We start from the raw sequence: 55,631 nt of genomic DNA, 5'->3' as shown, positions 1-55,631 counted from the left end.
TACTGCCCATGTCATACCGTCACATTCCATCTGGCAGTCATCCAAGGTCATAAGGACGGCTTCCAGTTCCCGGTGCCACTCCGTCATTTGCTTGGCCGCAGGTTTTACCACCAGCTCGTTTTTGTTTTCTGCCAAGATGATGTCTTCCTCGTCAATATTGCATTCGTCTATCGCTTCCGAACGGATGGATACCGCTTCATCCCAGTCATCGCTCGATCCGAAAATGCTCCAACCCTCAAGACCGTAATTCACCCATACGATGAACCGCTTTATCGTTTTCATGTGCGGCCCCCTTTAACCGTGCAACGTTCCCACATACTCACCCCTTCAAACCGTAACCCCACCAAAAAGCCACTTCTTGATGATTTCCAATCAGCAGCGGCAGGTTGCCCCTGAACTAACCTCACCGAAAAACCACCTTTAGATTGCTTTCTGGTGCTTATCAAGTTCTCCTGAGTGATTAGTCGTTCTGAAAACTTTACTTTTCACAGTATCATTTTATAATACTGTAAATCATAAAAACAACCCAGTAAAGAAAAAAGAGCGACTTATGTTGAGACGAGAAAACCAAGGAGATTTGTTCGATGACCAGGTGGTGTTGCCATCACTGGAGTCGGTTCTTACCGGCATATCTTCCAGTCAGCGTTGTGACGATAGAACAACGTACTTCTCCGCTCCGGATGTGGACCTGAGTTTGTACGATCACATCATTGTTTGCCTGTCTGGAGGCAAAGACTCGATTGCTGCGTACTTGCGGCTGGTGGACATGGGTGTTGATAAGTCAAAGGTGGAGTTCTGGCACCATGATGTTGATGGTCAGGAAGGCAGTTCGTTGATGGATTGGGCCTTCATGCGTGATTACTGTCGTCAGCTCGGGGAAGAACTGGGTATCCCAATGTACTTCTCGTGGCTTGAGGGCGGCTTTGAGGGCGAAATGCTCAAAGACAATGCCTATAGCCACCCCCATCGTGTAGAGACGCCTGAGGGGCTTCTGGTGCTGCCTAGAGACCATAAGCGCTCTAAGCCTGGTACGCGCCTTCGTTTCCCTCAGCAATCGCCATCACTCCAAACAAGGTGGTGCTCATCAGCCTTGAAGATCGATGTTGGCCGCAGAGCTCTTAATAACCAGGAGCGCTTCAAGGGGAAGAAGATCCTTTTCATCACTGGTGAGCGCCGGGAGGAAAGTGCAAACAGATCCAAGTACAACCAGCTTGAGGCTCATGCCTGTGACAGAAGATATGGGAAGACTGCACGGTTAGTTGATGCCTGGAGGCCCGTTCTTCATTGGACTGAGGAGGAGGTATGGGAAGTAATCGAGCGTCACCGCATCCTGGCCCCAGTCCCTTATCGCCTTGGCTGGAGCCGGTCGTCGTGTATGACCTGCATCTACAACTCACAGCGTATCTGGTCCACGATCCGTCACTACTGGCCTGAACGAGCTGGGAAAATTGCTCAGTATGAACAAACCTTTGGTGTGACGGTATCAAGAAAAAAAATCGACGTAATAGATTTAGGTTCTGCTGTTGCGCCGATACAGATTAGTGATGTTGAGGCATTGGAGCAGGTATCCAGAGAAGATTACACGCTCCCGATTTTTGTGCCGGAGGGGCAGAAGTGGGTTCTCCCTGGTGGCGCATTTGGCCGAGAGGCCTGTGGTTCTGATTGATTTGTGCAGAGGTGGCAATGTTGGATTTTGTTTTTTTGGTGTTTTTGGTGTTTTTGGGGTTGGGCATATCTACGGTGCTGGTGCGTCGGTCTTCCCGTAAGGGGATGGATCTTGAGCTGACATGGCTCCAGTCGTTGAAGGTCGTGCTGGTTCGTGGAGCTGTTGCATTGGGCCTGGGTTTTGGCATTGGCAGGCTTGTATTGATGGGGATGCAGTATGGTTTCCTGAGTGAGTCTGTCCTGAGGGAACATGCACTTGTCTCCGTAGCGGTGGTTCTGATCTGTGGGCTTGGTTCGTTCGTTGCGTTTCAGTGGATCATCGGGAGGATCTCTGGAAGATCGATCAGCGTCGTTTCTGTGATCAAAGCTGTGATGTACGAGTCTGGTTACTTTGTGCTGTCGATGCTTATCTTGTTGGTGATACTCGTCCTGTTCGGCCTTGCATACGAGACTTTTTTCTAAAAAAACAGTGTTGATTATTTTTTGTTCAGTGATCAAAAGGATAAATATAAAGATCTTTAGATCTTTGTATAAAGGATTAAAAACGGTTAAAGACAGGTTAGGCGTTCTAAATCACCACTCAACACATTGATATTACTGGTGTTTTCATATTTATTCCGTGCAACAAACCCATAGGTTGCCGTGCAGCGTTCCCATAGGTTGCCGTGCAACGTCCCCACATACCCTTGGATCTTATCCACTGTTATCCACACGGAACCCCTCTTTTTTCCACAAAATCCTTACAAAACAGAGCTTTCGTGCAGCGTTCCCACATATCAGATCTGGTGTTCGTGCAGTATTCCCACATGTCTAAGGTCATACGTGCAGTCGCCCCATATACAATTTTCTGAACGTGCAACGTACCCACATGTCAATTTTGGTCGTTTTTTGCACCGTGCAGCGTACCCACATATGATCGTGCAGCGTTCCCATATACCAAAACCCCGTTTATGCACAGGAAATGTGGATAACTTTTGGCCTCTTTTTGTGTGCGCGTGATCACTTTATGGACTATTAGAGTCATTTTGACTGCTTTTTTAGGTTTGTCCTGATCTGTCAATCTTTGTTCTGCTTCGTCAATCGTGCAGAGTTCCCATATATCGAGAGGTTCAGGACCTGCTTTCGTGCAACGTACCCACATATCAAATCTCATAACGTGCAGGTCCCCCACATCCTCACCCTTTAACTATCAATACCTTACGGGAACCACTCTACGGGAACCACTGGAGCAGCATGGCACTTATCCTTCGTCGTGGCTTACGCTTGCACGATACTGAGACTCAGCTTGCGACTACCGTGCAGCGATCCCATATATAGAGCCCCAGCCCACGCTGCATCTGGGGTCACGTTCGCTCTATCCGTGCAGCTCCCCCATATGCGGAGGCATTCCGTTTCCGGTCCTGCCTGGTGGGCGTACCTTGTGCGCTTTCTTCTGGCATAAAAAAAGGCGCTGACGCGCCTATCTTTCTTTTCCCTGGGGGGTGGGAGATTCTGGTGGCTATCTCCCCTTACGTTGGGGTTCATCAATGATGTCGTGGTCGATCATGCCGTGCTTGATGGCCCGTAGCTCTGTCTGCTGCTTACGCTTGTTGGACGCCATCACCTGCTTCACGAAGTTCTCATGAGGCCTTATGACGTACCGCACGTCGATGACTCTGCGGCCATCCTTGATCTGGTTCGCGTCGTAGTCGCTTATGACCTCTTGTTTGATGAGGGCCTCCAGAGCGAGCTTCATGGCTCTGACGTTCTCCGGCATCCGTGGGCTCAATTCACGAGGGCTCTGGGTCAGGAAGCTGATAAGCGATGGCGTGTACGGCGAATCTGGTGATGCTTGAGTCCAGTAGTGGCTCATTCGCTTGTAGATGTACCGTGCAAGAGGGGAGCGGATTTGCATTCCGATTTTGTAGTTGTACTGACGAAACGACAGATTCATGATCGATTCGTTTACCAGCGGGTTGAACTGCACATAGCACCTGGCGTTCCCGCCTTTCTTGCGAAACTCACCTCTGGTGGTCAGTCCCACCATCGGGAAGAAGCTGGAGCTGATGAAGGCTTCACCGTCATCACTGATACATTCGAGTGTTGCGCCACGACAAACCTGGATTGCTTCCTTGATTTCGTTCAGGTTGTACCCGTGACCCATCTTCGAGAGCTCTTTCTGGAGTTCGTACAGAGTGAACATGACTCCAGCCTTGCCCTCGATGATATGGCCTTTCCCGTTCACTGCGAGCTTGCGTAGAGCATCCTCAAGGATTTCCTCTCGCTGTCCCGCGTAGATCAGCACGGTTCTTCCGTCATCCTTCTCGATGATGGCTGGCTTCACCTTCACCGTGAAATGCTGGCCTCTGATGGTGCATTGTCGTGTCACTACAGCGTTGGATAAATCTTCATGCTCACGCTTTTGGTCCCAAATGTACTTCGGCAGCGCATCGTAGATCTCGATGGTGTTGGAGTAGTCGTCTTTCTTGGCCGGAGATTCAATGATCTCAAACAGGCTCATTTGCGGTGAGTCTTTGATTACGTCGAGTTTCTCCAGGTCTTTGTCTTTGGTTCTCTTGCTCATGATTGTTCCGTCGATACTTTCTAGCTGGTGGTCCATGCCGCCAGCATTGTCAATGCTCCCGCTGCTACCGTCGCTGAAAACACTAGCTGGTAGATGCGACGCTTAGCCCCCGCAGTGCCGCTCATAAAACGCAGGGCTGCCGCTTCATATCGGAAATGAGCGAACTCACCCCGAAGGGTGCTATCTGTCCCCTGTGGCGATTGTGGGCGCTTTGACAGGGCAGGGCGAGGATGGCTGGCGACTTTCTTGATCATCGCTTCACATTTCCCCAGTTTCGCCAATTCAGTGGCCGCTACAGATGCTGTCATGTTGTCACACCTCGTCGCTATGTGTCTTGTTTAGCTGGCGCTCGTACTCGTTTAGCGCCCGGCGAATTTTTGCTAAGGCAGTGGCGCGTTGTCTTAACACGGCATACCTGGTTTCAACTTGCTGGATCAACTCTTGTGCCCAGACAGGCTCTTTCTTGAAGTGCGACATGCTGTAGGCATGACCGCGACCCTTCTTGATATGTGTCGATAGAACCCTTTTCTTTTGTCCGGGAACTTGTTCGACAAATCTGTTGCGATACCACTCTGCAACGAGTGATACGCCTAGAATGCGAACCCGTGTACCGACACGCCCTTGTTCGTCCTCTGACGCTTCTTCACGCGCTGATTTGTGCGCGTTCCAGTACATGTCCGCTTCCTGCTGCGCCTCGACAGCAAGAACCGCTAAGGCGTGATCCAGTTTGCTCCGTACCTCTGCAACAAACTCTCGTCCCTCTGCCTCTAGCAGATCCTCTGTTATCTCGGATCGTTCTTCTTCGAGCTTCGGATCTAGCAGATCTAGCCATCGCTCTGTTGGTAGACTCACCTCAATACCCTCCCAATTCCTATCCAATTCCTATCCACATAACTATCTATCTGGAATTTAAAGCTGATTATTCCAATACTGGAATCTAGTTCTGTCACTAGGCTAACCCATCTTTGGAATTTGTCAAATTTCCCTCTATCTATCTGGAATCTTGATGCTCTTATTCTTTCACAGCCTCTTTACATATGAATCTATATTTAAAGATTCCAGATATATTGGATATGGCATCAAAGATTCCAAATGCCTCTTTACCACCGTCTCTCGATGCTGGAGGGCAAGCGGTTCTCGATGCGAGGGTAAGGTCTGTTTATCTGAGCCTATCCGTGCAGCGTTCCCATAGGTTCCCTTACTCAACGATCAAAAAGCCACCGAAAAGCAACCTATATGCCCCTTTTGGGCAATTACACAGGCCATCTGTCCCCGCTTTTAGCCTTATTCTCTATCCAACACGCGGCAAGCAATCGAAAAGCAATCTAAAAGCAATCTTTGGAGGATTTCATGAGTCAATTTGTTCTGGGTTTGGATATTGGTTACTCCAACCTGAAAATGGCAATGGGGTATAAAGGTGAGGAAGCTCGCACAGTCGTCATGCCGGTGGGGGCAGGTCCATTGGAACTGATGCCACAACAGTTAACTGGCGGTGCAGGGACCTGCATTCAGGTTGTGATTGATGGAGAGAAATGGGTTGCAGGCGTCGAGCCTGACCGATTGCAAGGATGGGAGCGTGAGCTTCACGGCGACTATCCTTCGACCAATCCATACAAGGCTCTTTTCTACGCTGCACTCCTGATGTCCGAGCAGAAGGAGATCGATGTGCTGGTGACTGGCCTGCCTGTTAGTCAGTACATGGACGTAGAGCGCAGAGAGGCGTTGAAATCTCGGCTTGAGGGTGAACACCAGATCACGCCAAAACGATCGGTAGCGGTTAAGTCTGTCGTGGTTGTACCTCAACCTGCCGGTGCTTACATGGATGTTGTAAGTTCAACCAAAGATGAAGACCTCCTGGAGATTATCCAGGGAGGAAAAACCGTTGTAATTGACCCTGGGTTCTTTTCTGTAGACTGGGTAGCTCTTGAAGAGGGAGAGGTCCGCTATCACTCATCTGGCACCAGCCTCAAGGCGATGTCGGTGTTGCTACAGGAAACGGACCGGCTAATTCAGGAAGACCACGGCGGTGCCCCTGGCATCGAAAAGATCGAGAAAGCTATTCGTGCCGGTAAGGCCGAAATCTTCCTCTACGGTGAAAAGGTATCGATCAAAGACTACTTCAAGAAAGCCTCAACCAAAGTCGCTCAAAACGCCTTGATCCCTATGCGGAAGTCAATGCGTGAGGACGGGATGGATGCTGACGTAGTTCTGCTGGCTGGCGGCGGTGCCGAGGCTTACCAAGATGCGGCCAAGGAGCTTTTCCCTAAGAGCAGGATCGTACTGCCCAACGAATCCGTGGCATCCAATGCCAGGGGCTTCTGGTTCTGCGGCTGATAGATAGGAGGTCGTTGTGGCTGGTAGCAAATGGGATGGAAAAATATCTAATCTGAACATATCGGAGCAAGCCTTTCCGGAGCTCTATCGTGAACTGTCCCAGATGCAGCATAAGGCGCGTAGTGATCGGCTCCGCGCCCTTGCTCTATTGGGTCTTTATTCTCTTCGATTTTCTGGCAACATTGGGTCTTTTGAGCAACAGAGTTCAGAGAGTCAACCTGCACAGCATCAAAATTCGCCAGTGCAGACTGACGCAAAACTGAACTCTCAACGTGATTCACTTAAAGGAAAACTGATGGGCTCCGTATGACATGAAAGACCACGAGGAGTTCTCTACGCTATCAGCGGCTGAACGTAGAGAGTTAATAATCGCAGAGTTAAAGCGTAAAAGCCGCATTCGCACCCTGTTGCGAGGACTCCCGTTAGATGAAGTTCGGGAGATCATTGACAGAATGAAGGGCGTTCTCAATGAACTGGAGGAAGAGTACAAAAAGCGAGAAGAAGAAGAAAAAGAAAAGCGAGCTCAGGCTGAGCGAATAATGAGCGACATGGAATCCTGCGGTGTGGACATCGGCTTGCTCAACGAAATGTTCACGAGCAGATCAGAACCTGATAATGCTAAATATTCAAAAGACGGAGTTTCGTGGAGTGGGCAAGGACGTCGCCCGGATGCTTTCAAGGGGTTGGGAGCTGTCGAGCTGGAGCGCTACCGTATCCCACAGAAGAAGTAAAAAAATGAGCGCCGCAAAGTTTGGGCGCTCATCTTCTGGTCCGAAATGTCATAGTCTACTCAAGCACACTCTTTCTCCCCACCACCATGCCTTCCTTGTTCTTTGCAGAACGGACATTCAACGCAGGTTCTTTGATTAACAGAGGTGAAGTACGTACACTTGCAGTTGTCGCACACCTCCAGCATTGCGTCCCCACTTCTCAGCTCCGAAGCAAGACACCAGGCATCAGTAATATCAAACGGAGCCCACCGAGCACCTTTCATTCCGGGCACTTCTTTGCGGATTGCGTGATACATTCTAAATGCCTTGTTCAAGGCTTTGATGTTCACAGACCGCAACACGGCTTCTCCACCAATGTTGAAGTAGAGCTGCATTAGAAGAGAGGCCTGTATCTTGGATGTGTGACTATGAATCAGTGTCGCACCACCCCGGAAAGTTCTGGATTTTCGTTCCAGAGTATATCCGTCCCTCTCCAGATCCTGGTAAAGCCGTCTGACCTGTTTGTAGGTCAGACCAGTCTCGATCATGATGATTTTTGTGATGTACCCAGCAAGGGCCATGTGTCGAGCTGTAACCCAGCGACCCAATGTACCAGAGTTGCCAATGTTCATCTCCACCTCCCACGTCCCTGTAGAGACTGTTGCAGTTTTTTCAATACCGGGTGTGTTAACTCTTCCCGGCTGTCATCGAGAATTTCTTCAATGATGCTCGGAGCAAAACGAAGCGTAAAATGCGTAACCGTTGTTCCAGACATGTGGCGCAACTGGCTGTCTGTTGCCTTAGCCACCAGCTCCGCAAGCTCTCTCGAAACCCCGAAAACTTCCTTTGCCATCTCCGGGTCTCTCGATGCGACGCGGTTAAATAGCAACCAGTAGGCAGCATCAAATTCATCAACACTATGGTTGATAAAAACTACAGGGTCGTAGTCGCCAGAGAGTCGCGTGATGATGTTCTGCTCTGCTGTTTCGAGTTTGAAAGAGATCAACACGCCAGAGGCCAGAGCTTCCAATTGGGAAGGTGTTGCCAGTGACAGCTTTTGAACGGTGTCCATGCCCAAAGAAAATTGTGAGGCCGCATCATCTGGACGTTCTTTTGCCAGAGTGGATAGCAGGTTCCACAATGTCAGATCGAACTCGTAGACGTTTCTATCAGCTTCTTCTTGATCGAGGTTGACGGCTCTTGCATCCCACGCACCAATAATATCCAGTTCCAACATTCCGCCCCCCTCACAAATCACGAAGGTTGCGATAGATAGCCAAGACTCGGCTACCATAGTTTCTGGCTCGGATTTCGTCTTCCCAGGCGTGATAGCGGCCAACGCCAAGCTCCAAGTCATTTGGAGATGACTGAATGGCTTCTGATAGCACCTCTGCCCCAACCATGACGTTGGTCTCTGGGTCGAGAAGATCTGCTGGAGAAGAAACTCTATGACCATTCCACCGGATGCTCACTTGCATAAACCCGACATCAATGGCACGACCGTACTGCTGCTGAAACTCAGCGAGCTTAGCCTTTGCCTGATCTTCCGACTTAGCATAGAAAGGAAGCCCAGGAACGCGAAGCGTCCAAGGCCAAGGACTTATAGAGCCATTACCTCTCCCTGATGCAGATTCGGCCAATGCGACCGAATACACTAGAAGAGGGTCGAGGTTATATGCTTTCGCTGCTTTGTCGAAGATGGTTCCGCTCAGGTCAATAGCATTCGCTGTTGATGAAAGGAGAGCCGCAGACAGAACTAGCGCCTTGGCTTTGTTCTTCATCAGCTTGCCTCCTTATGTCTGAGGGGTATTTCGTGTTCTTCGTCGTACCGCTCCGGCCAAATCTCAGACGGCTTCACACCCAAAGCTGTAGCTATCTCATGTTCCCAGCGTGGACTGGGCTTATAGAGTGCCGTAGACACCACCTGCCGAGATGTTTTGTGTTTTCTGCCCAATGCGGCCAGAGAAAGCCCCTGGATCTTGAGTTTGTACTTGATCCACTCACGTTTCTTCTCTGGGTCGCTTGGGATGTCTATCAATTGGCATTTATCCATTGTTTGCCACCCTTTAAACTGCGTTGTTAGCCATACAAAAAGTGCGTTATTCGATGAACGCTTTTAGAGTTCTTCTATTGTCACAAACTGACACATTTTGCGCCTTTACAAGCCCAAATAATGATGCTGTCAACAATAAAAAACCTTTAAAAACATACACTTAACTTTGTACCGACGGAACAAAGTTACAATACTTTTAGTAATCAATGGGATACGGATATTTTTGCGATAGTAATGGAAAGTGCGCCAAAAGAATGGCGGAAATAGCGCACGGGGAGTGCGGTATTTTGTGATATTAAATAGCGTTTAGGTATAAGTGATTTTAGGGATACAGCGAGGGCTGAAATTGCGAATACAGCAGGAGCTGAGGAGGGCAGGGAAGGCAAAGGCGCATCCCGACCACACAAGGATGATGGTGTTTACAGAAAGAGATATTTGAGAAAGAGAACTCTGCGGTGTTGCAGATGGGGACCAAAGCGTTAGCAATGGCCTATTCCATAGTGTATGCGATTTGTTTGACATGTTCAACTATGTAATGCTTTGTCAATAAACGCCTTGTTCCGTAAGGGCAAACTTTCACATGTGAAAGTTTGAGGGCAAATTCTAATCGAAGAAGTTGCCAATGGAATGGTTGTTTAGCAAAAAATAGTCAAACTTTCACAGTTGCATTTTTTGATGCCGTGGTAAACTGGAGGTAAAGAGTAAGGGGGTTGATATGAAACATGTGGTCAATATTCTTCTGCTGGGAATGGTGCTTCTGGGAATAGCCATGATGGCTGACACACCTTGGGGACTTGGTGTGGCGCTGGCTCCCTTCGGCGTTTGGGGTGCTCGTTTCCTATTTCTGGTTCACAAAAGCCTTTGGGCTGCTGTTATCTTTTGGGGAGGGATCGCTTACTTCCAGTGGCAAGTTGCTTTGGTTGTCGGGGCTCTGTTTGGACTAACGTGCTTTATCCGCGTTGCGCGGTCAGCATATAAAGAGGCACCACCTACCCGGCGCAGAAAAAAACAAACTGGTGGGTTTCAAGATTCCTATGATTTTGACCAGCGCTTCCATATTGGAGCTGGAGACGAATAAGGGGGCCTGCTGGCCCCCTTATTATTTGGTTGGTCTTTTAGAACCTTTGATTTGCTATGTTGTACCCCCTGACGGCAGTCAAATAGCTACCTGAACGGTCTCCAGCTTCCGTCGAGTTCTGCAATACGTTTACCAGCTTGTCCGTAAACTCTTCGTTTTGCTGAGAAAGAACAGGCTGACCTCCTTGCATCATCGGTGAGCCATCCGGGTTACGTTCTGCATACTCCATTTTCAGATTCTGAACAGCCTGGTTCATGCGACCTTCGTTTGTGTCAAACGATTCGGCATAAACAGCGGCTTGGGATTCAGTCAGCCCATAACGGCTTTGAGCGATAGACTGCATCGTTTCTTTGAACTCATCACCGTACTGGTTCATAAACTGCTGCGCGGCTCCACCACCAGCTTCTGCGGCAGAGGATAGCGCTGCTGCATAGAACGCGCCGCGTTCCTCAATGCTCATCCCTTTAGCGGCTTCCGATAGATCAGATTTACCAGTTAACCACTCCTTCGCTGCATCATAGCCGCTTGCAGCAGCTCCCATGACGTTGCGGCCAAGTTTAGCCATACCGACCATCGCATCACCGGCCCAGCCAAACTCCTCTTGCACGGCCTGGTCGCCGCGTTGAGTGGCCGCGATGAATTGGTCGCGTTGTTCAGGTGTCATCGTTCTCATTTGATCCATCGCTCTTGAGAACGCATCAGCGCCAGCTTGACCACCAGCAATGAGAGCTCCACCTGCTTGTTCAGCTCTGCGGCCCATCCAATCACTGGAGTTGTCCCACGCTCCCCACGCCGAAGCGCTCCAAGACATTTCCGGAAGCGAGTTCATAAGGTTATCTTGGGCTTTTTTCAGTTCAGGAGCAGATACATTTCGCTCTGTTTGCTGTGCTTGGTTATGAAGAGCTGACGTACCGGCTGCATGTTCATTTTGAACAAGGGGGCTATTCGTTGGTAACTGCCCAGCTTCTGATGCCGGATTAGTTCCAGCCATCCCAGCCACATTCTCCCGGAATCCGGTTGGGATGTTAGGTCCACTGCCTACAGCCCCTTGAACCTGACCTGGTAGGCCTTGAACATTCGGGCCTTCAATGCCGTTATTTCCGTAAGCATCACCACTAAATGCTCCGTTGCGACCGGACGCGGTATTGATCGCCTGTAGTGCGGCTTGATACCCGCCAAGCTCCTTACCCTGTTCGTAATTTTTGGAGTTGGTCATTGCTGTCATTCGCGCTGCTGCCTGGGCCACTTGAGGAGACATTCCGTAGGCTTGGTATCTTTGCTGTAGTGAAGCCGCCTCGTCTTTAACCGATTGCGGCGCGGCATTTCGGAAATAGTCATTCAGTTGGTTCATGGCCGCAGGGGTTTGTGCTACTGCACCACCGAGAGTTTTAAAGTCGGTATTAGTCATGGAGCCCATTTGGTTTTGGAGCTGACTCATTGTTGTGAAGGTGTCCGATGCAGACACCAGTTCAGAAGCGGACTTGGATAGGTTCTGGGATAAGCTATCGCCCCAGGTTTGCTTGAATGACTCGCTTCCAGAACGGCTGAAACCCTGCGCTAATTGATTTGTCAACGCCTGGCTATCGGTTTGCGAATAGCTCACACCCTTCATGAACTGGGACACATCACTCGCTGACCAGCTTGAAGAGTCTTGAGTTGATGACTCTGTTGCTCCCTTCGCTTGCGCTTTGATGTCCAGGACATCACTGCCGCCGCCTGATTCGCCATTACCACCAGCAGGAACTAGGGCTGTACTGTTTGATTTCACACCAGCAGCGGCCTTCATTGCTGCCCTGGCCTTGCCAACCATAGGCATAAGCATGGACGCAGCTTCGTCAACATCGAGTGTGCCCATAGCCTGCATGGCAAAAGCACCTTTGACAGCATCAGAGTGGCTATCATCCACCTGGAACTTATCCATGAAGTTCTTGGCTTGCTGGTTGATCAATTGGCTTTGAGCTGTGTTTTGCGACGAAACGTTGCGCCCGACATTGGAGAGTCTTGAATAGGCTTGATCCTGACTTACTCCATCAGAAAAACCTCGACCAAGAGTGCTTTGGAAAGCCTCCGATTTCTGACTTTGTAATGCCTGTGCGGAGCTCACGCCTGATGCCAAGGTGGAGCCAAGCGAGAAGGTACTGATCATGCTTTCTGCGCCGTTTGCAATCGCACCACTGAACTGGTTGTGATTGTACGCTGGCTGACTTTGCATAACCGGACCTTGCTTGAGTAGATCTGGCGTTTGCATCTTTTCGTCAACGTGGTCAGAACCACTTATTCTCGATGCCAAGCTGGTGAAGGCGTAGGTGCTACCTGTGACGATAAACAGGGAAATCACCGGAGTGGCCGCAGCCAACATGCCGCCGGTTGCAATCCAGTGTTGCAGAACATCTCCAGTTGAGGAAAGAGCGTACATGGAGTTGAGACCACCAGCACTGAGGCTAGACATCTCATTTGACGCGGCGGTATGAACAAACAGGTTTATAATTGAGAGGACTGGCATCCATAGCTGAATCCAGAGGATGGTTTGTACATATTTCCCGGCTAACTGGAGGCCGAAGCTGCCCATCACGATAATAAAAGCAATGATCGGGGTTATAGCATAAATAAAGCCTTCAAAGAACGTCAGCATTGGTCGGACGACGGTCATGAACATCGACTGCTCTGCGGCCCACTGTGTGTTCCGTTGCTGAATAGCCTGGTTGACCATCAATGCAGAGCCATAATCCTGGAGGTCCTGATAACGTCCTGCTGCGGCTTCATAATAGAGGGGCTCCAGAACGGCGGCTTTCAGATAGTCGATTGATGACGTAGTTGTGGCACCCATCGCTTGAAGCGAATCGGTCAGCTTCGTTAGAGCGTTGTCTCCAGTTGACGTGTCAATACCCAGTAGGCTGTTAAGAGCATCAACAACAACCGGGCTGCTTAGGTTGGCGGTTGCAGTGCTAATAGCCACCCATCCGTCAGTACATGTGTAGTCAGCGCCGTCAGGGTTTGCTGTAGACAAATACAACCTAGTTCCGTAGAGCTGTGAGTTGAATCGCAAAGCTGAGTCAGTTGAACGGTTCATCAACTCATCAAGGGACATTAGGTTGAGATCGACTTTGGTTAACGTGCATTCCCGAATGTAATTGTTCCAGGAACGCCTCACGTCAACATAGCCGCCTCCATTTGCTGAGTTAAGCGCAGTAAAAACTCCTGTGTCATAGGCTCGCCGTCTGACGTCATTCAACAGTTTCAGTGTTTCGGAAAAGTGGCTTTCCGTGACATTGGGTACGATTACCCCATATCCAGTTTCAAACAAATTGGTGATGGTGTATCCCACGTTGGATATGACACCTCCAGCAAAGCCTACCCCAATAGGGACATTGGCGACGACTCGAACCTGCCCTGTATAAGCGTCCTCGATAGTCACAGTTGTGGTTGGGCCGAAGAAACAGGCATATAGAATCCAACCTACCAGCACTTGCTGGAGGTTGATTTGCTTTGCGCCCTGAAAGACGGACTGAATACAGATCATCAAGACCCCAAGAAGCAGGCCAATACTGACCATCTTCTCGAAATCCCCGGTGCCGGTGATCATTGATACTGCAATCAGGATTTGCTCCAGAAAAGCAGAGTCACCGATAGAGTGGATTGAAAAAGATCCCATTCCAATAGCTCCTTAGTTCGTGCTAGGAGGATTGGACAAAGTTGCCAGCATGTATTTTTGCTTGCGGATGTTGTCCAGTAGGTTGTTGTATTTCTCAATTTGGCTTGCCAGATCGCCGTATTGAGAGGACAGGATTGTGTATTCAGCACGGATTTGCTGTTGCGATTGCGCGAGAAGCTCTAGTGCCTCTTTCTTGTAGGGTGATTTGCTGTTAGCCATCGCAATGCGAGCTGCGCGGAAGAACTCTTCCGAGAAGCTATACATCATGGTCAGGGCTATCGCTCCTGATGACTCTGTTGCGAACAGGTTAGCGCCGTCCTGTGAAAGGACAGACAAGTTACGAACAATGGTGCCAATCCCTCCGGGGAGGTTAGAAACAAAGGCCTTTTCTGGGTCGGTTAAGGTTCCAGAGTTCGTTGCGTATTTGTAGATCACACCAGGTGTAGAGCTTGTTCCTAACAGCATATCGGTGATCTGGTTCTTGATACCTTTGAGCACGACAGTTTTATTGCTGGAGCCAGCACTCAGGCAGTTGGTCGTATCAGAATCACAGGAATAGATCTCAACAGAACCGCCTGAAATCAGGTCTGACAAGGTGATCTTGTTACCTGGTAGGGTCGTCAGAGGGGTTGTTTTCGCACCAGTGCCGGTTGAGTTCGGGTCGTTTACCAGATCACCAATGATGACTGTGCCGGTTAAAGACATGATCGCTTCAAGAAGGGTGTTATCCCCGTACTGGAACCAGGTGTTGGCGTTGTTGCTCTTGAGTTGCTTCCAGACGATGTTGCCAATCATCTTGTTGTATTCGTCAGGTTTGTTGGCTTTCAGTTCTTCCAGAGGACTCTTGCCGCTGGTTTCCTGCTTGGACCCGAAGAAGTCTTCATACAGGCCGGAAGTTGTCGCGGTTATAGAAGCATCAGTTTTGTGTTTAAGGTCCATGCCGCTGGTTAGGTCGTTCACGAAACCTTGAGCGAGCTGGCAGGAGTTGCCCAGATGTTGGTTGAGCGCTTGCACTTTCTTCTGGAAGTTCTCTATCCACTTCGCTCCGTCCGGGAAAACGTTATCGAGCGCAAGCTGGAAGGCATAGCCCTTGGCGTTGGCTGCTACAGCCCGAAGGAGTTGGACAATTTGATCCGCGTTAATGAAGGAAAGCGAACCGCCGAACAGATCTACACCACCGCAACCAGCTTTCCATGATGGAGGGGCAAAGCTCACCAGGTTCTCGTCGAAGATTCGTGTCTTTGCAGTGAACCGGCCACCAGCTAAAACGCCACGTCGTTGGCTTTCATAAACCCCAGGTGGTGTTGTGTTGCTCATTTCATTGAAGAGTTTGTCCATCTGTGATTGGAGGCCGTTAGCGGCTATCGCCCCTGTCGGTGCCATGACGAGACTGGCCGCCACACTCAGGGCAAGCAGGCTCCTTTTTAATGTCTTGTGCGTGACCATCTTAGTTCTCCTGTAATTTGTCCCGGATGTACTTCATGAGTTGTTCCGGTGGCACAAAGTTGTCTTTATCACCGCTCGCTTGAGATAGCTGTTTGAGGTCAGAGCCCAGCTCTGGTGAGGCCAAGCGTTCGGCTATGTTGTTTTCCAGGTTGAGTACCGGACGTGTACGGTTAAACTCTTCGTCTGTGACCCAACCATTGCGTTTTGCTGCGACCAAAATCCTGTGATTCAGCTCAGGAAGAGACATTGGCCCTTGTCCTATAGGAGCGAACTGACCGTCTGGAGATGCGAGGTAAACAGCAGGGAAAGTTACGATACCAAGTTGTTTGGCATGGCCTTCATCGGTTTTGTAATGGGGGAAAAGCCCACTGGGGAGTGGTTTGCCGTCCATAGATACAGGAATGATCGAGAATCCTTCTCCTTGTTCCAACATCTTGATGAGCGGTGCTTGCAAGTCACTGTAGTCATCGTCGGACTTGTAGAAGAAGAATATCCCTACGCGTTCGGCTACGCTTTTGAGTAGCATGTTTTTGGCGTTACCAGCGTCACGATCAACTTGTTGTGAGGCAAACGTGGCAGCAGGACGTCGAGTAATTTCATCCAAGAAAGGATCACCTACGACCGCCAGCTCTGTAGCATCGGAAAATTGTTCAGAGCGATCTATCGCAAATCGTTGCAAGTAGAGAAACGTCCTGACGTTTTCAACGGTAGGATTGTTCCAAGCAAGGTCTTTGTACTTGGGTAAGTTTTCCCGGAACCATTCCGCTGAGAACATTTCTGGGCCGCTCGGAAGCGGAGCAGCAGGCTTAGGCTGTGTAGGCTTCGCTTCTGCCACAGGCTTTGGTTTGGGCTTTTCGGGTTTTTTCTCTGGTTCTTTGGGCTCTTCCTTGTACCAGAACCAACCCTCTTCCTTTCGCTCATAAAAACCAGGTCTTGTGCCATCTTGAGCCCAAGCCTGGTGTGATGCCCCCAGCGTGAGCGCTGCAAGGAGCAGTAAATTCAAAGGTGATTTTTTCATAGTCTCACGCACGTATTTTCCCATGCTCGATATGGTAGAGGTGGGAGGCGTGAAATTAGGCAGGTGTAAGCGCCCATTTAGGGCGCTTAGAGCGTTTTATTTGTCAACTTTCACATGTGAAAGAATTGACCAAACTATTTGGTCGTGTCCTCTTCAACTTCTGTCGCTTCTGCGGCCATCTTCATCTGCTTCTCGACCATGCGTTTTTGGGTGATGTAGCGGATAACCATCTCGACAGCGCTGTTCAACGCAAGGATTCGCATCGCTCTGGTGGATGCAACGTAGAGCAGGTTTATTTCATCGTCACGGGCCATTGGGTCGAGCTCTGGGTCCAGGACATCCGGAAAGTCGTCATAGAGCTGAACAAAGTCCCACTCCAACCCTTTGCACCGATGAGCTGTTGAGACCGTAATGTCAGCCCCAAACTCTTCTTTGACTGTATTGCGTCGTAGAGTGGTGAGTCGTTCAGGGATTTCATCGTAGCTGTTGATGATCTTGACAGCCCTCATCATCTCAGGGTCTTTGGTCGCCTTCGCTACTTCTTGATACTCGAAGTAGTCTTCATACTCATCAAGCAGTTTCTTATTCTTTACCCGGTCTGGCTCTGCCATCGAAAACCAGTACAAATCCTGGAGCTCATTGATCTGGTAAGCGTCGATTCCACCGACCCAGAATACCTGCGCTCCGGATTCGGTCGCAGAGAGCGCCGTCTCTATAACCCCCATGACGGTTCGGTGAAGTATTGCGCGGTGGCCCACGTCACCTGGTAAAAACATGAGTACCTGATCTGCTGGTCCCCGGCCAACAACAGGTCGTGTTTCACCTTTGAGTTCAAGAAGGGCGTTTGCCACCAGCGAAACGTTGGGGCCAAAGCGGAAGCTATGAGTGAGATAGAGTTGGTCGGCGTTCATGAGCTCTTTGCTATCAAGGGCGTTGTTTGCGCCTCTGAACCTATAGATCTGCTGGTGGCGATCTCCAACCAGGATTACCTTGCAGTTCTGCTGTAGGACGATGCTACTTGTTACGGGGTTAGCGTCTTGTGCTTCATCAAAAAGAATGGTGGTGTACCGGCGAGACAGATTCGGCATCCCGAGCTGATACTGTTTGAGGTAGCAATCGTGTACGGTCGGGAACGGATCTTGAACGTTTGTCATCCGTTTCCATATGAGCTCAGCACCTTCGACCACCTGGATTTGGTATCTCTCCTGTTTGGACGTAAGCACTTTACCCGTATCGGCGCGAGCAAAATGCGTATAAAGAATCCGCATGTCTGCACTACACATAAAGGCGTTGAGCGTATCGAGAATATCTTTGGCAAACGTCCAGTTCTTGGTATTCACCGCTTGGGCAATATCGGTGAGCCTTAGGTTGCCGGAGAGTTTGTGCTGGTAGCCCCTTCCTATAGTGGCGTAGGCAAGCTGGTGGGACGTTTTGCAGTCTACGTTTGCAGGAAACTTTTCTCTTGCCTCGTCGCGGATAGCCCTGTTGTATGCCAAGTAGAGGATACGTGAATCGAGGTTGTTGTGGGCGTACTTCACCAGTGTCGTGGTTTTACCCGTTCCAGCGTAGGCCTTAACGACAAGGCGAGGCCCTTTGTACTGAGTGATCAGTGATTGTTCTGGTGTGTCAGGAGGAAGTTGTTTCATGAGGCCCCCTACGACAAACACATCTGGAGAGTGATGCGCTTCTTTTGTGTCGAGAGGAACGTACTGATCCGCTTTTCTTCTCGGGGGAGGGATACTTCACAATCCAGATCTGTCCACCAGTCTGGGGCTTTACCTTGAGCCACCTCCGTAACCCAACTATGGAGACGGTGTAACCAGCGATAGTCGCCAATAGATGAGGTGGCTAGTGTCATAGCCTCCTCAATCTTGGTTTGAAGAGCCGCAGCTCTGTGTCGCCACTCTTCTGAATATTTAGCCTTTCGCGCCATCAGTTTTCCTCTTTCTTTTTCCCTCCCTTACCAGCTTTAGCGAGCTCTTGCTCCAACCCAGAAATTTTGGTCAGTGCATCATTGAGTCTTTGTTCGAGGCTCTTGGCCTGCTGGTCTTTTTCCTGCAACTGACCAGCCATCATGCCTTTGTCTTGAACAAGAGCGCGAGCTTCTGCTTCGGCGCTGGATAATTTGGCGTCCAGCTTTTCTACCTCTCCAGATAGGCGCTGGCACTCTCGTTCAGCGGATTCGCCATGAGCTTTGGCTGTGGCAAGGGAGTCCTGTGATTGGGCCAGTTTGGCCTGTACATTTTCGAGCTGCTCTTTCAACGATGTTTTTTGTTCCTGAGCGGCCCGGAGCTTTTCTGTCTGCTCTATACTCTTGCCTTTTTGCTCCTCCAACTCACCCTCTGTAGTTGCCAATTTTTGGCTCAAAGAGCGATTTTCGCTTTTAGCTTGCTCCAGGTGATCCTGTGCTCGGGTCAGATCTGCGGCTTTCGCCTCCAGCTTGCCCTCCAACTCAACGATCCGCTTTTCCAGCTTATCAATGTCAGCCAGTGAGCGTTCTAGCTCCGCAGACTTGAGGGATAGCGAGTTTTCTGCCTTACCAAGGGCCGCATCGAGCTCTGATTTTTTGTTGGTGAGAGCTTCAAGTTGTTCCTCCAGTAGCTCAGCCCGTTCGGTGGCATCATTTGCCATGTCCACGGCTTGCTGCATATCTTCCTGGTACTCAATTTCTTTCTGTCGTAGCAGTTCACGCTCGCGCTCAAGCTGTTCATCGGCGCTTGCTTTGGCTACCGTATAGATCTTCTGTAGGAAGAGCTCAGCATCGCTCATAACCGATTCTGGAAGGACTACCTCTACCAGCTCTTCATCGAGGGAGTGTTCCTCTGACCACTGTTTGAGATACGTTGAAATGGTGGTAAAGCTCCCCTTGCCAATGATGTCTCTGATAGCGATGACCGTTGGGCGTTTACCGGCGTCCTTGAGCTTTTGGGCCGCAGCCGCTACATCGTCAAACTCAACCAATTTTCTTGCCATGAGAACGTTCCTTTTAATTTGTAATGTTTACGATAATTACGATAATTACGATAATACGGTAATTATCATAATTATATATCATGCTGCTGTCGATTGGAATTGTTTGTGTGGGACAAAGCCCTTCCGGCTGCGGAAAAGCCTTGTTACGCGGTCACGCTGATTCATCCAGGGAAGGATTCGATAGTGACTCCACCGAAGGTGCCAAGGATTTCCGATGCCGCTTTATCAGATCGAGTTTTGCGTTGTTCTGAGGCGTCAAAGTTACGAAGCAATTTGAGCTGAACATCCTTATCCTGGAGCACGATCAGGGGCATTGGCGCGGTAACGGTTTTGAGTACCCCTGCGGCCATGACGTTTGCCACCGGTTGAACCTTTACTTCCCTTCGCTCCCGGAGATAAGGCTCCGGGGTGCTGGCGATCTTCTGGATAAGCTGCTCCAGGGGAAGTTGATAGTCTGGCCCAGATCGCTCCAGCTCCTCTCTGATGCGTTGCAAAAGCTCCTCTTTTACGGGCTTCTTCAAGGAGTCCTTCCGTTGCCAGGTGAAGCGGATAGAGTCGATGTCGCCATTGGTATAGCACCGAATTTGTCTGTAAAGGTGGAGAGTCATGACACCAGGGCAGTCCGCTCGAAGTGCTTCAAACCTCTCTTGCCTGGTGGGGTACGTCGAGATAATGAACTCCTCGATACCAGCTTTGGCCGCGTTGATGCGTTCAACCGTCGCCGCAATTTCGTCAGCTACACCAATCCTGGAAGGGGAGAACCAGAGTACCCCCACGGTGCGCCTGGCAGACTTCTGCGAATAGTCTGGGTTGATGTGAAGATCTCTGTAGCTGTGCGCTGCCAGCTCAAGAGCTTCGCGCCCAGTTTGTTCAGTTACGACAATCTTGTTGACGGGCTCGTTCTCCATTCCTTTTCCGGTAGGAGGGATGGCCGCAACTTTTGCGTACCGTGGCGGTAGTCGTTTGATAAGAGAGGACAGGTTCGTTAAGTCGCGGCACATGGCCGAGAATTGTTCTGATATGAAGTTTTTAGCCATGCTGCCGCCTATGTGTGGGTTTGTTCTAACAGTTCATTGGTTACATAGTAGACAGATTTAGACCATCATGCAACGAGGGGGAGGGGCAAGAATACGCCTCCGCTTCGCGTCGGCGGGTGCCCTGTTTGACCTTCGTGTGTGAGATTAGATTGAGAAAGAGAGAGAAAAAGAGAGAAAAAGAGAGAAAGAAGAAAAGCGCGGGGCAAGCCAGAAATGTGGCTGAGGGGGACTGCTGGGGTGGGGCTGGCACCCTCTATACCCCACTTTGCATGATGGTCTAACTTTGTGGTTATAGGACGACTTTTAGAGTGCCTAGATTTGCTCGATTAGGACAAATTTCGGTCCATCCACGCTGATTGGCGTAGCAGCGCGATGGCATCAGAAGGGGTAACTTTCCATGCGTTGGAAAGCTGGCGAACTGCGAAGACTGCGAGCTCCATTCGGTCGTCATCATTGATGAAATTCTGGAGCTGGTTTCCTCGCTCACTAAGGATGATCGCAACACCGGCCTTGCCGTTGTTGTAAACCGCAAAGCTCTTATTCTTCGCGTCGCCGTGATAGGAACCCTCAGCCTTGCTACGCAAACCAAAGAGAACGCTGCAAAACGCCGTCAGTTCGCCGCGAGTGAGCTGCACCGTGATCTTGCTTTTCCAGTCTGGGCTGGACCCCGATGCCCTGATCGGCGCAATCTCGATGCTGACCGTAGGATATTCACCTCTGGTTAGCGTGTGTTGCACATTCAGGCCGGTGCGTTTCGCGGGGTCCTTCTGCCAGTCTGAGAAAAATTTGAGACTTTCGCCGTAGGATTGTTCTGTCATTCCAAATTACCTTTGCTTTGAAGCTCCTGGAGCTGGACCACGAGGTCACGTTGGACTTTGGCTATCTCTGTCACCAAGTCGGCGGTGGCAATAGCGTCGGTCGCTGCTGAATGGGCTCGACCTTTCCAGCTCACACCTGCCTCGCAGGTGGCATCCGCAAGTGAGATTGTGCCGTGCCGGTTGGTTGAGCCAAAGGCATCAGCCGCCAGCTTCATCGCGCACAGACAGTTCTGCTCTTGCCACCAAGAGAGTTGGTCTCCAAATGCACTGGCTGTTTGCCTCAACATCCTACTGTCGAAACTGGAGTTAAATATCACCAGATGACGGCCCGACAAAAGCCGGGCGAGAGCTGGCGCAACTTGAGTCCACGTAGGCTCATTCGACAGCTCAGTCTCGGTGATGCCATGAACACCCATTGCCTGAGGGTCTATTTCCACGGTTGGCCGTAATCTGGTGCAGAGGAGAACCGCGCCTCTGATGTCAGTAACAGCCAGCTCGATCACCTGGTCTCTTTCACCAAGTCCGGTCGTCTCGGTATCGAGAACCAGAGGTTCCAGAGCGACCCACCTTTGTGCCATGACAGAGGCCTTTGCCAGGTTGCTACGCATTCTTGCCTTGACCGAAAGGATGGATTGCGCCCTTATTTGCTTTTGTGATGCCGGTGAACAACCCCTTCTCCGCATTGGTTGGCAATCTGCTATCCGGTACACTCCAAATTGGCCACCATACCCGTTTTTGTAGAACGAAACTGGCTCTACTCCTGGCTTAGGCTTCATCCGAAATTCGTCCCTGAGCCGTCCTTTTGAAAAGCACCTATCGGCTTTCATGGCTTCGGCTCTGGCAAGTTCGAGTTCTTCATCATTCATGCTGTTAATCCGCTATATCGAGGCGTTGGCTCGCTCTCTTCAAACGCTCATCGCCGCGTCTGTCATATTTCTGGGTAGTTGCAATGCTTGAGTGGCCCATTGCGTCCTTCACGGTCACAATATCCTCACCGTTATCCAGCATCGAGGAGGCAAAGGTGCGTCGCAGGTCATGGGGCGCAAACATCTCCAGACCGGCTTCAACTCTTCTGGTCTCCAAGATGTGGTAGATGGCCTGATCCGACATCCGCTCTCCAGTCACATCATCAAACCGCCTGATCCTCGGGAATAAAGGCCCTTCATGCGTTCCTCGAACCTCTTCAACCCACTTATCCAGTCTTTTCCATGCGCCACCAGGCACATACGCCATTCTCTCTTTGTTGCCCTTGCCAAGAACCTTGAGAGCGCGGTCCTTGTAGATCATGCTTCCCATGTCCAGCGCAACGATTTCCGAGCGGCGCAAGCCACACCCGAGGAGCACCCCGAGAATGGCCGCATCCCGAAGCCCTTTGGCGCTTGAATCACTTTCACATGTGAAAAAGAGGCTGCGAATCTCATGGCGTTCAAGTGCCCGCCCTTTAGGAAGTCGAGATCCACGTACTGAACGGACTTGCTTAATGTGCTGGAAGCTATCCGTATCAATTTGCTTCATCGTCCAGGCTTCAAGAGCCACCCCTTTGAGCGCTGACAGGTAGGTGTTGATCGTTGCCGGAGCCTTCCCTGCATCCCCCAGCATTTCCAGCACCGCCAATATGTGGTGCCGCCTCATTGAGCTCCATGCACAGTCACGAAGGTTCTGAAACCCGATCATCTTGGCGACAATGTTGAGGAATGAGCTCATGGTCTGCCTGCTTCGCTTTGACCCGAGGCTCACCAGATAGGCGACGGCGGGGTTGTCCTGGATGTTCCGGAGCGAGCTCGATGACGGCAACAGTTCACCGCGAATGCTTTGTTCTGCCGGAACATTTACTTTCGCATGTGAAACTAGCTCTTCCTTGTCATTGTTTGTGTCGTGCAAAGTTACCTCCTAAGCCCGACCGCAACGAGAAGAAAATCCCATATTTTGAGGTGAAGAGGTAGTTCCTCCTCCATATGTTGCGTTTCGTAGCTTTGCATCAGTGGTTCAAACTTGGTTGGATTGCACAGCAATTCGTAAACTGTTCGGTTGGGCTTGGTGATCGGCTTATTCGGAGTGAATCCATGTTTGTTCTGGAGGTACAGCGCTACCGCGCCACTTCTGGATTCTCCGTAATAGCAATGAACGAAGATCTGATCGATACCGCTACCAACCAATCCATCCAGGAAGGTGGACAGCTTTTCAGCCTGGGATGAGTCAATGTAAGAGGCGTAATTCATCCGGAACGCTGCCTTCATCGTGTGGATGGTGTTCTCAGAATAGCCGCCGTCATAGAAGCTATCGCGGTACAACTGCCCCCACTGTCCGAGAGCGGCAGGGGACTTGTCTGGGTCAGTTATGGAGATCATGGCCGCACCGGGAACCGGCTCCAGTCTTTCGGCCTCCGCTTGACTAATGAAAAAGACTTTTTTGCTAAGCATGTCCCATCATCCCCTTACAAGGATGTGTTGCGAGTAGCTCACGCGCCTGACTTTGCCCCTCTTGAGTATCTACAGGAGCGGTCGTATACACACCTCCATGCCGCAAGTCCACAATACTGGTCCGACAGCAAGAACCTACGTTCTGAACTTTATTGTCCGAATCCAAACCAGCAAAAGTATGGCACGGTCCAGGGAATGGTTTCCTGCAAATAGAGCAGCGCTCAAAGTTCTTATCGAGGATTCTCTTTAAAACTTTCTCAAATTTGTTTTTGTTTAACATCGAGTTCTCCACACAAAGTTACTGGCCGAGCATCCCAGCCAAGGTGGTCTGCTGGCCTTCGCTACAAGGTGCAAATCCGGCAAAAGCACCGGCATTAACCTTGAGCTCATCAAAGCGTCCATCGGTGTCCCGGTAGTACACCTTACGTTTTCCAATTCCACCTTCGAGGTTTGCGGCCAACCAGGCGATCACTGCATCAGCATCGTTCGTAACTGATGCTCCCTGATCCAGATCGATAAGTACCAGGTGGGTGTCCGTCTGGAGTGCCACTTCAAAGGTCGCTCTTACATCAAAAATCACTGGTCGCGCTCCTTGTAAAAAGTGGGCATTCAGCACCACCTATCCTATTCCAAAAACTCTACTTTTTCAAAGATACATTTTAATAAGTAGAACAACAGCAAGAGGAACTCAAATTTATTTACCGTAATTATCATAATTACGGTAATACGGTAATTTTACAGATTTGGATGGAATGGTATAAGATGTCTCGCTGGAACATACTTGCTGAAAAAACGCTTAACAACGATAGTGAAAACATCATGTACAGGTGCGAGAGATAATATGTATAAGAGCCTTGAAGATCTGATGGCGGGTATTTACGAGATGGCAGCGCCAGATGGCATCATCTGTAACGAGGTTTCCAAATTCCTTGCGGCCAACCAGGTCAAGCCGGAAGACATAAGCTCTGGGATCTGGTTTTTCCTGTGGCTGAAATCAGCTCCCAAGGATGCGAAGCCAATCCAAAAAGAAATCCCCGGATTTGGAGTTGTTCTCAACATGCCGACTTATGGCGGAACGCTCAACGAAGCAATCACAGGGTTGATCGAGAACGAGTGCCGTCAAATAGAGCTCGCTGAGGGACATCCGAGCCTTGAGGCTTGGGTTGAATCAGTATTAGCCGGTCGAGATGACGGAGAGGAAAATGAAGCTGCGGCCAATATCGTGGATCTGCTTAATGGGTGTCACGACCTACTGGATACAGCAATAATCAATTACCTTTTTAAGGTGGGAAAAATCAACGAGCAAGAGATTTTGTCGCTCATCTATTATGGAGAGCTATGTGACCACTCTCTTGTCGGTACGCCTTTTTCAACGTTACATATCCCGAGTGAAAATAACGTCCACGAACGTAACATCATCCCCATTAAAAAAGGAGCCAGTTAGGCTCCTTTTTGTTACTCAGGGTTTGCTTTGAGAAACAACTTCATTCCAAGTATGCAGCACCTTCGATAGGTGCTGATGCTTTCTGGTGAAGTCCTTATCATCCAAGAGTGCTTTAAATGGCGCGTTCAGGTCACTGCATGTGACGTTCTTGCCGATCACAGACAGGGTATCCTGGAGTGATCCACCAGCAGCATCAAGCCCCATTCTATCGACGGTCTCACTACTCACCATTGCCTGGACAACATTGGTGAATGCCTTTGAGTTGAGCTGCTCAACGCTCAGGGCTGTATTGCATTTCTGCTCAACCGCTTGCTTGTACTGGATGGTGTACTTTGCAGTGATAGGTGACATGGTGTTCATCGCAAGTATGTATGCGTCTACCTCACTGGTCGGTAATGTCGCGGCATAGACTGACGAGCATGATGCGGCTGCGGCCATTATCAAAGTTATTACCTTCTTATTCTTCATTTCTCTGAAATCCCCCTTTAAAATATGGAGCTACAACTCATTTGTACCAATCATAATACTATTGATTTCCAAAAGTATCTCTCTCTACTGACTCTATGATGGCTCGCCTTCCAAACACTTGGCCGCTGGCGGCGGCTGGGCCAACGCCAGAGCCTGATCCACACTATCATCCGCCTGAAAAAAATCTCATTACCTCTGACGGATAAAGAAACAGATTTCCCCCTTTGGCAAAAAACAGATACCAAACAGAAAAAGCCACAGAAAAAACACCTGCAACACACACTTCAAATCTATTTCTTGCAGAGAAATACTTGTAGTGCTTTTTTTCGTATCTCGGGGCTCTCATTTTGACTAGATTTTTCAATGTCAACCAAAGAAAGATAACCCCAGTAGGAAGGATAACTATCACAACCCCAAAGAAATAAATTGTGTATATAATAAAATCAAACCAGTTATTGATTTCCATAAGCCGTCCCCAATGCTGCGCCAATAGCAGAACCATGTGAGCCGTATTTAATCCCTGGATTCCTCATTAGCTCTCTTTAACTTTAATATTTTCCTTAGATTTAAGTATCCATAGATTCCTGAGAACACTCCATACCCCCCCCAAACACCAACGGACAGATATAAGGCGAATTTGCTTAGAGGCCCATTCACATAATTTAATAAAGCGAACACTGCAATTCCTATAAAGGCTCCAGCTAACGGAAATCCAAGCAGATATACTGCTCTATATTTTAAACCGGTTTTTTTCATCTTATTATTTATCTATATGTTTTGAAATCTTATCTACAATGGATGTAGTATCCATATTCATTATCCTCCCTGCTTTTTCAATCAGAAACTCAGCTTCATTTGTTATGTTCTTTGACTCTTCATTAATAATGTCAATGATAGTTTCTAGTGCGATTCCATACTCACCCACATCAATAAATTCTTGCACTTCTATACTTTCAGATTCAGAAAACGAATCAGACAGCACCATAAGCAAAAGATCTAGCGTGGATTCAATTTCTCTATATTCATTTTTCATTTTGGATTCCTTGGTACGTTTGTTGGAAAACCTGAAACAATATCACCATTAGATTCTTGTATTACACGAACATTAATACCTTCTTTAACTGCCTCTGCAATAGTCCTACCACCGCGCCCAGCCTTTCGAGAAACATTTGGATCGGTAGCTATATCGGAAATGACGTGCATAATTTTTTCATCAGACCAACTTTGAGGAAACTCACTTTTTCCAGGCTTGCCTGTTCCTGCTCGATGCCCTCCACCAGTGGCGTCACCATCAAGAATATGCTTACGTCTCTGGGAACTGGCTAGGTCTACAAAATCATCAGCCGTATTTTTAAAAGCGCGTTCCGCAACATTCCCTAGCGCCTTATAGTTGCCAGGCAGGATAATCCCAGCAGCAAAAAGCCCCCCGGAAATCCACTTTTCTCTTGAGGTCGCACAATCACTGGTGATGGTCTTGAAGGTGTCATAGGCGTCCCAAGCGCTCAAGGCAAAGTCTATGGCAACATAAGCCCCCAGAAGAAGCGGCACAAACTCCCCTGTTGGATCTGCATTGCCTATCGGGTTGCTCAGCGCATAGGCATAGGTGTTAATCCCACCAGCCAGCCCAATCGGGTCACTGGTGATGTAACGCCCGGTATTCGGGTCGTAGTAACGCCGCCAGTTGTAGTGGAGCCCGGTCTCCGCGTCGTAATACTGTCCTGGGAACCGCAAATTGAAGGTCGGCCCCTGAGTGGTGATGCTGGCCTTACCGAACGGGCTGTAGCTCGCCTTCCAAACCACTTGGCCGCTGGCGTCGGTTAGCGCCTTCGGGGTGCCCAGATGATCGACGTGGACTTGATAGGTCTGTCCTGACTGAGCAAAGCTCAAGGGGGTGCCATCGAGCCAGATATACTCCGCCAGCACGTCTCCAGTGGCTGCGTCCAGCTCCTCGATGAGGTTTCCTGCCAAGCCGTAAATCAGTAGGCGGGTCTGGCCGTTTAGGGTCTTAGTTACACGCTGATCCAGATGGTTGTAGGTGTAAGCTGCTGTCACTCCAGCGACCGTTGCGGCCACCAGCCGGTTCTGGCTGTCATAGGTGAAGGTATCCGCCCCCTGCTTCGTCAGGTTGCCATTGGCGTCATAGCTTCTGGAGGTTTGCCCAGTCTTCACCAGCCAGTTGTTCATGTAGTTGATGGTGTAGCTTTGGCTCAGGCCATCGGTCGTGATCGAGGTCCTGTTGCCGGTGGCGTCATAGCCATAGCCCAAAACGCCATAGAGCCCCTCAGCAGAGGTGATGCGGCCAACCGCGTCATAACCGAGTGACTGATTGACTGATGAGCTGAGATTGTCGTCTATGGCTGAAATCAACGAGTCTGGCGTGTACCGATAGACCAGCGAATGCACTCTAGTAGCGTCGATGCCGGTGACTCGGTAATTGAGATCCAAAGAGCGACTTTCTGAAATGCCGTTCCATCTGACCATACTGGTGACGGGGCCAAAGGGCGCTCGCTCGATCTGGCTTGCCAGGCTTGTTGTGGTGCCTGCTTGTGTCGTTGCCACCTCGATGACGTCACCGGCTAAATCACGGGTGTAGGAAACCTCACGACCACTGGGATACGTGATCTTCGTGATGAGGCCTGCACCATCGTATTGGTACTGGGTAGTAAGGCTCTGCCCGTGGGTTTCCCAGGTCTCGTAAGCCAACCATCCTTCGGGTGTATAGCCATATCTCCGGACACCGTTGCCATCATCGACTGAGGTCAAGCGGCCCATGCCGTATGGTGAGGTTGCTTCGTCGTACCCGTACAGAATTGGCGATTCGCCAGCGACACCGCTGGATGCCTCGATGATCCGGTTCAGCGCGTCGTAGCTGTAGCTTGTGGTTTGTCCCTTGGCCGTCTTGCGCGTTGCCACGTTACCGGCTTCGTCATAGGTAATGTCGGTGGTGCCGGTGTCCGGGCTCCGGACCTGAGTCACTTCGCCAAAGCCGTTGTAGCTGTAGTAGGTCAGGCGCGAACGAGGGTCGGAGACACGGTAAACATCGCCGGTATCCTTGTAGAGCACCTGCGTGACCTTCCCGAGTGGATCGGTCGTTTGTGTCCGGTGATGGAAGCCGTCGTACTTGTAGGAGTGTGTGTTACCAGAGGGACTGGTCTCCTGTATCAGGTTTGCCACCACATCGTAGGAAAACGATGACTGATTGCTATAGGCGTCGGAGACACTGGAGAGCCAGCCGATTTCGTTGAAGATCCGGCGCTCTATCCAACGGGTCTGGCCCAGCGCATCGAGCAGTCGCTCTTCTACTGGGTTCCCGAGGTCATTGAGCTCAAGCTCGCGCCGGTTGCCCTGTGCATCTGTTTCCGCCACCAGCCGATGTGCAGCGTCGTACTCATAGCTGACGGTTGCACCATTTGGCTTAGTCAGCGAGCTCAGGAGGCCCACAGCATCATAGTTGTAGGCCGTGGTTCCTTCTGGTCCAGTGGAGCTGACAAGTCTTCCTCTGGCGTCATAGGTGAGGGTTTGGGTTACACCGTTGACGCCCTGAATGGTCCCGGCGCGACCGTTCGCGTCGTAGTCACCAAACTGCATCACCTGCCCCAGCGCGTTTGTTGTCCGGATCAGGTTGCCCTGGTCATCGTAGTCAAATGTCGTAACATCGCTGACGTCGGTGCGCGGACCATCAACCGAGGCCAACAGGCTCGGCTTTCCTGTACCAACAGGGGCATAGGTGTAGGTCCATGTCCGGGAAGCGCCCGAGCTGCGATCTGTGACCTTGCGGCTTATCACCCGGAGATGAGTGTCGTAGGTAAGCTCAGTGATCCTGGTTGGTTCCGTGATTTTTGCAGGGAGCGACTTGGAAGGAAGCCAGTCGGTCGTAACCTTGCCCCCATCCTGGTCTATCTGGGTGGTTTCCAATCCCCGGTCGTTATGGGTGAACGTGCGCTTCTGTCCAGCACGATCTGTAATGCTGGAGACGAGGCCTTTGCTGTCGTAGACGTAGGTTTCCTTGCCTCCCACAAAGCCGGTACACGGCGCACCCTCAACAACATCAGGCTTGAGCATCCCGTTGTGACGGCTGTAGGTATATCGCTGAACGTGGCCGAGGGCGTTGGTGACAGAGACGCTTCCGTCAGCGTTGTAGCTTACCTGAGTCTTCTCTGCGCCCCCGGCGTGTTCACTTAGAACTGCCATCCCCTGAGCATCATATCCCCATGTGGCGAAACGGTTGCCGTTCTCGTCCACCAGCCCAGAGAGCAAACCCGGTGCATTCGGGTCATCGTAGAGATAGCTGCGGCTCGTATTGTCCTGGTAGATCACTTCCGCCAGCTTGCCAGCGCTGTTGTACTGGTACTGAATACTGCCACCAGCAGGATCGGTGACACTGACCATGCGGCCATCTTGATGCTGGAACTGGATGTTGCGGCCAAAGCCGTCAGTGATCGAGGATAGCTCTCCGTTCAGATAGCTCAGGGTGATGTGATTGCCGTTGGGCTTCTCGATGCCGGTCAGTCGTCCGGTTTCATCATAGGCCTCGACTACCCCGTCAGATTGAGTGTAACGCCAGCCGGTAGCATCCTTCGTCAAGGTATCATCGGTTTTCCATGTTGGCACCCAGACAGAGGACGAGTTGTAGAACGCGAGTTGTTGCCCTTCTGGCCGGTGCAGGACAACCATGTTCTCACCGTACTTCGAGGCGTTGACCTCGACGCTCCGCGAGTAGGTATGCCGCCAGCCGCCGAGCTCTTCATCAGGAAGGTGGCTATTGTAGTATCTGGTGAATGTGAAAGGGTCGGAGCCTCCGCTTTGATAATCCAGTTCAGCCTGGAACTTGTTGCCGGTGCCAAGATGGATAGGGTTCCCTACACACATGGTCGTTGTTGGTAAGCCGAGATCCCTGTCCAGGAACGGTGTTTTATCCATCTCACCCGGCAGAACATAGGTTGAGCGCCAGTAGACCGTAGCTGGGTCGCCAGTGCAGGTAGTGGGGTCATAATCGCCAGTAGCACCTAGATACTTAAAACAGATCCTGGAGACATAACGGCCATCACCATAACTGGCAACCGGATAAAGCGCATCCCCAACTGGCGTTCCCTTCCCTTGCTCCTCACCAGAGCGATAATTCTTCATGAAGGAATGCGCGTCTATGATGGTGTTGAAGCGCATTTTGTCTACTTCGGTGCTCACGGCTACAACCCGCCATTGTGCAAAAGCAACGCATGGCAAAGTTGCGAGCACCACAACGGCCAATGACCGCAGGTTTCGCATCAGTAAAAGGGAAGGTCTCGATCTCATTTACAGCTCCAGTTTTTATGCTGGAGCTATTTTCAGGTGGGAGAGTCGTTATCAACGACTGCGTTTTTGCCCTTTTAGGGTATGAATACGTGATTTGGAGAGGTTGTGTATTCAGAACAAATGAGAAGCAGGTTACTCATTTCGCTCAAACACTGTGACAAGAACACGTTTTTGGTTGTCGTCGTTGATCACCATCAGGTACTTGAACTTGGAATCTCTATGGCCCCAGACTTCCACGTTATCTACGCGGCCATACTTTCTGGCTTTATGGCGAGCCACTTTCTCGTCAAAGGGTTGAACCTGTAACTCTGGATGCTGGAGGCGACCAACGAGTGAGGCCCACGGTTTTTTAGGGTCTCCAGAGGTTATCCGGGCCTGATACTGATCGATGGCATGTTGAGTAACAAGGACGGGACCAATGGCCGGTGTAGAGATTTCGTCATGGGTTTGAGTATAGGCTTGCTTGTCCACATCGAGGAGCTCAACGTTGCCCTCACCCGGCTCATCCATAAACTCCATGCTCTGCGAAACTTCAATAGTAGCGCCCTTTAAACGTCCAGTGAGGCAAGCCGCAAACTTGAATGCAAACTCCTTGGTGGATTTGCCCAGCGCCAGCTTTTTAATCGCACCTTTGGATACCACCAGCTTGTAACCAGCACCAGCACCTGGCTCTCTGCAAAAAACCTGTTTGTCCAGCGCCAGATAGCGAATGGCTACGAGCTCAGCCAAAAGATCTGCCTCCTCGTTGTCAAAATCAATACGAACATCAAGGATGCCTTTCCGTTTTGTACCAACGCGCCAGAATACAAGGGCTGAATTATTAGAAGTTTTCTTCGAGACAGTAGTCAGTGTCATCATGGTCTATTTCTCCATTATCGGGATAATGGTCGGCATCGCCGCCAGCACCCCTATTCGTTAGGGTTCATTTAGATGCTACCACGGGTTTTAAAAATGCAACCCCTAGTGCCACTCTATTTGTGGTCCCAAGTATTTTTATAAGCTCGGGCTAGGCGTTTCTCTATCACTTCTGACAAATTGCAACCATCGACTTCTGCCAACCGCTTCAAAATCCTGTGGGCTTTATCGCTTATAGTTATGCTTTTACCAACACCATATCCCCTTCTGCGACGTTGCCTAATTGATGTCCCGAGTTTATTGATTTGCTCTGCTGTCAGATATTTATTAATCCATTCAGTGAGTTCTGATGGTGATCGCCCCATGCTGTTCAGGCTGTCCACGGCTTCAAGTTTCTTATCGAATGGGACGTCACGCCAGAAAGCTGGGCGCGAAGCAGCTCTGAGGAGATAGATCGCCGTAGCCTGAGCATCTTCATTGGATACTTTCAAAAAAACACCTTTACCGTTACATGTCACACCAACTTCATCGTGACATGTAACACTTCAAACTGCAAGTATAAAAAAAGGCCAGCTATTGCTGGCCTTTACGTTCATTATCGCAGTTACTCTTTAGGCGTTGTGATGCTTTTTTTCCTTCTGTTTCTCATGGTAGAGATACAGACTGCCGCCAGTGACGACAGTGAAAAAAATGAGCAACCCCAACATGCCTAATGTGAAAGCGTCCATTTGACCCCCTTAGGAATTGCTGACCTTGGTTAAGATTATACCATAGATCCACAGGATAACCCCAATGACCAACACCAAACCGGCTTCTTTGACGGTTATAGTGTCCCCAGATACAGCCAATCCTACAATACCGACACCGATGGCTGTTACGGCGACCTTACGCAGGTCTTCACCGATAGCTCCCAGAGTCTTCTTGTCAGGAGAGAAAAGACGCACAAACCACGTCTTAATACGCAAAAACTTTTTCATGATTACCTCCATAGTTGAAGAGGAGGCGAATCATGCCCGAGAGGGCATGAACACCCCCTCAGGGTTAAAGTTTTAGGCAGACAAAGCTGTTGGCTTCGCCTTGTTCATCTTCATTGAGTTAATGATCTTCGTCGCTTCATCAGCAAACGGGCCAGTAACTTGGATAGGCTCCCTTCTTGCGAAGGAGGCTGTCACCATCATTCTCTGGCCGTGCATCAGATGACGATACCGAGACCGCATAAGCTCAACGTAGGCCGCAGAGTCCCCCTCCCACCCCTCAGGGGGAGAAAAGGGGCACACCGCGTCGTTACCAGGCGTTGTATCAACCTTCGAGACATCAATGACGGCCATACTCAGCTCTCCTTCTCGCAATGAAATCGCGCAGGTAGCGAGCATTCGGGAAACCGAGGCTTCCCTGACTCATCAGGACATCGTTCCAGTCAATCCCTTTCGCTCTGGGCGGGATCGGGAGTTTAGGCAGCAGGACGTACACACGAATGCCGCGCTTCTCCAGCTTGGCTTTCAGCACGTTCGCTGACTTCTCACCAGTCACAGACTTATCTTTGTCAGCCCAGATCAGTACGGTGTGAACACCTTCTGGAACCTCGAAGGACTCCATCAGGGTCGCATTGACCGTTGACCAAACCGGGATTTGAGTGACTCGATAAGCTGACAGGGCTGTTTCCAGCCCTTCTGCAACACCCAGGATACCCTCAGTCGGTTCACCGAGGCGGATGGCCGCGCCATTGACATCCAAACCGTCAGGAATGGGCATCATCTTCTTGGCGTTGCCGACCTTGGCTTTTTTACCGTTTTGGGTGAGATAGGTGCGGTGGAGCGTTACCAGGTTGCCTTCCACATCTCGGATAGCGCAGACGATAGCCGGGAATTTCCCAACTTCATTGCCATCTTCGTCGTAGTAGGCCATAGCCGGATTGAACCGCAGACAGTCTGTTTTTTCTACTTCATCAACCTTGAACAGAAGCTCGCGGTTTTTGAAGTACAGACGCATTGGCTCAGTCACATGACTGGAGAACGGCAAACACTCGTTCCATACCTTCTCGATTTTCTCACGGAGACGAGCACTGTAAGCGCGTTCGCGCTCCATTCTCTTCTCCATTTCTTCTTGGAGCTCAAGCAGCCAAGGCTTAGGTTGTTCACGAAACATCGGAACAACTTTCGGCTTGTTTTCGCTGCTTTGCTCTTCCGGTTGTGTGGCCGCATGTTGTACTTGCGGTGCCGGAGCTTCTACCGTGCGGTTGACCACAGGGGCCGACTCAACATGGTGACTCACCGGCTCAACACCACCGTTCGAGCGAGCGCGGAACTGCGTTACCGTAGCGCCGCGACGTTCCACCAGCCAGGTGTTGCGATGCGTTTGCATAGGTTGTTCTCTCACAACATTCCCCTGCTCGTCCTTAACTTCAACGACGACAGTTACAGGCTCGCGCCCGAGGTTTGTCATGACGATCTCATCCCCATACTTGGCTTCACTTTCACCAATGGCTCTTTCAAGATCCACGCCCCAGATGGTGCGTTCCAAACCGCTCTTGTCACGGATGAAGGCAAAGTAGCTGAGCTCGTTGTCTTCGTTATGCTCATAAGGAGCTTTACCGTGGGCAATCAGAGTACCGGCAATGGATTTTTTACGATTCTTGGAATCGAGAACCTTGTTATTCACCTTCATAGGCTCTTGCTGAACAGGCGCTTTGGCCTGGACAGGAGCTCGTGTCGGTGCAGCGGCTTGTTGATACTGGGGTTGCTCTTTCTCAACGCCCAGATAATCACCAACCTCGCTCAGGCACTGTTTAAAGTCCCAGTTATTGAGCCACATCAGCAGCTCAAAACCATCATGATTGGCACCGCATGTATTGCATACGCCGCCACCAGTCAGGTGGGCATCCTTGAACAGTCGGAAGCCATCTTTCCCGCCGTGGATAGGACAAGAAACATGACGACCAGGTTTACGGAGAGCTGGTTCAAGATGGGGCGCTAGGGCCGCCAGGATGAATAGCCAGTTTCCGTTTGCAGCTTCACGAACGGTGTCAGCTTTGTAGTAAGACATAGGTTTTCTCCTTAGCGTGAACCCCAGCATCGAGGCTTCCTTAAACCCCCGTCGCCAGGGTTTTAAGGAAACCCCGACACCGGGAGAATGTGCCAAGGAGGCTCCCCAGCCGGGGAGAACTCCCCGGCGAGGGGTTTAAAAAGGTCGCCCCCGAAACGGAGGCGAATTTTGTGAATATCACAAGCACAAATGAGTGCCATCTTCCGAGGCCATCATGATTGTGACATCTGCGGTTACAGGATCTGACTTAATCACAACCTCAGTGGGTTTGAAAAAGCCATCTACAGTGGGCATGGGGTAATAAAGACGAATCTTTCCCCAATTCTTGTTGTCGGTAAAAGCGACCTTTGTTTGAGCAACACAAAGCTGCAAAAACATGAAAAGGAAGTCTTCTACCGAGTGCTTACCATCTGCACCAAATACTCCATCGACAATTGCCGGGGTCACTGCCACATTGGTCAGGAAACCAGCTTGTTTACCGATGGAAGATTGGTCCACCAGCAGACCATCATTGATGGCTTGTTGACGGATTTGGGCGAGGTCCAATTTAGCTACTTGGTTCATAAGGTGTACTCCAAAGTTAATGGGTACACCTACCCCGTGCGGGGAAGTGTACCCGCATGGGTTATTGAAAGGTCACGGCCAAAGCCGAGCTTTAAGGTTCCGAGTTTTACGCTGGCTGAATGCGCCAAAGAACGGTCGGAGGAAACGAGTCAGCGACACGCTTCACATTCGCGTAAAGAGTGTCCTTAAAGACACGCTCTAAGCGACGACCACCTTGACGATAAACCAACTTAAAGTCTTGGAATTTGTTCATGGATACCTCCAGAAATAACGGGAGGTATCTCCAGCAGGAGATAGACTCCCGCAGGGATTAATAAATTAACGTTAATTTGCTGTTTGTTTTTGGCGACCAGCTATCGCACGCTTTCGCCCTCAGGGAGGACAAAATCTGCTTACTGATGGCTTAACCATGAGTAAGAAGACTTGGGAAGTAAAGCAGGGGTTTCCCCCTGCCTTGTTATGCCGCTTTGAGGTGGCGAGAGAAAAAGTCCCTGGTTTGCTGGATAGCGCCCCGGAGAAGTTCTCGTCTGTAGCCAGCGTAGCTCTTGTCATCACTGGCAACGGTCAAGCCGTGCAGACTCTCTTCACCCAGGACAATCTCGTTTTCACGAGAGAGTACCTCAACACGTAGGCCAAGCACTCGCTCTTTCCCTTCCAGGATAGAACAAATTGTTTGGTCTCTTACTTCGTCATCCCAGTGGCCCATATCGAAATCCCGCTCAGGGAGTTCAGTAACACGCACCAGGTAGTTTTCAGTGGCCCGTTCCCAAACCACTTCATCTTCGCATGGAGAGGCCTCGATCAGCGAGTACCCGTCCGCTTCGAGCTTCTTGGAAAGACTTTTTACATCATCCGCCAGCTCCAGCACAAAGCGTTCCCAGAGGTCTTGCCAGCGCTCGACCATATCCTGGTTAATCCCTTCAATGCCGGTGCCAATCATGGAATCATCATCAGGGAAGATCCCTGTGAAGTCCACGTTGTCGTCGATGTTCATGCAGTTCCAATGGCTGTAGTGATGCCCGTGACTATTCCGAGTAATGGACAGGTCACAGGAACCATATTCGCGGAGGACAGAAAGCATATTCTCAATGTCTTTCTGTGCCATCAGGTTCTTCACGCGGCTGACAGCATCCACTTGGCCGGGCTCAGTGCTGAATAGGCGATTCATGAGAGCTTTGACGTCATCAACGCTCAAATCCCCGTAGAAGGCTACGCCATCCCCCTGGCAGTATCCGAGACTGTACTCAATCGTCAGATCATCCGGGTATCCACACTTAACCAGTTCGTTTTGAAAATGCTGTTTAATCATTGGTATCTCCTTAATTTCAGAGGGAGACACCATCCCCTCAGGGACCGATGTCCCCCGTGGGGTTAATGTTTGGGTTAAGAAGCCTTGCGGTTTAATTCAGTATCAAATCGAGGACCTTTGAGAACCGCAGTTTTCATAACCTCGAAGTTTCTTGGGTAACGCAGCTTTGAAACTGCGCCAGCTCGGATGTCGGCAGCCTCACTTGGAGAGACTAGCCTTAACCCTTCGCTGGTTTCAGCGTAGAACCAACCGGCATAACGCTCATAGGCATTCTGCTGGTACTGTTCAGTCGCCATATTCTTCCGGATCGCCTCTGTTAAGGCCTCAACAACACCGTCATCTTTCGTGATGATGTTGAAAACATGAGAGACGGTCAGGAAGTTCCCAAAGAAGCAGGCTGCCCCAAGCCAAGGCTGGAACATTTCGCCATTTCGCCCCGTCCTCACCATTGGTTCAAACGGGTATGGGCGATAACAGTGATACTGCTCAAACATCGGGTCAAGAACGTTGTCACCCAGGACATCCAGTAAAGTCTGAATGCTGTCCGGGTCTTGGCCTGCCCACTTACTCCCATTGCTGAGAATCAGTGTTTTACCGTCAGTACGCTCCAGAGCTTGTTCAAAGTTAGACATAGTGCATTCCTTTTGGTTAGGACGCACCACACCCTCTCGGGATGATGCGCCCGAGTGGGTTAGTTGAGAAGGCTTAGCCGTCAAGTCCGTAAATTACGGCGGAGCCGGGCTCCATCTCGACAACTTGTGCGCTTCCTTCTTCTATCAGCTCCTGCATGTAACCAGACTCAGCATCCGGATTACGTTCGCAGTGTTCGTCCCAGCGTTTCAAAAGCCCTTCTGTGGCTTGTCCGTGGGTCTCACCAAGGCCGATAAACTCATAGTGTCCTGTGTTTACGATGATCACCACCATAGCTAGTGCTCTCCTACAGGTCACTTGGTACATACAGGTCATCTTTGATGGCAGAAAAATCGACAGGAGACTGGTCCCCATAGGTTCGATTCACGCCACCAGCATCATCGACACTGACAAAAACCGTGCGGAGTAAACCGCTGGGCTTTGCAGGGTAAACGATGCTGACATGCTGACCTTTGTACTGTTCTGACAAAGTGCTTTGAAGCTCATCAACCGAACGGAATTTCCGGTCGCGGCCAAAGTCCTTAATCTTGATGTCGCCAGGGATTGGATTAGTCATCGTTACCCCCTGCCAGCAGTTTATCTACTGAATGGCCGAGTCCGTTACCAAACCATTTGTCCAGAGCGTCGATTTCCGGGAAGTCCGATTTCACCTGAGCAACAACACGTTCCATTTTGCTGAGAGCATCCTGGAACTCAAGGCCATTACCTGCGGCCACCTCAAGTTTGCACTTGATGTAAGCGGAGTAGGTATCACAGGCCTTAACCAGTGATTGTTCATAGCCACCGGGAGCGAAGGCTATGGCGACTGCATCCTGGAGTTCTTCGGGAAGAGTCTGGATGAGTTTGTCCTCTGCGGCCTTTTCCAGTCGTTCAAACTCACGCTGCAAAACAGCGTTTGCTTTCTTGACCGGTGTTACAACATCCGAACAGAGAACCTCGGCTGCATCATGCAACGAAGCATGAGCAAGCATGACTGCCAGATCCACCGACTTCCCTTGCTGAATGGCAATATTGCCAGCCAGGTAGGAAAGCAGGGTAACAACAGCGCTGTGTTCCAACACAGACTCCGGTTGAACAGAGTGCATCAGTGACCAGCGTTTGATCAGGCGTTGGCGCAAGGCCAGAGCTAGAAAGCCGAAATTTGAATTAGACATAGTGCCTCCAAAATTGGTTGGAGGTACACCAAAGCCGACCGGGCCTTGGTGTACCCGGTTGGGTTACTTAGTTATCTCGGGTCAAGCTGCTTAGCTATAGCGAGTAAAAACGGATGGAATGGATGATCTTGCGGGACACCCCCAACAAGCTCACGGGCTAAACCGACTGAGTTTGTAGCCAACACCTCTTTGACGGCCAGAATGATTTCATTGTCGATTTCATCCTGGGTCTTTCGTTGTTGGTCCACCAGCCGACTTAACTTGTCTAGGCTCATGCTTCTCTCCTTTGTTTGTGGGAGAGAACCCAGGAGGGGTTTCCTCCCGAGGGGTTAGGTTATTGCTGTTTTGGGCCAGCTACCGTTATAGCCAGCAAGCGCTGACAATGAACAAAGAGTATGACAGCCACCTAAAAGGGTAAAACGCTGTAATTGCCCTTTTGGGGTGCAAAAGAAAAAGCCCTCCCGAAGGAGGGCTTTTTATGCGGCCAAGGACAAGCCTTGCTGTCCTCTTTGCAACTCTGTGTCGTCGCGGCGATGTAAGCGTTGAACCGCCTTGATCATCGTTCTGACATGTCGCTCCAAAGAGGCTGGATGGCGTTTTGACAGTAGGTTGATCCAGTCGAGATAGATAGCAAGCGCGGAACCTTCGGTTAGGGCTGCCTGTATCGCCTCATACTGCCCTACGGCACTCTGGACCACATCATTCACCCACTGGGCGTCAGTATTGTCCAAGAGCTCGCAGAGGGCCGTATAAGCCTTCCTTCTGGTCGCGGCCATGTAACGACGAATGTTGGCGTTTCCGCTCCCCTCTCGCCCTTCCATGACGCTCATACAGAATGCGCTGGAGTAACAAAGCATCGCGTCAGTCACGTAGTTAAACCATCGCTCCTGATGCCGTTTCTGTTCTTCCATTGCTTCCTGGTCAAGTTGCTTCTCGATGAACAACCCCGTCGGAGTACGGTGGTGCAGATGGTACTTGAACGTTAAGTGCAAGTTGACCCACCAGCGTACCGTTGCCAGTCTTCCCTTGATTTTTCGCTTCACCAGATCTTTGTACTTAGCATCGCTAAGCACTTTGACATCCTTGCGCTGTTGGATTCCTTCCATCGTCTGTAGCCCTGTAAGGCCCATCTGGTGGTAGGTTTGACCTCTTTGCATCATACGGTGATACAAAGCGCCTTTTCCTTTCGCAAGCTGGATTGCTCCGAACCGAAGGTAGAACTGCGCTGCACTACCGGGCGTATAATGTCCCTTTAGTACAGACTCCCTTAGTCGCGGGTATTCGTTCCAGATGATGAACGCAGCGGAGTCGGGATCGACTTTCACTTCATCATCTTCTGCGAAGCAAACCACCCTTCTCTTTCCGTCTGCGGTATTGATCACTTGCGCTGCCAACGGGTCATCCCCGCCGTCAAAGTAAGCCATTTCCGCTAACGGATCGGCCAAGCCATCAGAAAGCGAACCATCGCCCCAGCGACCAACCTTCAACCACAATGGCTTCGGAATTGGTGACTGAGGAACGGTTTCACACTGCGGCTCGTCTTCCAGCAAGTCCAGATCACCCATCGACCAAACCCTGTGGTAAATCTCCAGGGCATGGAAAGGCTTATCATTGAAATGATGGAAGGCCCACATGAAGTCGATATGGACTAAAGCCTCTTCCGATATGATCCGGAATTGTGGCTCTGCCATTCGACGGTTCCAGTCGTTATCCTCTGCTTGACCAGTAGCCAGCTTGTATGCCAGCTCATCAGCTCTCTTTTGCTCCATGTAGTCCATGCTGCAACAGACATGAAGCAATCGTTCTAGGAAAACAGGACTGTAAACGTCCGGCTGTATTTTGATGTATCCGCCCTCGTAAATCGTTCGACCTACGGGATGGCGGTCTTCCCATGCGTACCGGCGTTTTGCCAAGTAGCGCTGGATGCGGTTCAGCCCCGACATATAGCCATGCCTTTCAGGGTCCGTGGCAAGCAACGTCTCCATTGACTTATCCAACCCAACAGCCTGGCAAGCCCAGCAACCGAAGCGAGCGCCACAGGCGTCACTGGCCTTCTTCTCTGTTGCCGACCACACGCACTCCCCTGTTGCCGCCTTGTAAAGCTCTGCCGTAGTGACATTGCTCTCCAAGTAACTTGGCAGAGGATATGCTGAGCCCATGCCAGCGGATAGTAAGAACTCCCAGACATCACTCGCCAACCAGTTTTTCACCACATACAGCTCACCCCCATCTTTCGTCTTAATGACGCGATCTGAGCTTCCTCGCTGTTTTGCAATGTTGGCCGCACGAATAGTGCTTTCAGCATCACGACTGCCCAGCAAAAGGCAGACTTTCTGTCGAACCTCTTTGGGAAGCTCTCGCATATAAGCTGCCTTCGCTCTTTTGGCAGAGGTGATTTTTAAATCCTGGCTACACTGGCGGGCCGTGGAGTTGGAAAACGTAGGCAACCCCCTCCCAGTAAGGATTCGGCCCGTCCAACTCTGCGAGATCCCAGGCTTTGCTAGAACGATGGTCAGAGGAAGGTTTTCCTTCGCAATGAAACGCTCCAGCTCGGCCAGTTTCTGATCCGCCAGCCACCTTACCTCTGGGCTTTCGATCAGTGTGTCAGTGTGCAAGATGAAGTGGTGCTGGCTGATGGTCGCCCCACTCCTTACAGCCCGGATCAGGGCCATCAGGAACAGGTGCAAGACCGTTTCAGAATCTTTACCACTGGAATAGCCGATCATCATGGTCCACCCATCAATTAAGGCCGTGTGAATGGACTCAACCGATGACGTGATCAACGATGACAGACTGGTTCCTCTACTGGCATCAACGAAGTTCAAATCCTCGTTATCAGTCAGTTCTGACCAAACAGAATCCCACTTATCCCCACGCAAAAGCACTGGGATGGGTTGTTCTGATAGATCAAAGTTTAATGTTTGTTGCATAGGGCCTCCTGGATTAGCAGGGTGCCCATCCCTTCCGGGAAAGCACCCCGGTAGGGTTAAAATTGAATCCTGGCTATCAGACCTGAACTAGCTGCTACTCGACATCTGGTTGTCTTCGTATTGCTGCTTGGCCTGTTTCACCAGATCAATGTCACCGTCTTGCAGCTTTTGAATATCAAGCTGTAGACGAGCCTTGTGTTTCAACAGTTCAGCGACCGCATTATCAATGTGATCAATGAGCGATTGGTTTTTTTGGATGGTGTAACTGTTGAGTTCATCGAGCAGGGGCCATGCAACACTCGAATGAGTGTTGAGCAATGGGTACTCTGCTTCGATCTCACAAACCACACCGTTTGCTCCTTCTCTGTAATGAGGGAACCCGACACGCAGACCGATACGACGATCCAGCGCTGCATTTACAGTACATTCCAAAGAAGTTCGGTTTGAAAAAACATCGTTGACGTTTTTAGACATGCTATATCTCCGTTCAGTTTATGACGGAGCCCCCCTAACAGGAGGTGCTCCCGTCAGGGTTGATAATTTGCTGTTTGTTTTTGGCAGCCAGCTACCGCACTTGAGCGCCTAAGGCACTTTCCGAAGCACCCTGGGAAACCGAGATGCTTGGGAAAGCGCGGGGTTTCCCCCTGCGCTGATTACCCTTTTTAAGGGGCCGGTACGCCGATTTCTCGGCGCACTCAGGTTGAAGCTACACAGTCAAGAACCAACGTTTCATAGGGACGGTGATGTCTATCATCCCGTTTCCACATGGATTCTGGCCCCAGAATCTGTAGGTCGTCTCATAGAAGTCAAACTCAGACAAGGACTGAATCTGCGCTTCTGAGATCGGCTCAAATGGTCCACCGCAACCGATGTGCATATTGAGCCCATAATCTCGAAGCTCTAGCTCTCCGAGATTTAGCGTCTTCCCGCCCACACAAGCAACCAAGTTCTGGTTTCTGACGTCGCCTTCTTTGAACAGCAAAGCTGACTCATCGTAGCTCCCATATTGGTTGGTAAACTTCACAATATGCCCGTGCTTAGGTGAGGTTTGTTCCGACAACTCTTTCAGTAATCGCTTTACGCTTTGAAATCTCGCGTACAGAGCTGGCGTAAACTGCCCAGAGTAGTTCAAGTTTGGGCAGATCATTTCAAGCATCTCATCAGGTACAGATTCAAGCCCCATTTGCGCGGCCAATGGCTTCGCCTTTTTCAGACCTTCCTCAAGCACTCTCTGATTTACAAGTTGTTCTAATGTGTTCATTTGACTCTCCACTTTCGAGAGAGCAATGCAAGCCGTCTCCGGACTTACATTGCCCGTTAACGGCTTTATTGGTTTATCCCAAGAGGTACGGAGCTACGCCAGTCAGGAAGCCCATGACTCCCAACACAGCGCCAACCACGCCCAATTTGATTGACAGTTGGACACTTTGATCCGGATGGTTCCAGAACCACTGCCAGACTTCCCAGCGCCTGGCTCTGCGAACCTCAAGATTTACAGTGTCTTTAAAACGAACACCCAGAGCATCTACCGCATCGTAATCCAGCGCGACCGCCAGCTTTGTGATGGATAAATTCCCAGGGTTGCCCATCGCATACCGGAGAACCTTTGCTTTGGTCTCTGGGTTTACGATCATAACCGGCTCCCTCCTGAAAAAACGGGTCTTGTCTTTTCGCTTGGAATCCATGTTGCGGTTATGGAACCTGGCAATGCAGTGTTGAAGGCCTGAATCCTCGGGAGGTAAAGGCACAACAGTTTCGATTTTCATGATTACTCTCCTTTCGGATAGGCCGGAGCAAAGGCCTTTCGGCATTGCCCCGGTGAGTTACTAATGAACCAAAGATGAAGTGACCATGATTGCGTCTCCGGACATCATTACCGGGAGATATTCGCAAGGCTCATGGCCGCAGCTCTTTTTAGTTCCGTTAGGTGAATAGACAGCCAATTGACCATCCATAATGTTGAAGGGCATCCCCTGTTTTTTCGCTGCCGGTGACAGCTTGAGAGTGCCCTTTGCGTCAACCAATGCCGTTGCCCAATGGAAGTCTTCACCACCGATCACCGGCTGTGATTCATCCACGACTTCGACCATGATTGGCATCATTCCAACCCAGCTCCACAGGCTGTTCCCTAATGCGAGGGCTAAAGCCTCGAACGCGGGAAAGACTACCGATTGCCCGAGAATCTGGTGGGCAATAGTGTCCGACAGACCTTGGATGAGTTCCTCTGGTATCCCTTTCACTCGACAATGTTCTGTCGGTGTAAAGATGCGAGACAACTCCGGCTGTTCTGGATGAACAATGAAAGGTTCGGTACTTCTGCATTTTGCATAGTCCTTACCTATGGTGCCGCAAAACTCATCGTCGCCAGTCAGAAGCTGGCGAGAGAACCCCTTGCCAGCAGCTTTGTCTCTCAACTCCTTCTCAGCCAGATAGTCAAATGACTTCCAACGTTCAGAATCGAGCGGAACTGGCTCCAGGATGTCCTGTATGCGACTTTCCTTGGTGCGAACAGGCTGAACCTTCTCAAGTTCAAACCCGTCGATCCCGTGGGAAAGCGCAACAACACAAAGACGCTTGCGGCGCTCAATAACCCCAAACTCATTGCCGTCGAGAATGCGCTCTTGTAGGGAGTAACCCAACGAAGAGAGCACCGAACGAATCACTTCCATCGAAGCGGTGTTCTGGTACTCAGGCACGTTCTCAATCAGCACAACGGCTGGGTTTAGCGCTTCTACGAATTGCAGGAAGTTGAAGAACATGGCACCTGCCGCCTCATGCGATTCGGCAAACTCCAACTTGTTCTTACTGCGACCTGACTTTGACGCGCCGGTACACGGTATGCCCCCCATCAAAACATCCACCTGTGGTGGGCGTTTGCTGAGATTCACAGCCTGGATTGGCGATTCGATAACAATAGAATCTTCGTTCCAAAGCTCCGGGTTATTTGCCAAAGACGAATCGAGATATTTCCCTTCCATCTCCACGGCCACAGATATGGCACTGGCAATTCCCGCCTTGTGAAAACCGGCGTGAATCGCTTTATCAAGCACACCACCCCCATGAAAGAGGCTGCATACCGAAAGCGATTCTCCATTCTCCAGCTTACTGATAAGCCGGTTGACGCGCTCGATCACTCGCTCTTGTTGATGGTGAGCAGAGATCACAATTGCGCCGTTACGGATGAACACGCGGAGCATCTCTACACCGTCAAAAACGGTAGCAAGCTCCTGCACGGTCAGATCGATGATTGGAGACACCCGGCCATTGCGCTCGCGCTTACTGATGGTGAACTTACCCTCCTCTTTGACGCGAAGCACAACCTGGGAATCTTTCAGCTCCAGATCATACTTCATGCCAGGATAGTAACCTTCACGCAGTAGCTTTTGGCCTTCCAGCCAGACGCGCTTCTTGCCTCGATGTTCTCCTAACTTGGTGTTTACGATAGTAGCCATGAGCTCTCTCCTTTCGGTTGAGAGGCCACTACCGTCCCAATCGGGAAGTAATGGCCCCGATGGGTTTAAAGTGGTTCTCAGTTCACAGCGATGCCGTGAGACTGAATGGCATTAGCAAAGCCAGCCATTTGTTCAGGGAAGGTGTAGCGGTTGATGTCCTGGCTGCGAGCCAGATTGACATGCACCTTCTTCACCTTCGTTTCGTCAGAGTCGTACTTTTCAAGCGCCAGCTTCTCAGCTTCTTCCGGATCTCGGCCCAGCGAGTAGGCGTAAATCACAGAGGTGAAGCCAAGTCCTGAGCCGAATGCGTAGACTTGTTTCTCGAAATGGACGTCAGCGAAATAGATGCTGAATCCGGATTTGAGGTTATGTTTTTCCATGATGCACTCCAAATAGTTTGGGGGCGCACCACGTCCCGAACCGGGCGGATGCACCCGGTTTAGGGTTAGTAGATTGCTCAAGCTGTTACGCCAGCCTGAGCCTTTATTGCTTCAAGCACGATCTCTGCTTCCTTGATAGAACCAGTGCTGTACAGCTTATGCAGCACCCGGCCAAGGTTCACAGAGATCTTTTCTTTCACTTGGAGATACTTGACATAGAAGTCATACAGTTTCTCCGCCTGCTCAAGGTGGGACATGCTCTCAACGGGAATGGTATTCCCTGGATTGCAGTACCACTTTCCGAGCACCTTTTGTACAAATCCCTCTTTGTCTCCTACGAACTGATTTGTGCCAAACACCCCACTGGTTGGTGAGCGTTGAATAACAGAAATCGGATTCGCAAAGCTGGCAAGAGTAGTCATAGTTGTGGCTCCATGTTTGTCAGGGAACCACCAGCCCGAGGGGCAGTGATCCCCCAAGGGTTATGTAGAATGCTGTTTGTTTGGGGAGGCCAGCTACCTCACTATTCACTCTCGACAGAGAGCAAAATCTTGCTTTCCGAGGGGCACAAACTTTCACATGTGAAAGTCGATGCCACTGGGAAAGCAGGGGGTTAACCCCCCGCTTTAACCCGCGCTAAGCGGTTTAGGATAGACTTCACGCCTTCCCTTACTCCAGATGGATCGTAACCTGCTTCATCGCAGCAGACCACAAATGAGAATGGATGTACCTCATCGGACATCACCCAAGCCATCGTTTCCTGCTTGATTTCACTTCCAGCTCGACCATCAGCAAGGACTCTAAGGCTATGCCATAAAAGCCCATCACGTAACTGCCTTACCTCATCATCAGTCCATTCAGGCTTTGGCTCAAATGGAATGACTTCTGCGGTCTTCGGCTCTTCATCCAGGAAGAAAAGCGGCAGCTCAAGCTGGTTTTCCTTCTGGATCATCTTCACTGCATTCATGGTGACTCCTTTTACGGGCACCATGCCCCCACAGGGGCATGAAGCCCCCAGTGGGGTTACAGTCATAGTTACTTCACGCCTGCCAGTTGAGAATTGATGTTCTCTTCCAGCCAGCCTTGAAGCGATTCAAGGTCACGTTTGTCTTCCGTATTGCTGGCTTTACGTGCATCTTCCGACACAGCGCTCAACATGGCGTTAGCCTCAGCAAGTGATTCAACATTGTTCCCAGGGAACACAATCGTTTGACTGTGATCTTTCATGGTCTTCTCCTTTGAGAATGGAGGACCGTCTCCCATCAGGAAGAGCGGCCCCGTGGGTTAAAAGTAAAAATCCTCCAGCTCTTCATGGTCAGGCTTTCGCTCAACTGGTCGAAGCAACTCAGCTTCATCAGCGAACTCAAGCTCAGGATGAAAAGCAGGATGAAATCCTCGATGCCAGACTGGACGGTCATTATCGAGGTCTAAGTAGCAGTGCCTCCCACTGGCTGGGTGATAGCAGTAAAGCCACTGTCTACCACTAACGGTAAACGGCTTCTCTGCACCTCCACATGCCGGTACAAGGTTATCTGCTGCTATATGCGCTACAGCATCCATAGGATCAGTCCTCATCTTCGTCATCACGAACACAAAGATCACGAGCAACTATTTCCGCAGCTATCAACGCATAATCGTTGCCCTGCCAGAACCACCGCTCCGCCAGCTCATAGGCTTCGCTGGAAGGTTCGCCATAACCATGAGCCACCACGTAATCGTGGAACACTTCATGATCAAATGCCTTGCCATCAGCTTCCATGAACCAACCGACAGGGCACTCCAGAATGCGATGCCTTACGACATCTCGCTCTGAATACCCCTCTCTGACGGCTTGCTCCAACATTTCCCGCGACATACCAGGAGGAGTGATGATCTCTATGCTGATCCCGTCACTTCCTGCAAGATTGTCCTCGTATGGAAGACCGGCAAGTGTAAGGTGATTGCGCTTGCACCAGCCGATGGTCCGAAGTATCCGACTTTTGTCAGACTCCCTGGCCGTGTATCGGTTAAGCTGCATAGCCACCTCCAGCACACTCCCCATCTTCGATTTCACTTCCGAGCTCGACCATTCCAATCAGGTCAAGCTGGGTCATGTCCGAATCCAGAGAGCAGTCAATTGCTGACTGAATGATGCCTTTGTGGGCCAAGCCTAAAACGGACTTAATAGTCGAAAGCAGAGACTCGGCTTCGCTCTCGATTTGCTCCAGAATGTCTTTCCATTCCCAGTGCTCAAACGGTTGCCAAACGACCAGATCCTCAGGCTCGTCTCCCCGTTCGACACACTCAGACAAATACTCATAAGCCTTGCACCAATTCTCTTGTTGGCCCAGTTCACTGAGCACTAGAGCGGTAGCATGACCGTATGCGATTTGTTCAACTTTGGTATTGATAGACATAGTGTTTCTCCTCGTAATGGATAGAGGAGCCCCACCCGCAGGAAAGGCTCCTCCGGATGGGTTAAATTTCCAAGGTCACATCGGTTTTTGCTTTAGCGCAGCAAACCAACACTTCCCCTTCTTTGACAAATGCGATGGGCGTCTCGTCATAGGCCACTTGACCTTCGAGTAGACGAACCCGGCACATGCCACAAAAGCCACTGCGACAATGCGTTTCAACAGTGAGGCCTTTGCTTTCGATTTGCGCCAACAGCACATTGTTGCTGGCTTGAAGTTGTACGTTCATGGTCACGCTCCTTTGTTGTTGATGAGCGCGACCAATCCCCTCCGGGATGTCACGCCCCGGTTGGGCTACTCAGCAAGTGCATAGACACCTACCTCGATGCGAATAAAGAACCTGGCATCTTGAAGAACTTGCCTGACCTTTGCTTGCCAGTGGTTGTTCTCTCGATGCTTTGCGTAGGGTTCAATCTCTTTGTAAATCTGCTCCAGCTTCAACGTTTTCCCCTGTAGGGTTCGGCGTATTGCAGCTTTCCACGTAGTCGAAACCATATTGGTTGCTCGACGGTGTACGGCAGCAAGAAGACAGAGCGATGAGGCAACGTCGTTACGACGAAACACCAACAGCTTTTCATGGGCGATACGCACCAGCTTCCCGGAATACTGAGTTCGGTCACTCACACAGTTGTGCTGTGTTTTGATGATCTCATCCACCAGCTTCCCAGGTGCGATACGTTCCACAAGGCTGGACAGGTTGAAATAATCCCCATCGCGCCTCAGGTTTCCCATGAGGATTCCGTAATGCCCTCCTCGCTCACAGGCGTCATGAATATTCATAACGGCCAGCTCAAGGGCTTCAACGAACTCAGGCAAATTCATGCGGCTCATATCCCATTTGTTGGGCTCGCCCCACTGCTTACCTGAATACTGGATCATGTCCCAGTAAGGAGGGTGCCACCAGATCAGGTGTGCAGGCTCTCCGAGGAACGAAAGGAAGTCATCCCGCAACAGGTTGAACCCCTGATGCAAGTCTGTCCCTTTGAAACGGACACCAAGTTCATTGGCAACGTCGATGCTAGAGCCACCCCCAACACTTGGGTCTGCCACCAGCCCGTTCGGCTTTCTCATGTAAGACTCAATGAAGTCTTTAACGATAAAGCCCGAGCAGTTGCCTCGGTACTTGTTGTTTCCGTAAGGCCCCCTGTTTTCGTAGGAGCATACTGATGATTTGAACATGGCGTCCTCCATCATAGATGGGGCGCACCATGCTCCCATCAGGGGCCGGTTCGCCCCTGGTTAGGGATTAAGATCAAGCGTTATCTGCATACCACCAGCTAAGGCGATTGCAATCACGAAAGAAGGTTGCTTCATCAGGAGCCTTCATCATGACCACATCACCTTCGCAGTAGGTGCATAGCTCAAGCGTTGCTTCATTTTTCCAAAAGGCACTGCACCCCGATTCTTGATACACAACCTCCCATTTGGGATGTCGCAAGTACCGATGGAAGAAATCGAGAGTGTCACCATAAGGGAAGTTGAAGCGCTCCATCACTGAACCATTTTCTGTCAGTTCAGGTTTAACCTTGCCGGTTTTCAAGCGCTTCTTGATGATGCGCTGAACCCAACGAAGTCGTGCAAACAGCCGATTGGTGTCTTTCTCGTACCACTGGGGATTACGCTTGCTCCAGTAGAGCTTGGCGAAGATTTCCCCGGACAAATCCTTCATCTGGTTTTCGTTGAGCTCATCAAGAAAACGTCGAGAAGGTTTGTCGTAGTCAAGAACTGCTTCCAAAGCTGATAGGTTTTTCATAGGGACTCCTTATTGCGATTGCGGAGCCCCGTCCCCTCAGGGCTATCGGAGCCCCATAGGGTTAATTAGGGTTAATGGTTGAACGGCGATTTATCGAGGGTTGGTGAATCGAATGGCTTTACCAACGAAATCGGCCATCAGTCGATTCCCAGTAGAGCTGAAATAGCTCTGCCACTCTTTCCAACCACCAACGGATTCCACCGAGCTTGGAGACTCGAAGATACCCCAGATACGCATTTCACAACCTCGTTGCAACACTCGGTTTACCTGGTCAACCAAGTATTCCTTGTTCTGCAATGAAGAGAGGTTGCAAGGCATCTGCATGATCAGCTTTTCAGCTTGCTCGAAGTCGATTTTTTCAATCAACCCCGTGCGGGTATCCACAGAGAATGGAACCACCTGTTGACCGTGGTTAGACCACAACCAATGGGTGATATAGATCGGATTAACGCCAACTTCCGCTGGCACCAATACGCTGCCGCAAGACCGCAACAGCCAGACCAGACGTAAACCATCGAATCGATCCAGAGACTCCACATCGGTAGTGATGTCATCCTGGTAGATTTCAGGCAGCTTATGTTCGGCGGCGAGAGAGATCATTACGGATTTGAGATTGTTCAGATGAGACATGTGTGCTCCTTAAAGTAACTTGGGCACACAGAGCCTGTCAGGCGCAGTGCGCCCTTAGGCTGAGGTTGAATGCTGTTTGTTTTTGGCGACCAGCTATCGCACGTTTCGCCCTCAGAGAGGACAAAATTCACTTTCTCAGCAACCCTCAATGAAGGCCTCTGAGAAAGTGGGAGGGTATTCCCTCCTCACTTTGATTGTTCCACGAGAGCTGTGTGAACAGGAACGCTCAAACTGCCCTTTTCGGGTGCAAAGCTCAAAGACGCATCAACTGCCCCGTCTTTTCAGTTCTTCGACCAGATGTTCAGGCACCTTACTCGCAGTACAGGCCAGCAATACATCGAGGCCTACCGGCTTGTGAAAGCGCTTATTTGACCAGGAATCGCCAACTGATGACTTTGCCCAGTCGATTGCTTGCCCAAGACTGTGGAACTGCCGCCTGCCTGTGTATCCCATACGACTATCCAAAGTAACACCCTGGAACAGTCTCCAGTACATCGGAGGAATGCGCTTAGCAAGCAGTAAAAAAGGCGTCTCCGGCACTGTAGCCCTTCTACCTTTGTTCCGATGATACAAATCCAAAGATGAATGGAATTGGTTCATAGACTCTCCAAATAAAAACGGCCACCCCCGAAGGGATAGCCGTTTGTCGTTTCACTTCCTGTTAAGCTGCAAAAGCAGTCAATGACCGCTCCATCAACTTAAACAGTGTGCGTTGCAGAGCTGCCGCATCATCAATGACAATGTTCTTTTGGAACAGTCCTGACACTGCGGTAGTCTCTACCCCTATGCCGATCACCTCAACATCGCTTCGTTCACAGAGGTCAATCACTGAGCGACATGCCGGGGCGCTTTGAGGCTGCCCGTCAGTCACTACGATCAACATTTTTCGCTCTTCACGGGTCTTGGTGAGTTCAAAAGCTGCATACCACATAGCTTCCGCCATAGGCGTACCGCCAGTTGCTTTGAACCCAAACCGACCGGCCCGATTCTGAACCGTATCTCCATGCTTCACGACACTGAACACTGGCTGGTTCCGGTTGCCACCAAAAAAGGTGACTGCCGGGTTTACGCCGGGTATTGCTTCCAGAGCCATCGAAATAGCCAAGGACGCTTCCCGCGCAATGTCTTGACGCTCCTTTCCATTGGCGGCCTTGTAGGCCATCGAGGAGCTCATATCAACCAGGATGTGAACCGCCGTATTAGGGCGTTTCTTGGCTTCCGGCTTGAGGAATACGCGGGTATCACCCGTCACTACACGATGTAGTTTCCGAGCATCCACACGCTTCCCTGATCGTTGGTTACGGTGAGCAACTCGCTGGCTGGCCTGGACCAATCCGTAGAGCTGCGTTCTTATCTTTGAAGTGGTGCTCTTCACATCCCCTACCAGGCTTTTGCCAACAGCAGGGTTGTCCTGGGTGTTCACAGCAGAGCGAACAGTCATATAGCTACTGTCCCCCTTATCTTGAGCCACCCGGTTGAGCTCGGCTTTAAGTGCATCATGCGCGTCACCACGCAAATCACCGGCACCGGCATTCAGAACCTGCTGGAGCATTTTGGCCGCGTCTTGTTTCGCCGCGTCAGAATTGCCACCAGCCTGGCTTTGTCCTGCCTTGCTGCCACCATCAGTATCCGACTTGCCTTGGTCGCCCTGTCCTTTCGGATCAGATTTCCCGTTAGCATCGTCTTGCTTCTGGTCTTTACCTTGCTGATCACCACCATTGGCATCAGGCCCTTGGTTTTGATCGTTACCACTTCCGCCCTGACTGTTCTGAGGTTGGTTGCCACCAGCATTCTGCTGGTTGTTACCATCCTGACCATTCAGGGGCTTTTGCTCTTCTTTCTCCTTTTCCTCCTCGATCATCTTGATGATTTGGTCGGCCAAGGATGTCACCTCTGCGGTTGACTTAGTGTTCACAGCCTTACGCAGTAAAGCGTTCAGCCGAACAACAACACCCTGAGGGAACACGCGCTCGAATACGGGGGTAGCCGAATCGAGATAGGGTTGAAGGACGGATTGCCCTACAGCCTTGGTTTGCAACCAGTACAAACAAAACCCTGTCAGAATGGAGGCAGGGGCCTCTTTGTCTGTGACGTGCTCGTAATGACCAGCTTGAGCCATATAGCGAGCAACCTCATTCAGGGTCTGCGACGTACCGGGGAAGAGTTCCATCATGGCCCGTTCTATGCGGCAGTCCTCCAAAACGTTGGACAACTCAGCATGAAGACCTCTGCGGCGCTCAACACCAAAGTCCGTAAACCGGACATGGGCTGCTTCATGGGCCAAATACCCCCAGACAGCATCCATGTGAGGATAGTCGTCGGGGATATTCGGAACCACGATGGTCTTACCATCGGTGTATGCGTCATCGTTACCGATGGCGACTTTGACACCGAGTTTTTCACCATAGGCTGCGGCCACGATTGGTAGAGCGCTGTAAATGGTGCGTTTTTTGGACATATCTTTTCTCCTGGTAGGGAAGGAGATAGTCCACCCCTGGAGGGAATGGCTATCCCCTCCGGGTCGGTTTAGTTGAAGTGACTATTAGAAGAAATAGTCGCCATCGTCGTCAGTTTTAGGCAGCTCCTGGTTGAGAGGCTCCTCTGTCGGCTCCTCTTGGACAGGCTCTTGCTCTACCGGAGTTTCCTCAGGCAAAACCGGCTCATCCTCAACATCAACGCGCTCTTCTCGAACCACATCACCGGCATTGGATTCATCTTCCGATTCACCCTCGCCTCGTTCTGCAAAACTCTTGAAGAAGTTGTCGATGTCTTCATCCAGGTCAACAGCGTTACCACCGCTGTTAGTCTGTTCTGATTGAACAGATTCAGTACCACCTACCTGTTGCTGCTTGGTTTCGCCACCCTCTGTTGCAGGGATAAGCTCACCGGCTTTATCGCTTTTCTGTTCGGCCTTTTCATCTTTAGAACGGTCCCCCATCTGGGCTCCCGAACCGCCAATGTCATTAGCCATGCCCTCTACAGTAATCGAGCCATTGGCATACTGCTCGATGCGGTCCCTCTCGCTCATGATCAGCACTGCGGCCACGACCTGATAAAAGAAAGGCGCAACGATGTTTCGGCCATCGGCATGTTGCTCGTATCCCCGGAGGGTTTGGTCGAGCAGCTTGACCAGAGGGTTAAAAGCGCTGTTCAGGAAGCTAAGCCCATCCACCTTGTCGCGGATGTTACGGAGTGTCTGCCGAGTAGTGACCGCACATTGGTCTCGACCGGCCAAACGTTCCATATAGAACTTATTCGCTTCCTGAACCACTTCGGAGATGAGATCGTCACCCAAGCGCTCAACCTTGCGGTTAAGGCGTTTGGCGTTGGCCTCATCTTCGTTCACAGGCTGGATCATGAACACCTGGTACTCAAAGCCAATCCGCTCCTCGACCGTTTCCTTTGGAAGGGCTCCGGCACGGATAGCTCGTTCATACTCAGGGTTCTCCTGACACCATTCATCCACGGCTTTGTTGTAACCTTTGATGAAATCCTGTTTCAGTTGGTTAAACTGAAAGTTTATGTCATTCAGCTTGTTACAGATTTCATCGGTCTTGCTGACGGGTACGGCAAATCCGTTCATGAACGGCATACCGAATTTCAGCAGGAGGCGACGAGTTTCTGTTTTCAGGCGATGAAAGCCTTTCAGCTTAGCCGGATCACAGATCTTCTTACTTCCCAGTTGAGCTACTTTCTCAGGTGGAATTTCACCACCCTCGCCCAGCTTGAGATCAGATGCAGACAAACGGGTTTGTCCACTCCAGATGTCAAAGTCTACGTGGATAACACAGAGGCTTTGTAGATGGTTCACTTTAGTCATGATGCACTCCAAAAAGTTGGGGGCGCACCACGTCCCGAACCGGGCGGATGCGCCCGGTTGGGCTAGTAAATTAACGTTAATTTGCTGTTTGTTTTTGGCGACCAGCTATCGCACTTTTCGCTCTCCGAAGAGAACAAAATCTTGCTTTCCGTTGGAGACTCCCAGAATCCCCAAGGGAAAGCGGGGGAAAATCCCCCACTCACCAGTAGAACGTCTCTACTTCTTCCGGCAAATCATCAAGAGGAGCAAGCACGTCCTCATCAACAATGTACCGTGGCTTCACAGAGCCAGTAACCGTTACACGGCACCGCTCTGATGACTTCTCTCTGTACTGGTCAACATCCTCAGGCTTCACGCCTGACGCCTTATCAGCCAACAGCTTTTTGTAGTCTACCCGGCCAGCCGCTTTGTATCTCGTTACCATCACACCGCAGTAGTCGGCATGGAAGTATTCCCCCATGAGGGACTTCATGGTGTCGAGATGAGGCTTTTGCCTTTCTTGAAGCTCAGACAGTCGCTGTTTCAGCTCCTGAATCTCAGCATCATAGAGGCGGTATTCCTCAGCAGCAGCAATCCAACGGTTGACCTCTTCACCTTGCGGTATGTACAGGTCTCTCTCTGGATCTTTGTCGGGCTCCTTCTTGTCTACTACCTGTTGCCAGAACTTTTTAGCCTCGGCCAAGATTTCTTGAATCATGGCTTCGTCTCGGAGTATTGGAAACTCCTGAATCTGACCTTCAAAGTAGAAGACTAACCAGCCTTGCTTGGCCCCCGTTACCAGGAGCTGGTGTTGCACCTGCGGGTAATAAAGCTGGTATGCCTTGCTGTTTGCTTTCTCAGCACAAACATCTTCCCAGACAGTCGCACTCGGGCTTTTCAGCTCGACGGGCTCCCCGTTATCTCTCAGGCCATCCAGGGAGGCCCTCATGAGCGGGTATTGAACCGATTCGACACAGGCGGGGAGCAGCATGTCATCATACTTCTCCTCGAAAGCGCGTCTTGCAGCATCTTCGTTTTCTATCCCCCGGCGAACCAGCGGATTAAGACTCAGATCGACTTCACGCGCATACCCAGTCTTCTCGGCCCACAGTCTCCATCGTGTTTTGTACGGAGACCGATTGAGCAGGATAGCGGCGTCAGTGGCTGTTACACCTTGACGCCGCCAATCAAGCCAATCTTCCTCTCGTTGCGATAGGTTGACTATTTTCATGGACCTCTCTCCAATGGTTAGGAGGGAGATCTCCCCCAGCGGGGGAGTCCCCCCCGTTGGGGTTAGTAGTAACTGCCTTCCGCGCCCTCCTCTTCTGTAACAGGGATCATGTCCTCGTCACTCAAAGGCGGCATTTCTTCGGCACCAGGTTCAGCATTTGCAGAACCACCAGCGGCGGACTCTTGCTCGTGCGCTTCCTGGTAGTCAGGTTTCGGAGGCTCCATTTGATCCATCTCCTTGTCACGAAGGAATTGAGTCGCATATTGCAGTTCCGAACCTTCATACCGTCCCTTCACATACTCATGCGCCGCAGACCATGCGTTTTCAGCAATGGCGCGATTTGCGAGTTTGGTTAGGATCGGGTCAAGCTCTTTGTGCTCAATAGCCAAAGGCTCTTGGCTTTGAACTTGAGATGGTGAAGGGAGATTGGCAATAGCCGGGTTAATGGCCGATGCCT

65 protein-coding genes (2 of these 65 cut by a window edge) are annotated in these 55,631 nt (G+C 50.6%); 7 read left to right on the top strand and 58 right to left on the bottom strand.

Annotated elements, in window-relative coordinates; all coding sequences use genetic code 11:
• Nucleotides 1-282, bottom strand: the beginning of a protein-coding gene (locus R7127_RS12530; RefSeq protein WP_000849071.1) for a hypothetical protein. The gene continues 327 nt to the left of window position 1, outside the view; 282 of the gene's 609 nt are visible here — the first part of the coding sequence; the start codon lies at nt 280-282; its stop codon lies beyond the left edge, outside the window.
• Nucleotides 283-550: 268 nt separating this feature from the next.
• Between R7127_RS12530 and R7127_RS12525 the strand changes: the two genes are divergently transcribed.
• Together R7127_RS12525 and R7127_RS12520 are read left to right on the top strand one after the other, a co-directional pair.
• Nucleotides 551-1,666: a phosphoadenosine phosphosulfate reductase family protein gene (locus R7127_RS12525; protein WP_000946102.1), complete on the top strand. Its 1,116-nt coding sequence runs from the start codon at nt 551-553 to the stop codon at nt 1,664-1,666.
• A 17-nt stretch (nt 1,667-1,683) separates the two neighbouring features.
• Nucleotides 1,684-2,127: a hypothetical protein gene (locus R7127_RS12520; protein ID WP_040110419.1), complete on the top strand. Its 444-nt coding sequence runs from the start codon at nt 1,684-1,686 to the stop codon at nt 2,125-2,127.
• A gap of 1,036 nt (nt 2,128-3,163) precedes the next feature.
• Here the strand turns inward: R7127_RS12520 and R7127_RS12515 are convergent.
• From R7127_RS12515 to mobI, 3 genes are read right to left on the bottom strand one after another with little or no spacing between them, the layout of a single operon-like run.
• A complete protein-coding gene (locus R7127_RS12515; protein WP_000044787.1) occupies nt 3,164-4,228 on the bottom strand; it encodes a RepB family plasmid replication initiator protein in 1,065 nt (354 codons plus the stop codon).
• A gap of 20 nt (nt 4,229-4,248) precedes the next feature.
• On the bottom strand, nt 4,249-4,536 hold the full coding sequence (locus R7127_RS12510; protein WP_000127321.1) for a hypothetical protein: 288 nt from the start codon (nt 4,534-4,536) through the stop codon (nt 4,249-4,251).
• A 4-nt stretch (nt 4,537-4,540) separates the two neighbouring features.
• Nucleotides 4,541-5,080 (bottom strand): conjugative transfer protein MobI(A/C), encoded by a 540-nt coding sequence (gene mobI / locus R7127_RS12505; RefSeq protein ID WP_001447712.1) that lies wholly within the window; start codon nt 5,078-5,080, stop codon nt 4,541-4,543.
• 498 nt (nt 5,081-5,578) lie between these two features.
• Between mobI and R7127_RS12500 the strand changes: the two genes are divergently transcribed.
• From R7127_RS12500 to R7127_RS12490, 3 genes are read left to right on the top strand one after another with little or no spacing between them, the layout of a single operon-like run.
• Nucleotides 5,579-6,562, top strand: a complete 984-nt coding sequence (locus tag R7127_RS12500) for a ParM/StbA family protein (RefSeq protein WP_000077458.1) — start codon at nt 5,579-5,581, stop codon at nt 6,560-6,562.
• A 16-nt stretch (nt 6,563-6,578) separates the two neighbouring features.
• The gene (locus tag R7127_RS12495) at nt 6,579-6,872 is read left to right on the top strand and encodes a hypothetical protein (protein WP_000919078.1); all 294 of its coding nucleotides are present in this window, start codon (nt 6,579-6,581) and stop codon (nt 6,870-6,872) included.
• 1 nt (nt 6,873) lies between these two features.
• Nucleotides 6,874-7,293, top strand: a complete 420-nt coding sequence (locus R7127_RS12490) for an H-NS family nucleoid-associated regulatory protein (RefSeq protein WP_000651490.1) — start codon at nt 6,874-6,876, stop codon at nt 7,291-7,293.
• A gap of 59 nt (nt 7,294-7,352) precedes the next feature.
• Here the strand turns inward: R7127_RS12490 and R7127_RS12485 are convergent, their stop codons facing one another.
• Genes R7127_RS12485 through R7127_RS12470 form a run of 4 tightly spaced genes read right to left on the bottom strand, consistent with a single transcriptional unit; the run spans nt 7,353 to nt 9,325 of the window.
• Nucleotides 7,353-7,904 (bottom strand): FlhC family transcriptional regulator, encoded by a 552-nt coding sequence (locus R7127_RS12485; RefSeq protein WP_001020646.1) that lies wholly within the window; start codon nt 7,902-7,904, stop codon nt 7,353-7,355.
• Entirely contained in the window at nt 7,901-8,509 is a 609-nt protein-coding gene (locus R7127_RS12480) for a hypothetical protein (protein WP_000891157.1), read from the bottom strand. The genes R7127_RS12485 and R7127_RS12480 overlap by 4 nt, the downstream gene beginning before the upstream one ends.
• 10 nt (nt 8,510-8,519) lie before the next feature.
• A complete protein-coding gene (locus R7127_RS12475; protein ID WP_000790610.1) occupies nt 8,520-9,053 on the bottom strand; it encodes a transglycosylase SLT domain-containing protein in 534 nt (177 codons plus the stop codon).
• The gene (locus tag R7127_RS12470) at nt 9,053-9,325 is read right to left on the bottom strand and encodes a helix-turn-helix domain-containing protein (RefSeq protein ID WP_000356489.1); all 273 of its coding nucleotides are present in this window, start codon (nt 9,323-9,325) and stop codon (nt 9,053-9,055) included. Before R7127_RS12470 ends, R7127_RS12475 begins: the two co-directional genes overlap by 1 nt.
• A gap of 715 nt (nt 9,326-10,040) precedes the next feature.
• On the opposite strand from R7127_RS12470, the gene R7127_RS12465 reads away from it, so the two are divergent.
• Nucleotides 10,041-10,403 (top strand): hypothetical protein, encoded by a 363-nt coding sequence (locus tag R7127_RS12465; RefSeq protein ID WP_000683483.1) that lies wholly within the window; start codon nt 10,041-10,043, stop codon nt 10,401-10,403.
• Nucleotides 10,404-10,440: 37 nt separating this feature from the next.
• Here the strand turns inward: R7127_RS12465 and R7127_RS12460 are convergent, their stop codons facing one another.
• The 12 genes from R7127_RS12460 to R7127_RS12405 all read right to left on the bottom strand — a co-directional run bounded on the left by R7127_RS12460 (nt 10,441) and on the right by R7127_RS12405 (nt 24,347).
• Entirely contained in the window at nt 10,441-14,055 is a 3,615-nt protein-coding gene (locus R7127_RS12460) for a conjugal transfer protein TraG N-terminal domain-containing protein (protein WP_000534551.1), read from the bottom strand.
• A 12-nt stretch (nt 14,056-14,067) separates the two neighbouring features.
• Nucleotides 14,068-15,501: a conjugal transfer protein TraH gene (locus R7127_RS12455; RefSeq protein WP_000256129.1), complete on the bottom strand. Its 1,434-nt coding sequence runs from the start codon at nt 15,499-15,501 to the stop codon at nt 14,068-14,070.
• Nucleotide 15,502: 1 nt separating this feature from the next.
• The gene (traF, locus tag R7127_RS12450) at nt 15,503-16,519 is read right to left on the bottom strand and encodes a conjugal transfer protein TraF (RefSeq protein ID WP_000749520.1); all 1,017 of its coding nucleotides are present in this window, start codon (nt 16,517-16,519) and stop codon (nt 15,503-15,505) included.
• 134 nt (nt 16,520-16,653) lie between these two features.
• Nucleotides 16,654-18,165, bottom strand: a complete 1,512-nt coding sequence (locus tag R7127_RS12445; RefSeq protein ID WP_000811656.1) for a UvrD-helicase domain-containing protein — start codon at nt 18,163-18,165, stop codon at nt 16,654-16,656.
• An 8-nt stretch (nt 18,166-18,173) separates the two neighbouring features.
• Nucleotides 18,174-18,452, bottom strand: coding sequence for a hypothetical protein (locus tag R7127_RS12440; RefSeq protein ID WP_000101263.1), 279 nt, complete (start codon nt 18,450-18,452; stop codon nt 18,174-18,176).
• On the bottom strand, nt 18,452-19,492 hold the full coding sequence (locus tag R7127_RS12435) for a DNA-binding protein (protein ID WP_000101568.1): 1,041 nt from the start codon (nt 19,490-19,492) through the stop codon (nt 18,452-18,454). Before R7127_RS12435 ends, R7127_RS12440 begins: the two co-directional genes overlap by 1 nt.
• Before the next feature lie 161 nt (nt 19,493-19,653).
• The gene (locus R7127_RS12430) at nt 19,654-20,529 is read right to left on the bottom strand and encodes a DNA replication terminus site-binding protein (protein ID WP_001097010.1); all 876 of its coding nucleotides are present in this window, start codon (nt 20,527-20,529) and stop codon (nt 19,654-19,656) included.
• 326 nt (nt 20,530-20,855) lie between these two features.
• Nucleotides 20,856-21,347: a hypothetical protein gene (locus R7127_RS12425; protein ID WP_000139717.1), complete on the bottom strand. Its 492-nt coding sequence runs from the start codon at nt 21,345-21,347 to the stop codon at nt 20,856-20,858.
• A complete protein-coding gene (locus R7127_RS12420; RefSeq protein WP_000997323.1) occupies nt 21,344-22,213 on the bottom strand; it encodes a 3'-5' exonuclease in 870 nt (289 codons plus the stop codon). The genes R7127_RS12425 and R7127_RS12420 overlap by 4 nt, the downstream gene beginning before the upstream one ends.
• A 4-nt stretch (nt 22,214-22,217) precedes the next feature.
• Nucleotides 22,218-23,228: a tyrosine-type recombinase/integrase gene (locus tag R7127_RS12415; protein WP_000543934.1), complete on the bottom strand. Its 1,011-nt coding sequence runs from the start codon at nt 23,226-23,228 to the stop codon at nt 22,218-22,220.
• 2 nt (nt 23,229-23,230) lie between these two features.
• Complete coding sequence (locus R7127_RS12410) at nt 23,231-23,767, bottom strand: hypothetical protein (RefSeq protein ID WP_000949433.1); 537 nt, start codon at nt 23,765-23,767, stop codon at nt 23,231-23,233.
• 298 nt (nt 23,768-24,065) lie between these two features.
• On the bottom strand, nt 24,066-24,347 hold the full coding sequence (locus tag R7127_RS12405; protein ID WP_000575657.1) for a hypothetical protein: 282 nt from the start codon (nt 24,345-24,347) through the stop codon (nt 24,066-24,068).
• Nucleotides 24,348-24,548: 201 nt separating this feature from the next.
• Between R7127_RS12405 and R7127_RS12400 the strand changes: the two genes are divergently transcribed.
• On the top strand, nt 24,549-25,211 hold the full coding sequence (locus R7127_RS12400; protein ID WP_015063586.1) for a hypothetical protein: 663 nt from the start codon (nt 24,549-24,551) through the stop codon (nt 25,209-25,211).
• A gap of 15 nt (nt 25,212-25,226) precedes the next feature.
• Here R7127_RS12400 and R7127_RS12395 read toward each other — a convergent pair whose 3' ends face one another.
• The 38 genes from R7127_RS12395 to bet all read right to left on the bottom strand — a co-directional run.
• Nucleotides 25,227-25,679, bottom strand: coding sequence for a hypothetical protein (locus R7127_RS12395; RefSeq protein WP_000791469.1), 453 nt, complete (start codon nt 25,677-25,679; stop codon nt 25,227-25,229).
• 166 nt (nt 25,680-25,845) lie between these two features.
• Nucleotides 25,846-26,145 carry a hypothetical protein gene (locus tag R7127_RS12390; RefSeq protein ID WP_011872911.1) on the bottom strand — a complete coding sequence of 100 codons (300 nt, stop codon included), beginning with the start codon at nt 26,143-26,145 and terminating at the stop codon, nt 25,846-25,848.
• A 294-nt stretch (nt 26,146-26,439) separates the two neighbouring features.
• Entirely contained in the window at nt 26,440-26,712 is a 273-nt protein-coding gene (locus R7127_RS12385) for a MafI family immunity protein (RefSeq protein ID WP_000787563.1), read from the bottom strand.
• Nucleotides 26,709-30,971 (bottom strand): RHS repeat-associated core domain-containing protein, encoded by a 4,263-nt coding sequence (locus R7127_RS12380; protein ID WP_001257734.1) that lies wholly within the window; start codon nt 30,969-30,971, stop codon nt 26,709-26,711. The genes R7127_RS12385 and R7127_RS12380 overlap by 4 nt, the downstream gene beginning before the upstream one ends.
• A 132-nt stretch (nt 30,972-31,103) precedes the next feature.
• Nucleotides 31,104-31,829: a hypothetical protein gene (locus tag R7127_RS12375; RefSeq protein WP_000988732.1), complete on the bottom strand. Its 726-nt coding sequence runs from the start codon at nt 31,827-31,829 to the stop codon at nt 31,104-31,106.
• A gap of 113 nt (nt 31,830-31,942) precedes the next feature.
• Nucleotides 31,943-32,317: a hypothetical protein gene (locus tag R7127_RS12370; RefSeq protein WP_000868821.1), complete on the bottom strand. Its 375-nt coding sequence runs from the start codon at nt 32,315-32,317 to the stop codon at nt 31,943-31,945.
• 246 nt (nt 32,318-32,563) lie between these two features.
• Nucleotides 32,564-32,803, bottom strand: a complete 240-nt coding sequence (locus R7127_RS12360; RefSeq protein WP_000714162.1) for a permease — start codon at nt 32,801-32,803, stop codon at nt 32,564-32,566.
• Between the two features lie 72 nt (nt 32,804-32,875).
• The gene (locus R7127_RS12355) at nt 32,876-33,199 is read right to left on the bottom strand and encodes a hypothetical protein (protein WP_015058952.1); all 324 of its coding nucleotides are present in this window, start codon (nt 33,197-33,199) and stop codon (nt 32,876-32,878) included.
• Nucleotides 33,141-34,868, bottom strand: coding sequence for a toprim domain-containing protein (locus R7127_RS12350; protein WP_000122923.1), 1,728 nt, complete (start codon nt 34,866-34,868; stop codon nt 33,141-33,143). The genes R7127_RS12355 and R7127_RS12350 overlap by 59 nt, the downstream gene beginning before the upstream one ends.
• A 177-nt stretch (nt 34,869-35,045) precedes the next feature.
• Complete coding sequence (locus R7127_RS12345; protein ID WP_001077335.1) at nt 35,046-35,432, bottom strand: hypothetical protein; 387 nt, start codon at nt 35,430-35,432, stop codon at nt 35,046-35,048.
• Between the two features lie 106 nt (nt 35,433-35,538).
• Nucleotides 35,539-35,685, bottom strand: coding sequence for a hypothetical protein (locus R7127_RS12340; protein ID WP_001032042.1), 147 nt, complete (start codon nt 35,683-35,685; stop codon nt 35,539-35,541).
• A 204-nt stretch (nt 35,686-35,889) separates the two neighbouring features.
• On the bottom strand, nt 35,890-36,741 hold the full coding sequence (locus R7127_RS12335; protein ID WP_000595210.1) for a hypothetical protein: 852 nt from the start codon (nt 36,739-36,741) through the stop codon (nt 35,890-35,892).
• A 74-nt stretch (nt 36,742-36,815) separates the two neighbouring features.
• Nucleotides 36,816-37,373, bottom strand: coding sequence for a pyruvate dehydrogenase (locus R7127_RS12330; RefSeq protein WP_000064431.1), 558 nt, complete (start codon nt 37,371-37,373; stop codon nt 36,816-36,818).
• Between the two features lie 73 nt (nt 37,374-37,446).
• Nucleotides 37,447-37,698: a hypothetical protein gene (locus R7127_RS12325; RefSeq protein WP_012728221.1), complete on the bottom strand. Its 252-nt coding sequence runs from the start codon at nt 37,696-37,698 to the stop codon at nt 37,447-37,449.
• Entirely contained in the window at nt 37,679-37,948 is a 270-nt protein-coding gene (locus R7127_RS12320) for a hypothetical protein (protein ID WP_000184110.1), read from the bottom strand. The genes R7127_RS12325 and R7127_RS12320 overlap by 20 nt, the downstream gene beginning before the upstream one ends.
• Nucleotides 37,941-38,546: a 5'-deoxynucleotidase gene (gene yfbR, locus R7127_RS12315; protein WP_000071870.1), complete on the bottom strand. Its 606-nt coding sequence runs from the start codon at nt 38,544-38,546 to the stop codon at nt 37,941-37,943. Before yfbR ends, R7127_RS12320 begins: the two co-directional genes overlap by 8 nt.
• Nucleotides 38,547-38,617: 71 nt before the next feature.
• Complete coding sequence (locus tag R7127_RS12310) at nt 38,618-38,821, bottom strand: hypothetical protein (RefSeq protein WP_000050848.1); 204 nt, start codon at nt 38,819-38,821, stop codon at nt 38,618-38,620.
• A 201-nt stretch (nt 38,822-39,022) separates the two neighbouring features.
• Nucleotides 39,023-41,476, bottom strand: coding sequence for a phosphoadenosine phosphosulfate reductase (locus R7127_RS12305; RefSeq protein ID WP_001187970.1), 2,454 nt, complete (start codon nt 41,474-41,476; stop codon nt 39,023-39,025).
• 87 nt (nt 41,477-41,563) lie between these two features.
• Entirely contained in the window at nt 41,564-41,950 is a 387-nt protein-coding gene (locus R7127_RS12300; RefSeq protein WP_000042274.1) for a hypothetical protein, read from the bottom strand.
• A gap of 232 nt (nt 41,951-42,182) precedes the next feature.
• Nucleotides 42,183-42,737 carry a hypothetical protein gene (locus tag R7127_RS12295; RefSeq protein WP_001093868.1) on the bottom strand — a complete coding sequence of 185 codons (555 nt, stop codon included), beginning with the start codon at nt 42,735-42,737 and terminating at the stop codon, nt 42,183-42,185.
• Nucleotides 42,738-42,810: 73 nt separating this feature from the next.
• Nucleotides 42,811-43,242, bottom strand: coding sequence for a hypothetical protein (locus tag R7127_RS12290; protein WP_000687894.1), 432 nt, complete (start codon nt 43,240-43,242; stop codon nt 42,811-42,813).
• A gap of 60 nt (nt 43,243-43,302) precedes the next feature.
• Complete coding sequence (locus tag R7127_RS12285) at nt 43,303-44,928, bottom strand: DNA cytosine methyltransferase (RefSeq protein ID WP_000201432.1); 1,626 nt, start codon at nt 44,926-44,928, stop codon at nt 43,303-43,305.
• Nucleotides 44,929-45,005: 77 nt separating this feature from the next.
• Nucleotides 45,006-45,308 carry a hypothetical protein gene (locus tag R7127_RS12280; protein ID WP_000410925.1) on the bottom strand — a complete coding sequence of 101 codons (303 nt, stop codon included), beginning with the start codon at nt 45,306-45,308 and terminating at the stop codon, nt 45,006-45,008.
• 77 nt (nt 45,309-45,385) lie between these two features.
• Nucleotides 45,386-45,730 carry a hypothetical protein gene (locus R7127_RS12275; protein WP_000209093.1) on the bottom strand — a complete coding sequence of 115 codons (345 nt, stop codon included), beginning with the start codon at nt 45,728-45,730 and terminating at the stop codon, nt 45,386-45,388.
• Nucleotides 45,731-45,921: 191 nt separating this feature from the next.
• Nucleotides 45,922-46,275, bottom strand: a complete 354-nt coding sequence (locus R7127_RS12270; protein WP_000994741.1) for a hypothetical protein — start codon at nt 46,273-46,275, stop codon at nt 45,922-45,924.
• Nucleotides 46,276-46,343: 68 nt separating this feature from the next.
• Nucleotides 46,344-46,535: a hypothetical protein gene (locus R7127_RS12265; protein WP_000651508.1), complete on the bottom strand. Its 192-nt coding sequence runs from the start codon at nt 46,533-46,535 to the stop codon at nt 46,344-46,346.
• A 57-nt stretch (nt 46,536-46,592) separates the two neighbouring features.
• Nucleotides 46,593-46,868 carry a hypothetical protein gene (locus R7127_RS12260; RefSeq protein WP_000340223.1) on the bottom strand — a complete coding sequence of 92 codons (276 nt, stop codon included), beginning with the start codon at nt 46,866-46,868 and terminating at the stop codon, nt 46,593-46,595.
• Nucleotides 46,869-46,872: 4 nt separating this feature from the next.
• On the bottom strand, nt 46,873-47,325 hold the full coding sequence (locus R7127_RS12255; RefSeq protein ID WP_001176699.1) for a hypothetical protein: 453 nt from the start codon (nt 47,323-47,325) through the stop codon (nt 46,873-46,875).
• Nucleotides 47,315-47,704, bottom strand: a complete 390-nt coding sequence (locus tag R7127_RS12250; protein WP_000026577.1) for a hypothetical protein — start codon at nt 47,702-47,704, stop codon at nt 47,315-47,317. The genes R7127_RS12255 and R7127_RS12250 overlap by 11 nt, the downstream gene beginning before the upstream one ends.
• A 61-nt stretch (nt 47,705-47,765) precedes the next feature.
• Nucleotides 47,766-47,990, bottom strand: coding sequence for a class I ribonucleotide reductase maintenance protein YfaE (yfaE, locus tag R7127_RS12245; RefSeq protein WP_001102700.1), 225 nt, complete (start codon nt 47,988-47,990; stop codon nt 47,766-47,768).
• Between the two features lie 65 nt (nt 47,991-48,055).
• Nucleotides 48,056-48,940, bottom strand: coding sequence for a hypothetical protein (locus R7127_RS12240; RefSeq protein ID WP_000477209.1), 885 nt, complete (start codon nt 48,938-48,940; stop codon nt 48,056-48,058).
• Nucleotides 48,941-49,013: 73 nt separating this feature from the next.
• On the bottom strand, nt 49,014-49,514 hold the full coding sequence (locus R7127_RS12235) for a hypothetical protein (protein WP_000793769.1): 501 nt from the start codon (nt 49,512-49,514) through the stop codon (nt 49,014-49,016).
• A 90-nt stretch (nt 49,515-49,604) separates the two neighbouring features.
• Nucleotides 49,605-50,144: a hypothetical protein gene (locus R7127_RS12230; RefSeq protein WP_000018872.1), complete on the bottom strand. Its 540-nt coding sequence runs from the start codon at nt 50,142-50,144 to the stop codon at nt 49,605-49,607.
• A gap of 264 nt (nt 50,145-50,408) precedes the next feature.
• Nucleotides 50,409-50,744: a hypothetical protein gene (locus tag R7127_RS12225; RefSeq protein WP_001071288.1), complete on the bottom strand. Its 336-nt coding sequence runs from the start codon at nt 50,742-50,744 to the stop codon at nt 50,409-50,411.
• Between the two features lie 61 nt (nt 50,745-50,805).
• Entirely contained in the window at nt 50,806-52,602 is a 1,797-nt protein-coding gene (locus R7127_RS12220) for a VWA domain-containing protein (protein ID WP_000039318.1), read from the bottom strand.
• 84 nt (nt 52,603-52,686) lie between these two features.
• Nucleotides 52,687-53,964, bottom strand: a complete 1,278-nt coding sequence (locus R7127_RS12215; protein ID WP_000170086.1) for a DUF3150 domain-containing protein — start codon at nt 53,962-53,964, stop codon at nt 52,687-52,689.
• Between the two features lie 199 nt (nt 53,965-54,163).
• The gene (locus tag R7127_RS12210) at nt 54,164-55,174 is read right to left on the bottom strand and encodes a YqaJ viral recombinase family protein (protein WP_000706865.1); all 1,011 of its coding nucleotides are present in this window, start codon (nt 55,172-55,174) and stop codon (nt 54,164-54,166) included.
• Nucleotides 55,175-55,236: 62 nt separating this feature from the next.
• Nucleotides 55,237-55,631 carry the 3' end of a phage recombination protein Bet gene (gene bet, locus R7127_RS12205; protein WP_001282585.1) on the bottom strand. The gene runs 595 nt beyond the window's last position, so 395 of the gene's 990 nt are visible here — the last part of the coding sequence; the start codon falls outside the window, past its right edge; the stop codon is at nt 55,237-55,239.

Source organism: Vibrio sp. 1159, from assembly GCF_033340395.1.
GTDB classification, from domain to species: domain Bacteria; phylum Pseudomonadota; class Gammaproteobacteria; order Enterobacterales; family Vibrionaceae; genus Vibrio; species Vibrio alginolyticus.
This window is presented reverse-complemented; position numbering and strand designations above follow the sequence as displayed.

Coding starts and splice junctions, on each gene's coding strand:
- R7127_RS12525 (WP_000946102.1), top strand. CDS start 551: ATGTTGAGACGAGAAAACCAAGGAGATTTGTTCGATGACCAGGTGGTG.
- R7127_RS12520 (WP_040110419.1), top strand. CDS start 1,684: ATGTTGGATTTTGTTTTTTTGGTGTTTTTGGTGTTTTTGGGGTTGGGC.
- R7127_RS12515 (WP_000044787.1), bottom strand. CDS start 4,228: ATGAGCAAGAGAACCAAAGACAAAGACCTGGAGAAACTCGACGTAATC.
- R7127_RS12510 (WP_000127321.1), bottom strand. CDS start 4,536: ATGACAGCATCTGTAGCGGCCACTGAATTGGCGAAACTGGGGAAATGT.
- R7127_RS12500 (WP_000077458.1), top strand. CDS start 5,579: ATGAGTCAATTTGTTCTGGGTTTGGATATTGGTTACTCCAACCTGAAA.
- R7127_RS12490 (WP_000651490.1), top strand. CDS start 6,874: ATGAAAGACCACGAGGAGTTCTCTACGCTATCAGCGGCTGAACGTAGA.
- R7127_RS12485 (WP_001020646.1), bottom strand. CDS start 7,904: ATGAACATTGGCAACTCTGGTACATTGGGTCGCTGGGTTACAGCTCGA.
- R7127_RS12480 (WP_000891157.1), bottom strand. CDS start 8,509: ATGTTGGAACTGGATATTATTGGTGCGTGGGATGCAAGAGCCGTCAAC.
- R7127_RS12475 (WP_000790610.1), bottom strand. CDS start 9,053: ATGAAGAACAAAGCCAAGGCGCTAGTTCTGTCTGCGGCTCTCCTTTCA.
- R7127_RS12470 (WP_000356489.1), bottom strand. CDS start 9,325: ATGGATAAATGCCAATTGATAGACATCCCAAGCGACCCAGAGAAGAAA.
- R7127_RS12465 (WP_000683483.1), top strand. CDS start 10,041: ATGAAACATGTGGTCAATATTCTTCTGCTGGGAATGGTGCTTCTGGGA.
- R7127_RS12460 (WP_000534551.1), bottom strand. CDS start 14,055: ATGGGATCTTTTTCAATCCACTCTATCGGTGACTCTGCTTTTCTGGAG.
- R7127_RS12455 (WP_000256129.1), bottom strand. CDS start 15,501: ATGGTCACGCACAAGACATTAAAAAGGAGCCTGCTTGCCCTGAGTGTG.
- traF (WP_000749520.1), bottom strand. CDS start 16,519: ATGAAAAAATCACCTTTGAATTTACTGCTCCTTGCAGCGCTCACGCTG.
- R7127_RS12445 (WP_000811656.1), bottom strand. CDS start 18,165: ATGAAACAACTTCCTCCTGACACACCAGAACAATCACTGATCACTCAG.
- R7127_RS12440 (WP_000101263.1), bottom strand. CDS start 18,452: ATGGCGCGAAAGGCTAAATATTCAGAAGAGTGGCGACACAGAGCTGCG.
- R7127_RS12435 (WP_000101568.1), bottom strand. CDS start 19,492: ATGGCAAGAAAATTGGTTGAGTTTGACGATGTAGCGGCTGCGGCCCAA.
- R7127_RS12430 (WP_001097010.1), bottom strand. CDS start 20,529: ATGGCTAAAAACTTCATATCAGAACAATTCTCGGCCATGTGCCGCGAC.
- R7127_RS12425 (WP_000139717.1), bottom strand. CDS start 21,347: ATGACAGAACAATCCTACGGCGAAAGTCTCAAATTTTTCTCAGACTGG.
- R7127_RS12420 (WP_000997323.1), bottom strand. CDS start 22,213: ATGAATGATGAAGAACTCGAACTTGCCAGAGCCGAAGCCATGAAAGCC.
- R7127_RS12410 (WP_000949433.1), bottom strand. CDS start 23,767: ATGCTTAGCAAAAAAGTCTTTTTCATTAGTCAAGCGGAGGCCGAAAGA.
- R7127_RS12395 (WP_000791469.1), bottom strand. CDS start 25,679: ATGAAGAATAAGAAGGTAATAACTTTGATAATGGCCGCAGCCGCATCA.
- R7127_RS12390 (WP_011872911.1), bottom strand. CDS start 26,145: ATGGAAATCAATAACTGGTTTGATTTTATTATATACACAATTTATTTC.
- R7127_RS12385 (WP_000787563.1), bottom strand. CDS start 26,712: ATGAAAAATGAATATAGAGAAATTGAATCCACGCTAGATCTTTTGCTT.
- R7127_RS12380 (WP_001257734.1), bottom strand. CDS start 30,971: ATGAGATCGAGACCTTCCCTTTTACTGATGCGAAACCTGCGGTCATTG.
- R7127_RS12375 (WP_000988732.1), bottom strand. CDS start 31,829: ATGATGACACTGACTACTGTCTCGAAGAAAACTTCTAATAATTCAGCC.
- R7127_RS12360 (WP_000714162.1), bottom strand. CDS start 32,803: ATGAAAAAGTTTTTGCGTATTAAGACGTGGTTTGTGCGTCTTTTCTCT.
- R7127_RS12355 (WP_015058952.1), bottom strand. CDS start 33,199: ATGCTCGCTACCTGCGCGATTTCATTGCGAGAAGGAGAGCTGAGTATG.
- R7127_RS12350 (WP_000122923.1), bottom strand. CDS start 34,868: ATGTCTTACTACAAAGCTGACACCGTTCGTGAAGCTGCAAACGGAAAC.
- R7127_RS12345 (WP_001077335.1), bottom strand. CDS start 35,432: ATGAACCAAGTAGCTAAATTGGACCTCGCCCAAATCCGTCAACAAGCC.
- R7127_RS12340 (WP_001032042.1), bottom strand. CDS start 35,685: ATGAACAAATTCCAAGACTTTAAGTTGGTTTATCGTCAAGGTGGTCGT.
- R7127_RS12335 (WP_000595210.1), bottom strand. CDS start 36,741: ATGATTAAACAGCATTTTCAAAACGAACTGGTTAAGTGTGGATACCCG.
- R7127_RS12330 (WP_000064431.1), bottom strand. CDS start 37,373: ATGTCTAACTTTGAACAAGCTCTGGAGCGTACTGACGGTAAAACACTG.
- R7127_RS12325 (WP_012728221.1), bottom strand. CDS start 37,698: ATGTACCAAGTGACCTGTAGGAGAGCACTAGCTATGGTGGTGATCATC.
- R7127_RS12320 (WP_000184110.1), bottom strand. CDS start 37,948: ATGACTAATCCAATCCCTGGCGACATCAAGATTAAGGACTTTGGCCGC.
- yfbR (WP_000071870.1), bottom strand. CDS start 38,546: ATGTCTAATTCAAATTTCGGCTTTCTAGCTCTGGCCTTGCGCCAACGC.
- R7127_RS12310 (WP_000050848.1), bottom strand. CDS start 38,821: ATGAGCCTAGACAAGTTAAGTCGGCTGGTGGACCAACAACGAAAGACC.
- R7127_RS12305 (WP_001187970.1), bottom strand. CDS start 41,476: ATGCAACAAACATTAAACTTTGATCTATCAGAACAACCCATCCCAGTG.
- R7127_RS12300 (WP_000042274.1), bottom strand. CDS start 41,950: ATGTCTAAAAACGTCAACGATGTTTTTTCAAACCGAACTTCTTTGGAA.
- R7127_RS12295 (WP_001093868.1), bottom strand. CDS start 42,737: ATGAACACATTAGAACAACTTGTAAATCAGAGAGTGCTTGAGGAAGGT.
- R7127_RS12290 (WP_000687894.1), bottom strand. CDS start 43,242: ATGAAAATCGAAACTGTTGTGCCTTTACCTCCCGAGGATTCAGGCCTT.
- R7127_RS12285 (WP_000201432.1), bottom strand. CDS start 44,928: ATGGCTACTATCGTAAACACCAAGTTAGGAGAACATCGAGGCAAGAAG.
- R7127_RS12280 (WP_000410925.1), bottom strand. CDS start 45,308: ATGGAAAAACATAACCTCAAATCCGGATTCAGCATCTATTTCGCTGAC.
- R7127_RS12275 (WP_000209093.1), bottom strand. CDS start 45,730: ATGACTACTCTTGCCAGCTTTGCGAATCCGATTTCTGTTATTCAACGC.
- R7127_RS12270 (WP_000994741.1), bottom strand. CDS start 46,275: ATGAATGCAGTGAAGATGATCCAGAAGGAAAACCAGCTTGAGCTGCCG.
- R7127_RS12265 (WP_000651508.1), bottom strand. CDS start 46,535: ATGAAAGATCACAGTCAAACGATTGTGTTCCCTGGGAACAATGTTGAA.
- R7127_RS12260 (WP_000340223.1), bottom strand. CDS start 46,868: ATGGATGCTGTAGCGCATATAGCAGCAGATAACCTTGTACCGGCATGT.
- R7127_RS12255 (WP_001176699.1), bottom strand. CDS start 47,325: ATGCAGCTTAACCGATACACGGCCAGGGAGTCTGACAAAAGTCGGATA.
- R7127_RS12250 (WP_000026577.1), bottom strand. CDS start 47,704: ATGTCTATCAATACCAAAGTTGAACAAATCGCATACGGTCATGCTACC.
- yfaE (WP_001102700.1), bottom strand. CDS start 47,990: ATGAACGTACAACTTCAAGCCAGCAACAATGTGCTGTTGGCGCAAATC.
- R7127_RS12240 (WP_000477209.1), bottom strand. CDS start 48,940: ATGTTCAAATCATCAGTATGCTCCTACGAAAACAGGGGGCCTTACGGA.
- R7127_RS12235 (WP_000793769.1), bottom strand. CDS start 49,514: ATGAAAAACCTATCAGCTTTGGAAGCAGTTCTTGACTACGACAAACCT.
- R7127_RS12230 (WP_000018872.1), bottom strand. CDS start 50,144: ATGTCTCATCTGAACAATCTCAAATCCGTAATGATCTCTCTCGCCGCC.
- R7127_RS12225 (WP_001071288.1), bottom strand. CDS start 50,744: ATGAACCAATTCCATTCATCTTTGGATTTGTATCATCGGAACAAAGGT.
- R7127_RS12220 (WP_000039318.1), bottom strand. CDS start 52,602: ATGTCCAAAAAACGCACCATTTACAGCGCTCTACCAATCGTGGCCGCA.
- R7127_RS12215 (WP_000170086.1), bottom strand. CDS start 53,964: ATGACTAAAGTGAACCATCTACAAAGCCTCTGTGTTATCCACGTAGAC.
- R7127_RS12210 (WP_000706865.1), bottom strand. CDS start 55,174: ATGAAAATAGTCAACCTATCGCAACGAGAGGAAGATTGGCTTGATTGG.